Source organism: Bhargavaea beijingensis, from assembly GCF_900101985.1.
GTDB lineage: Bacteria > Bacillota > Bacilli > Bacillales_A > Planococcaceae > Bhargavaea > Bhargavaea beijingensis.
The window spans coordinates 1-57,671 of the sequence record NZ_FNAR01000014.1; the positions used below are offsets into that span (position 1 = coordinate 1).

The window sequence follows — 57,671 nt, forward strand, 5'->3', positions numbered from 1 at the left end:
GTCTGTTCATTCGATTATATAAACAGGTACGGTTTGCCTCAATAAGCCATATGGCGGATTGAAGCGGAGGGCCCGAGACACCTGCGGGAAAAGCGTTAGCCGAAGACCCCGCAGATGTTGCGCAACGCTTTGCGATGCGCACAGACGCCAGTCTACGTACTGGCGCCGGCTAAGGCAACGCCCGCGGACTAGCGGACGCCGTCACGAAGAACGGCGTCTGTGGCCAAAAGCGACAGCGTTGGCCAACAAGGGCCCGCATCGGAAATCCGGAGGATTTTATGGAAAAGAAAAAAACTGCAGACAAAGGAGTAATATACTCACTTTGTCTACAGTCTGAGACGATGTGATTAGCATCGTCTCTTTCCTTTATTTACGACTCCACTTAGAAAGCCAAACAAGGGGAATAATAACCACAAAAGGTAAACCAATACCTATAAAAGTAAAAGGTATAAGGTATGAACTCAGATCGAAGATCCCTAAAAAGCCGTTAATATCACTTTCTACTCCAAATAGATACGCATCCGAGACGATATTAGCCAAAAATATCATAACGAATCCAGCTATAGTTAAAGAAAGCCCAAAATTAAAAGCTCGATACAATATAATCCCCCCTCTTTGAAAGTAATTTTATCTACTATATAGATTAGAAACTCCTAGAATGCTAGAGCAATTTCTCGCTCAACTAGATTATTCTTGCTGACCAAGTAGGTTAAAAACACTCATCCGCCTCTATATTTCTACTATATCACAAACCTTTAACATTCTATATTTTTACCACAATCACCATATCCTTCTATAACGATCTCTTCCCGACGCGTTATTAGCTCGTTAGAACGGAGCAAGGTCTTGTGACGGCGCCCATAGTAGTGTGCTAAGTCTGTTGCTTCGATTGATGGACATGCCATTGTTGACTTGATGGAACAGTCCGCAAACGCCCTAAATCTATAAATTTGGGGAGGTTTTGGGGGAGTCCTTTCCTCAAATGTTCGCCAAACCCCTTCTACCAATAGGTTCCCGGGACCCCTCCGCAATATGGTATAATATGACGAGATTTTAAGGGGGGATCCTGTGGAGAGAAAAAATCCATTTAACTATATAGAAGAGAAAGTAGCGGAGTTCCAGAAATCTCAATGGGGCAGACGGCTCAGGATCGGATCAGGCGTCGCCTGGAACCTTCTCCTCCTCTTCGCAGTCACGGGCGTCCTGCTCGGGATTTTCGCCGGTTCGGCAGGGGCGGGTTATTTCGCCTCACTCGTGAATAAAGAACCGCTTCGCACAAAGGAAGAAATGAGGCAGACCGTCCTGACCTATGAGGAGACGTCCGAACTGTATTTTGCCGACGGGGTTTACCTCGGCAAAGTCAATGCCGACATCGAGCGCAGAGAGACCAAGCTTGATGACGTCTCCCCTCATCTCATCAATGCGGTGCTCGCGACAGAGGACGAGTACTTTGATGAACATGGCGGAATTGTCCCGAAAGCGATTCTCCGGGGACTGTTCCAGGACGTGACAAACGCCGACTCCCAGACCGGGGGCTCGACACTGACACAGCAGCTGATCAAAAACCAGATTCTCACGAATGAGGTTTCCTACGAACGGAAAGCCAAGGAGATCCTGCTGGCGATGCGTCTTGAAAAGTTCATGAAAAAGGAAGAGATCCTGGAAGCATACCTGAACATCATTCCGTACGGACGGAATGCATCCGGCCAGAACATCGCCGGTGTCGCAACCGCAGCGGAGGGATTGTTCGGTGTCACCCCAAAGGAACTCAACCTCCCGCAGGCGGCTTATATCGCGGGACTTCCTCAGGCACCGTTCCTATACACCCCGTTTTATTCGGGACAGCGGGGAATGAAGACGCCGGAAGAACTGGAACCGGGCATCGAGCGGATGAAAACCGTTTTATATCGGATGAAGGAAACCGGCTATATCTCAAAGGATGAGTATGAGCAGGCTGTTGTCTACAACATCACAAAAGACTTTAAAAAGCCTGAGAAGCGCGCGACGGAACGATATCCGTTCCTGACGCCTGAAATCCAGCTAAATGCCGTGGAGATTCTTGCAAGAATCCTCGCGGAAAAAGACGGAATCGACCCGGCAAGGCTTGACGAAGAATCCGAGCTTCTTTCCAAGTATAAGCAACTGGCCAGCCGGGACTTGGAAACAGGCGGATACCGGATCCACTCGACAATCCAAAAAGATCTGTATGACCGCTTCCAGGAAATAAAAAACAATTTCGAGTATTACGGGCCGACACTGACCGAGACAGAGGTCGACAGCGAGACGGGCGAACCGGTCGAGAAGTTGAATCCTGTCGAAGTCGGCTCCGTGGCGGTGGAAAACGGATCCGGCCGCATCCTTGCTTTCGTTGGCGGACGTGACCATCAGATTGAACAGACCAACCACGCCACCAATGCTTTCCGGCAGGTCGGATCATCCGTCAAGCCGCTTCTCGTGTACGGTCCCGCGATTGAATTCGGATTTATCGGGGCCGGCAGCCCGGTCGTGGATGTCTGGGCCAATATCGGCGGCTGGAAACCGAAAAACTTTGTCGCTTCCCGCCAGTACGGGATTGTCCCTGCACGCGAAGCGCTGGCCAAGTCGTATAACCTGGCTGCCGTCCGGACGCTCGGCAAGATTGCAGACAAAGACCCGACACAGTTTCTCGACAAGATGGGTTACGATCGCATCCAAGATTTCCAGCGGAACGTCCCTTCCGCCGCACTGGGAGTTTACTCGGCATCTGTCCAGCAGAATGTAGGCGGGTTCTCCACCCTCGCCAATGGCGGTAAGTATGTAGAGCCTTATATGATTGAGCGGATTGAGGACAGCGAAGGAAACCTTGTCTACGAACACAAAGCCGAGCCGGTCGAGGTGTTCAGTCCGCAGACCGCTTATATCGTGACAGATATGCTCAGGGATACCACCACATCCGGCACGGCTACCGTCATGAGGCAAGATCTGAACTTCCGTCCCGATATCGCTGCCAAGAGTGGTACGACCAACGATTTCAAAGACGTCTGGATGATGGGCTACAATCCGAACGTCACACTCGGTGTCTGGCTCGGCTATGACAATCAGCAAAAGTATAGCCTCAGCAGAATGACATCACGCGACCTGCAGCCGAGCACACGGGTAAACAAGCTGTTCGCGCGTCTCATGAACGGAATGAATGAGGTGTCACCGGACATCGTGGCGGCCGGAGAACGGTTCCAGCAACCGGAAGGGGTCGTCACCCGCTCGTTCTGCGGCATCTCAGGGCTTGCCCCATCAAAGGCCTGTCAGGCTGCCGGCCTGGTAAGAGCCGATTTGTTCAACGCGCACACATTCGTTCCGAACAAACCGGACGATAGCTTCGGCGGAACATCTGGAGGAGCATACGTCGTTGCTGGCGGCACGCGCTATCAGGCACTGCCTTCAACGCCTAAGGAATTTGTCCGTAGCGGCGCTGCAGGCATCAGCAAGAGCTTTGTGGACCGCATGCTCGCCCCTTACGGCGGCGATCCGGCCGGGCTCTTCCCGAGCGGTTCCAGGTTCGGAAGCAATATTGTTTCTTCCCGAAGCTACAGCGGGATCGCCGGCGCACCGGTCGCACCGGGCGCTGCTCACTCAGGAAACAACATCACCTGGAGCAATTCCCCATCCGCAGATGTGGTCGGCTACTATGTATATAAGGACGGCTCCAAAATCGCATCCGTGGCTTACGGCGGCTCCTACAGTGTCAGCGCATCCGCTCCGGGCGCCTATAGCGTCCGTGCCGTCGATATCACCGGAGAACTGTCCGGCCCGTCAAATGTCATCAAGATCGATGCTCCTGAACCTAAGGAAGAACCAAAAGACAAAAAGCCTCAGGAAAACAAACCTTCAGGTTCCGGAGACGATAAGAAACCTGCTGATAAAAAAGAAGAGAACAAGCCGGAAAAAGACAAAACGGATAAAAATCAGGACGGTAACAAAGATGACAGCAAGGATGATGGCAATAACGGAAATGACAAAAATAATGGCGAGGGCAATGGAAATAACGATAACGGCGAGGACAGCGGCGACGGCGCCTGACTCCCGCCCCCCCTCACCCGGCATCCAAATATGGATGCCGTTTTTTTATTGATCGCAATTGGCTGAACGCGAAAACTGCAGACAAAGGAGCTGTCGCTCGCTTTGCCTGCAGTCTGCGCATGATATCTATCAAGGTTTGCATAGAGTTTCATCCGGGCGAGTTAACGCCCAATCTGAAACACCAGGCTTGCCTGCCTGATTGGTTCCATCAGTCTTCCATTGTCGACAGGTCGCCTGTCGGGAGGTCAAGTTCCCAAGCTTTCAGGACCCGGCGCATGATCTTGCCGCTTCGGGTCTTCGGCAATTTGTCTTTGAATTCGATTTCCCGCGGAGCCGCATGGGCAGCAAGACCCTTCTTGACGAACTGCCGGATGTCTTCCTTGAGCTCATCCGTCGGTTCGTAGCCATCATAAAGGGCGACAAATGCTTTGATGATTTCGCCGCGAACCGGATCCGGCTTGCCGATAACACCGGCTTCCACAATTGCAGGATGCTCGATCAGTTTGCTTTCGACTTCAAACGGACCGACCCGTTCTCCCGATGTCATGATGACATCGTCTACACGCCCCTGGAACCAGAAATAGCCGTCTTCATCCATATAGGCCGAATCGCCGGATACATACCACTCGTCGTTCAAGAAGTATGAATCATATTTTTCCGGATTGTTCCATATTTTCCTCATCATCGCCGGCCATCCTTTTTTCAATGCGAGGTTCCCCATCGAGTTAGGTGGCAGGACGTTGCCCTGGTCGTCGACAATAGCCGCTTCAATGCCCGGGACCGGCTTGCCCATCGAGCCCGGCTTGATCGGCATCGAACCGAAGTTGACAATCATCTGGGCGCCTGTTTCCGTCATCCACCAGGTGTCGTGGATGCGCTTGTCGAATACCTCAAGTCCCCATTTCACGACTTCAGGGTTCAGCGGCTCCCCAACCGATAGGACATGGCGGAGGGATGAGAGATCGAATTCCTTGATCAGTTCGTTTCCGGCACCCATTAACATGCGGAATGCGGTAGGCGCGGAATACCAGACCGTGACACCATAGTCTTCGATCGCCTGATACCAGTCCTCCGTCTTGAACCGGCCTCCGACGATGAGCGATGTCGCACCGGCTAGCATCGGCCCGAACACACCATATGCAGTTCCTGTCACCCAACCCGGGTCGGCTGTACACCAATACACATCCGTTTCTTTCAGATCCAGCACCCATTTGGCGGTCTGGAGCTGCTGAACCATCGCGTACTGAACATGGAGAACGCCTTTCGGGCGGCCGGTCGATCCGGATGTATAATGGAGAACCGTCCCGTCTTCCTTGCCGAGCCATACCGGCTCGAAATGCGCGGATGCTTTCTTCAATTGCTTATTGAAATCCACAATCTTGTCCGTTTCTTCGATGTTTTCTCCGACCAGGAAGACTTTCTCGAGTTTTGGAAGCCGGTCTACCGGGACTCGCCCCAGAAGATCGGGAGTCGTGATGATCGCCTTTGCCTCCGAATCATCAAGACGGTCAAATACAGCCCCTTCCATGAACGCCTCAAACAGCGGACCGACAATTGTCCCAAGCTTGAGCCCGCCGAGAAGGGCAAAGTACAGCTCCGGAGAGCGCGGCATGAAGATGAACACCCGGTCCCCTTTAGCGAGCGTTGAATGCATTTTCAGAACGTTCGCGGCTTTATTCGTCATACGTTTCATCTGATCATACGTATATGCTTCTTTCCGATTCTGGTCTTTATAGTAAAGGGCCACTTTATTTTTCCGGAATGAATCTGCATGGCGATCCACGGCCTCATAGGCAATATTCACTTTTCCGGTCTGGTACCAGCTGAATTCCTTTTCCGCATCTTCCCACTTGAAATTTGCGGCGGTCTTTTCATAATCCGCCAGATTGAATCCCCCACCGCTGACAGGAATGATGTTTTTCTCCATCGTTGCCATATGATCACCCTTTCGCAATACGTTTACACTATCATTCTACACGAAATAGGTTATGATGTGGCAATATTTTAACTTTTTAGTCCGGAATAAGCCTTTAGTTCTTCCATCTGAGGTGCAGAAAACCTGGCGCCTCTTTGCGCCGACAGACCTTCCCGTTACGCTCTGATCTCTTTGGAGGCATGGAGGATCAGATTTTCAACGAAATTTCCGAAATGGGCAAAGCGCGGGTCTTTGGTCTGTCCGTTTCTGAAACGGTAGTAGATTTGCTGGCAGATGACCGCGAGTTTAAAATAGGCGAATGTCAGATAATAATCGATATTGCTGATGTCCCTGCCGCTCTTTTCCGCATAGGCCCGGATAAACTCCTCTCTCGTATAAAATCCTTCCATTACGGTGACCGGAGGCTTTCCGAGACCTTTCCTCAGAAGTTCGGGATCATCCGCTTGTATCCAGTAACTCATGGCTGCTGCCACATCTGCAAGCGGGTCGCCGACAGTCGCCATCTCCCAATCAAACAGGCCGGTCATCTCCGAAAAGTCCTCTGAGAACATCGCATTATTCAGCTTATAATCATAGTGGATCACGGCAGGCGTGCCGGATTCAGGTATGTTTGACGACAAGTAGTCGATGAGCAGACCAACTCCGGCCACATCGCCGGTCTTTGCCCGATTGTATCGACCGATCCAGCCTTCCACCTGGCGGTTGATAAAGCCGTCCGGCTGTGCCATACCGGCAAGCGCAGTTTTCCGGTAATCGATGTGATGAAGCTCTGCAAGCCGATCGACCATCAGCTGTGAGATTTTCTTTCCGAGCCCAGGCGTATAGTTGATGCCGTCCGGAAAATCGGTATCCAGCACAATGCCATTTCTGCGCTCCATGATAAAAAATGGACTGCCGATGACCGTTTCGTTCTCTGTGAAAATGTAAGGTTTTGGGGCAGGGATAAAAACCGTGTTGATCGCTTTGAGCACTTGATATTCTCTTTTCATGTCATGAGCTTTGGGCGCGACCGGTCCCAGTGGCGGACGCCTGAGAACAGCTTCCCAATCGCCAATCCGGAGCAGATACGTCAAATTGGAGTGACCGGCGCTGAATTGGCGGACATCGGGCTCTCCTTCAGGGGCTTCCGGCAGTCTTTCACGGATAAATGATGTCAGCTGGTCCACATCAAGTCCTTCTCCCTGTCTTACCGCAATCGTCTCACTCGTCATTCTTCGTTCCTCCTTTGCATCCTGTCCGGCCGATAGGCAGACAGCAAAGCGATCAATGATTTTCGGGCGTTCCATTTTCTTTTACGATGCCACCCAGGACAAGACTGGTGTAAATTGCCGCCAATTCAGAAGGTTCAACCTCTCCATCCGGCTGGAACCAGTTATAGCTGTAGTTCGCCATTCCGAGAACGGCGAACGCGACCATGTCCGAACGCAGATTGGGTTTAAACTCACCGGCCGCAATTCCGCTCCGGATGATTGACTCGATATTAAGGCGGTAACGGTCCCGCTCCTTTTTGATGATCCGAATATTCTCTTCTGCAAGATGGCGGATCTCCCTAAAAAAGACTCGGCCTCTCGGTCCGTTTTTCCTGATGTCACCGATCAGCATTTCAATCACGGCATGGAGTTTCTCTTTGTTTGAAGTGCTATCATTCACTATCGCTTCCTGGCGCTTCAGGAGATCTATGATATATTCCAGATGGATTTCCTTCAAGAGCTGTTCCTTGCTCTTGAAATAATAATAAAAAGTCCCCTTTGTCGCGCCGATTGAGTCGGCGATGTCCTGGATCGTAGTCGTACTGAAACCTTTTTGTTCAAAAAGGGAAATACTCGCTTCCGTTATTTTTTCTTTCATTTCTCATTCTCCGTCCATTTCTCTTTTGCGGGGATTTACAGCACTATAAGACCGGACTTCCGGATCCGGCGCCAAATGTTGGCTGGATCAGAGAGCGTGCATCCCGCCGTCCACAGTCAGGATATCGCCGGTAATATAATCCGATGCCGGAGCGGCAAGAAACAGGGCCGCCCCTTTCAAGTCCGAGTTGTTCCCGAGCCTTCCGAGAGGGGTGCTCTCCATGATGAAATCTTTGCCTCTTTCGATGAGAACTTTTGACATCTTGGTCGGGAAAAATCCGGGTGCGATCGCATTGACATTGATTCCATGGCGCCCCCATTTAACAGCCAGATCCTTTGTAAATGTCATGACCGCCCCTTTGCTCGTATTGTAGCCGATTGTCTGCATGAACGGATGTGTCCCTCCGAAACCCGCGATTGAGGAAATGTTGATGATTTTTCCGCCCTTTTGCGAAATCATCACTTTTCCTGTTTCTCGGCTCATCAGGAAAGTGCCGGTTACATTGACATTGAGCACTTTTTCCCAAGCTTCGATCGGCATTTCCTCGGCCGGTGCTGCCCAGCTTGCTCCGCTGTTGTTTACAAGAATATCAATTCGTCCGAAACGTTCCCTTGTACCGTCCACAACTTCTTTGACCTGCACCGGGTCCGTCACATCGCACTTATACGCAAGAGACTCGACTCCCAGTGTCTTTAGTTTAGTACTCATTTCCTCACAGGACTCCAGGCTCCTCGAGCACACGACTACATTTGCGCCTGCCTCCGCATATGACTCCGCTATCTGGGCGCCAAGCCCCCGCCCCCCGCCGGTCACGATTGCTGTTTTGCCGTCCAGTCTGAAAAGATCCAGTACGCTCATTTAGATAAACCCGCCTTCTCCATATATTTTTTCATTTCCATCCTGCCGACTTGCTGTGAATGGACTTCATCCGGACCGTCGGCAATCCTCAGGCTTCTCGCACCCGCATACATCGCCGCAAGCGGAACGTCTTCACTTACTCCTGCTCCGCCGAATGCCTGGATGGCCCGGTCAATCACTTTGGCTGCCACGTTCGGCGCTACGACTTTAATCATGGCGATTTCAGCCTTTGCCTCTTTGTTTCCGACCGTATCCATCAGATGTGCCGCTTTCAGTGTCAGGAGTCTTGCCTGCTCGATCTCTATGCGTGAGTCTGCAATCCATTGCAGGACGACTCCATGGTCGGAAAGCTTTCTTCCGAACGTCTCCCTCTCCGCTGCCCTCCGGCACATCAGCCCAAGCGCGCGTTCTGCGGCACCGATCAGCCGCATGCAATGATGGATTCTTCCGGGACCGAGTCTTCCCTGTGCGATAGCAAACCCTTTGCCCTCTCCCCAGATCATGTTTTCCGCTGGAACCCTGACATCCCGGAAGGTGATTTCCGCGTGCCCATGCGGCGCGTCATCGTAACCGAACACCGGCAGCATCCGCTCGACGGTTATGCCCTCAGCATCTGCCGGAACGAGAATCATCGACTGCTGCTCGTGTCGGGGGCCGTCCGGATTGCTTTTCCCCATGAAAATAAACACTTTGCATCTCGGATCACCAGCACCGGATGTCCACCATTTCCTGCCGTTCAGTATGTAGTGATGTCCTTCACGGCGAATGCTGGACCGGATATTCGTCGCATCGCTTGACGCCACATCAGGCTCAGTCATGGCAAATGCGGAACGAATCCGTCCTTCAAGAAGCGGGAGGAGCCATTTTTGCTTTTGTTCCTCCGACCCATACTTCGCAAGGACTTCCATGTTTCCGGTGTCCGGCGCGTTGCAGTTGAATACTTCAGGGGCAATCGCAGACCGGCCCATGATTTCACAAAGAGGTGCATACTCAAAATTCGTTAGTCCTGCCCCGTACCGTTCATCGGGTAAAAACAGGTTCCATAGCCCCTGTTCCTTCGCCTCTCTTTTCAGTTCTTCGATGATCGGAGGAACAGCCGACCACCTGTCCGTCCCGGCGTACAACTGCTCCCGGTAAACAGATTCACTCGGATAAATCCGTTCATTCATAAAAAGGGTCACTTGAGCCTGCAGTTCCTTCACTTTTTCAGAAAATATAAACTCCATTCAAAACACATCTCCCCATCATTATACTAACCGGTTGGTATGTTTAGAATATTACGACTTATCTTAATCGTCAATTCAATGATTCCGTTTTCCTCATGCAGGGAAAACAGAATGGAATCGGTACAAATTTCGGATTCGCCATTTCCCGTTCATAAAAATGGGAAGATTCACTCCCCTTGACTGCATGCATTCATGTATAATCTGGAATAGCCACTATAACGAGGCGGTGACAATTTGGAACATGTGAAAACCTACTATTCCGAGGAACTGGCCCATCCATCGGGTGACCTGGTCATCGAGGGGCCTGTCTCCCCTGAAACCTTGGAATCGCTTGAATTCCATGAGGACCTGGTTGCGTTCCGGCAACCGGAGCAGCAACACAGGGCAATCGTGGGCATCTCCCGATTGCCGGAGGGGCGGATTATCATCGCACGCCATGAAAACACGATTGTCGGGTATGTGACATTCCTTTATCCGGATCCGCTGGAGCGGTGGTCGGAAGGGAAAATGGACAACCTGATTGAACTCGGTGCCATTGAAGTGATTCCGGCCTTCAGAGGTGGTGGAGTCGGTAAGCAACTGCTTAAAGTTTCCATGATGGATGATCAGATGGAAGACTACATCGTCATTACAACCGAATACTACTGGCACTGGGATCTGAAAGGCACGAACCTGAATGTTTGGGAGTATCGGAAAGTGATGGAGAAAATGATGAATGCCGGAGGGCTCACTTATTACGCGACGGATGATCCCGAAATCAGCTCGCACCCGGCTAACTGCCTGATGGCCAGGATCGGAGGCCGTGTGGATCAGGAATCGGTCCAGAAATTCGATCAGCTCCGGTTCATGAACCGGTTCATGTACTGACTCATTGAAGGGGGTTATCGGGGATGATTCTTGAAGAAATCATGAATACGGAAGTCGTGACGCTAGGTCCCGGCCATACCATACGTGAAGCGCGTGAGCGGATGGAAGACAAAAAGATCCGCCACCTGCCGATCGTGGATGATCAGGGGGAAATCATAGGCATTGTCTCGGACCGCGATCTCAAAGAAGCCATTCCGTCATCGCTGATCGGAAAGCAGGATCTGTCTGTCTATGACACCCCGCTTTCGGAAATTATGACGCAAGATCCGCTGGTCGGGCACCCGCTAGATTTTGTCGAAGAAGCGGCCGTGATCTTTTATGAACATGGCATCGGCTGCCTGCCCGTCGTCACGGCAGGAAAGGTGGTCGGCATCATCACGGAAACTGATCTTCTTTACCGCTATATCGAACTGACCGGTGCCAGTAAGCCAGGTTCCCAGATTGAAGTCCGAGTACCGGATGTTGCGGGGGTCCTATTCGGTGTTTCCAAAGTTTTCTACGACCACAACGCGAATGTATTGAGCGTGCTGGTCTACCCGGACAAAGAACGGCTGGATCACAAAATTCTCGTCATCCGGGTCAAAACGATGAATCCGCTCGAAATCATCGAAGAACTGCGCAAGGAAGGATATGACGTGCTATGGCCGAATCTCCCCGGAATGCAGCAATGAAACGGGCAGCGTTCGTCTATTCCGAGGGGCAGCTCGATTATAAATTCTCGGAGACGCATCCGTTCAATCAAAAACGGCTCGTGCTGACGACAGACCTTTTGCGCGCTATTGATGCCCTCCCCGACTCGGCCATTGTCCAACCGCGGGTGGCGACCGATGAGGAACTGGCGCTGATTCACGATGAACGATACATCGAAATCGTGAAAAAGGCCGGAAGCGGAGAAATCGATCAGGCCGTTGCCGAGAATTACGGAATCGGCACGGAAGACACGCCCATTTTTCCTGATATGCACGAAGCAAGCGCGCAGCTGGTCGGCGGCACGCTGACTGCCGTGGATGAAGTGATGGAAGGACGTGCCTGTCGCGCGGTGAATCTTGGAGGCGGACTGCATCACGGGTTCCGCGGCAAAGCATCCGGATTTTGTGTGTACAATGACAGTTCAGTCGCCATCCGCTATATGCAGGAAAAATACGGAGCACGTGTCCTTTACATCGATACTGATGCCCACCATGGAGACGGCGTACAATGGAGCTTTTACGATGACCCGGATGTATGCACCATGTCCATCCATGAAACGGGGCGCTATCTGTTCCCCGGCACCGGCTCGATCACCGAACGCGGTAGCGGCCAAGGCTACGGCACTTCATTTAATTTTCCGGTGGACGCCTTTACCGAGGATGATTCATTCCTTGAGGTATACCGCACATCTGTGATGGAAATCGCGGAGTTTTTCAAACCCGACGTGATCCTTACACAAAACGGTGCGGATGCCCATTACTTTGATCCGCTCACCCATCTGCATTCGACCATGAGAACCTACCGGGAAATTCCGAAAGTGGCCATGGAACTTGCGGACAAGTATTGCGACGGCAGGTGGATTGCCGTCGGAGGCGGAGGGTATGACATTTGGCGCGTCGTGCCGAGGGCCTGGTCGCTGATCTGGCTCACCATGAGCGAGTCAGACATTCCGACGGGCCCGCTCCCGAAAAAGTGGCTGGAACAATACGGCCCGGAAGCGCCTGTACCGCTGATGCCCGAATGGGATGATCCGGATCCGCTGTATAAACCGATTCCGCGCAAAGCGGAAATCGAAGAGAAAAACCGGCTGATGATGGGGAAAGCCCTCCATATCATCCGGAGCGAAAAAAAATGAAAAGGAGTTGCCGGAATGCCGGCGACTCCTTTTGGTTCAGTCATTGAATTTTGCTGATTCCCGCACTTCCATGCGATGCGGAAGGATAAAGGTCGGATCGCCGACTTCCTCATTGTTCATATACTTCGTCAGCAAGCGCATCGAAACGGCGCCGATGTCATAAAGCGGCAAGACTACCGAAGTGAGCCGCGGACGAACCATCCTTGAAAGCTTCGTGTTCTCGAAAGCCACCACTTCCACATCATCGGGCACACTTTGGCCGGCATCCATCACTCCATGGATGACCCCGATCGCAAGCTCATCGCTTCCCGCAAATACCCCAGTCGGCCGCCGATCGGTCGCATGCCAGGCTTCAAGTGCGGCATCATACGAGTCTTCCACCTCAAAGACAAGCCCTTGGTCATACCCGACACCCGCATCCCGCAGGGCATCCTTGTACCCTTCCAGCAGGTGGTCACGGTTAATGGTCGTATCAAGCGGCCCGGTGACGAGCGCCACTTCCTTATGCCCGTTCTCAAGCAGATGTCCGACTGCCTCGCGTGCAGCGGATCGGTAATTGATATTGACGGACGGAATCACACCCTTCTCATCAACGGTTCCCGCCAAGACGACCGGTACCGTAGACCGGCTGATTTCTTCTCTGAGTCCAGGAGAGATCTGATCACTCATAAGGATAATCCCGTCCACCTGCTTGCCGAGCATCGTTTCGATCAGGCGGATTTCTTTGTCCTCATTCTCGTCGGAGTTCGACAGGATGATATTGTATTCATACATCGTGGCGATATCACTGATCCCGCGGGCGAGTTCAGCGTAAAATCCTTTCGATATATCCGGGATGATCACGCCGACCGTGGTCGTCTTTTTGCTGGCCAGGCCTCTCGCCACAGCATTCGGGCGGTAACCCAACTTCTCTATGGCTTCCTTTACCCGCTTCCGGGTGGCCGGCTTTACATTCGGGTTGCCGTTAACTACCCGGGATACGGTCGCCATTGAAACATTGGCTTCCCGTGCCACATCATAAATCGTCACTGTCATGAAAAGATCCCTCCGATGAAAACACATCTTATTTCTTTCATTTTACGACAGTTTCTCTTTAACTTAAACGAAAAAGCCGGAACTTTTCGTTCCGGCTCCCTTTTATGCCAGGATAGCATGGGTTTTCATGAATTTTTGAAGTTCGCTGTAGAATTCATCGAACTGCGCAAGGTTCATCTGCTGTGCAGAATCCGATAGTGCAACTGCCGGATCAGGGTGAACTTCTGCCATGACGCCATCCGCACCAACTGCAATTGCAGCCTTGGCCGTCGGAAGCAGTAAATCGCGCCGGCCAGTGGAGTGGGTTACGTCGACAAATACCGGAAGATGCGTTTCCTGCTTGAGAATCGGAACAGCCGAGATATCGAGCGTGTTGCGTGTGGCTTTCTCATAGGTGCGGATGCCGCGCTCACACAGCATGATCTGATCGTTGCCCTGGGAAATGATGTACTCTGCCGCATTGATGAATTCATCGATGGTTGCGGCGAGTCCCCGTTTGAGCAAGACAGGTTTGTTCACTTGGCCGGCTGCCTTCAGGAGTTCGAAGTTCTGCATGTTTCGGGCACCGATCTGGATGACATCCACGTAATCCAGTGCTTCCTCAAGATGACCCGGAGTCACGATTTCAGAAACGACCGCGAGCCCGTTTTCAACAGCAGCACGCTTCAGCATCTTCAGGCCTTCCAGCCCGAGTCCCTGGAAGTCGTAAGGCGACGTACGGGGCTTGTAAGCACCGCCTCGGATCAGTTTCTGCCCCTTGGCGGCAAGTGCAGCCGCTACGGTTGATACCTGCTCATAAGATTCGACGGCACACGGTCCGAAAATGAAGGTCGGCACGTCTTTGCCGATGCGCGCCCCATTCACTTCAACGATCGTGTCTTCCTGCTTTTTCTTGCGGGAAACGAGCAGCGCTTTGCGGTGATCGTCTTCCTGAAGTTCCAATGCGGTCTTAAAGATTTCCTTGAAAATATGGTCAACAGTCGACTGCGGCACAGGACCGTTGTTGTTGTCTTTCAAAAGGTTCAACATATGGCGCTCACGGAGAGGGTCATAACGGTTGACACCTTGCTTTTCCTTAACTTTACCGATTTCCTGGACGACTTCTGCACGCTCGTTGATCAGGCGCAGGATTTCCAGGTTTAATTCGTCCACCTTGCCCCGAAGGCTTTCCAGATCATTCAGGCCCATTCCCGTATCCCCTCTCTTATTGGATTAACTGTAGCGGCATCCCAATGCCTTTTACAGATAATGAACCCATTATAGTAGAGGATGCACGTTTTTGTCACGTCTTATTTGCTGAATAATAATACTTTTCGGATGTAAGCGATTACATCTTCAAGCATAGGAAAAGCCCGCCTTGGCGGACTTTTCTTTTAAGTGTTTTTGTTGTCTTTTTTGTCGTTCTCGATTTTCGAAATATGGTTCATGGCCATGACTTTGTTGTCACCGGCATTTTCTGAGTTGTCATAGCTGTATGGCGTATTGCCGCTGTGCTGGCCTTTTGTGCTCGGGTCATTTGGCGTATTGTTTGAAGTGATGTCAGGCTTCTTTTTATTGCCGGGTTTCTTGGTGCCATTTCCTGACTGATTGTTCTTGTCGGATTTCTTCACCATGTCTTTGGCTTCTTTTTCCTTTTCTTCTACAGCGGACTTTAGCGCTTCCGCGGTGGAGTTGACTTTGTCCTGGCCGCTTTCGATGGCCGATTCCACTTTTTCGGCAACCGTGTCGATCAATTCGATCGGTTCTTCCCCTTCAGAGGAAACTGTGCCGTCATCCATCGGAGCGTTCTGGCCTTTCTTCGACTTCACCTTGTCCACGACCTTGCTTGTCTGGTCTTGGACCTTTTTGGTGAGGTCACCGGTTTTCTCCTTGACTGATCCTGTAAGATTGGAGGTTTTGTCTTTTGCGACGTTTGTCAATTCGATACCTTTTTCCTTAATGGTCTCTGCCTGGTTGCTCACATCGCTGCGCAGTTCCTTCCCTGTCTTCGGAGCCAGGAGAAGCGCTGCGCCTGCGCCGATCAGCGCACCGATCAGCGCGCCAGCGATAAATCCGCCGCTGCCGTCTGCTTTTTCATCCCCGTCTTGGTAGAAGGAATCACTGTAATTGTTGCGGTAGCTGTAATCGTACTGGTTCGGGCTGTACATGTCATAGGTTGCCGGCTTGCTGCCCGGATAATCAGTGGCATAGTCGGCAGTGACACCGGATGCGGCCGCCTGTTCCTGCGCTTCATAATAATCGCGGTTCATGCCCGATTCATTGTAGTTCGGTTTCAGCTGTTTGTCTTTGCTCATGTTTGTTCCTCCTTTAGATTAATGAATACTTTTTTGCATAGTTGCCTGTCTGTCAGTAATCGATTTTTTCAGGTTCGGGCAAACGCTTCTGGGCCTGTGCAGAATATCGGTTCCAGCCGTCCTTGTCCTTGCCTGTGCCCGTACGCTCTTTCCATTTATCACGGATTTCCATGACGACATTGCTCCATTGAACGACCTGGGCAATCTTATCTTCGTTACGCTCCACTTCGGCCGCGACAGACGATGTGATCCTGCGTACGGAAGAGTTGAGGTTTCCGACAGATTCACCTACGCCCTGTACAGCCTGGACAACTGTGTTGAGCTTTTGGCTCTTATCCTGGATATCCTCCGCCAGCAGATTCGTCTTGTGGAGCAGCTCAGTTGATTCCTTAGTGAGCCCCTGAAGCTGGCCTTCGAGACCATCCACCGTAGATGCGACGTTATTCAGCGTCTTTTTCACGGAGTTGAGGGTCACGGCCAGGGCGATGCATAAAATCAGAAAAGCAACGGCCGCTACAATCGCCGCAATGTACAACAAATTTTCCATGACATTTCCTCCTATTCATGATGCCTGTTCCATACTAACGTTGTACCCCTGTCCTATTGGGAATAAACGCTCCTTCCACCTATTCAACATCGATCACCGCGACTCCTTCCTAATCAAAGAATTTGCACGCCGGATTTATATAGGCGGAACTGTCCGAAACATTCACTTCCCGAAGCGGTTCCTGCAAAAACCGCAGACATAAAAGCCATCACTCCGCTTGATCGGAGTGATGGCGCAGAGGAGCAACTCTGTTTAGGCTGTTTTTCCATCCTTCACGAGTTCTGTGAAGGCTTTTTCATATTTCTGCACGTCACCAGCTCCCATGAACAGGAGGACCGCATTTTCGTGCGCAAGAAGCTGATCGACTTCACCGTCATGGATCGTGCGGCTGCCTTCTATCTTCTCTGCAAGGTCTTCCGCTTTCAGGTCCCCGTTATGTTCGCGTGCCGAGCCGAAGATTTCTGCGACATAGACCGCGTCCGCCAAGCTGAGACTTTCCGCGAACTCATCCATGAATTTAGCCGTCCTCGAAAAAGTATGAGGCTGGAAGATCGCCACAAGCTCACGTCCGGGATATTTCTGCCGGGCCGATTGGATGGTCGCACGGATCTCGGTCGGATGGTGTGCATAATCATCAATGATGACTCTGTTTCCGATCACCGACTCGGTAAACCGCCGCTTGACTCCGCCGAACGTATCCAGCCGCTCCTGGATGATGTCGGCAGGAATATTCTCATACTGACAAAGTGAAATAACAGAAAGGGCATTCAGCACAGCATGGTCTCCCGGCTGAGGCACGTGGAATGTCTGGTAGGCTTCATTCCTGACCCTGACATCAAATGTCGTTCCGGTTTCGTCCCGCTGCAGATTATGGGCAACAAAGTCATTTTCAGGCGAAAATCCGTAATACACGACCGGAACGTTAGCCTGGATACGCTGAAGCTGTTCATCATCCCCGCAGGCAATGATGCATTTCTTCACTTTAAAGGCCATTTCCTGGAATGCGTCAAATACATCGTCGACATCGGCAAAGTAATCCGGATGATCGAAGTCAATATTCGTCATAATCGCGTAATCCGGTTCATACGCAAGAAAATGACGCTTGTATTCGCAGGCTTCAAGCGCGAAAAACTTCGCGTCGGGATCTCCCTTCCCTGTCCCATCCCCGATCAGATAGGACGTCGGGCCGTAGCCGGCCAAAACATGGGCGAGAAGGCCTGTAGTCGATGTCTTGCCATGTGATCCGGTTACCGCGACTGAAACAAAGGAATCGATATACGTTCCGAGAAACTCGTGGTAGCGGATGACCTCGAGCCCCAGCTCACGTGCTCTGGCCAGCTCGGGATGGCCGTCCGGAAACGCATTGCCCGCAATGATGGTCAACCCTTCACGGATATTTTCCGCATCAAAGGGAAGGATCGGGATATTCCGTTCCTTCAGGGGTTCTTCGGTAAAGAAATAATTGTCGACGTCAGAGCCTTGAACTTGATATCCGGTGTCGTGCAGGATCTGGGCAAGCGAACTCATGCCTGACCCTTTGATTCCGGTGAAATGATAAACTGTCATGCTAAACCTCCCGGGATTGAAATCCCTGTGTACGGCGCAAAAGGCCATATTCCGATTATACCATCAAACGAGTGCTCGTCAGATGCACCATTTGCTTTATTTTTTCCATCCGTTCATATCGTATGCGCAGGTCCGCCCGGCTGTTCGATAGCCGCAGCCGTTTCCTGGGTCAGATAGACGTCCCTCGGCTTACTGCCCTTCTGAGGGGAAACGAATCCCCTGTCTTCCAGCATATCGATCAGGCGGGCCGCCCGGTTGTAGCCGATGCTGAATTTCCGCTGTAACATTGATGTCGATGCGCTTCCCGCCTCAGCAATAAACCGGCAGGCATCTTCAAACAGCGGATCTTCGGATTCGTGTGATTCCGCCTTTTTAATCAGCTCTTCCTGCCTGAACAAATAATTCGGCTCTCCCGACCGGCGGACATATTCGGTGACCCGTTCAATTTCATCGTCAGTGACGAACGTTCCCTGAAGACGGGCGGGCGCGGACATGCCATTTCCGAGGTAGAGCATGTCCCCTCTTCCGAGTAGCCGCTCGGCCCCCGGAACATCGATGATCGTACGGGAGTCCACCTGCGAGGATACGGAGAAGGCAATCCTTGTCGGGACATTGGCCTTGATCAGCCCAGTGATGACATCCACGGAAGGCCTCTGTGTCGCAATCACCAGGTGAATTCCGCATGCACGTGCTTTCTGCGCAATCCTGCAGATGGATTCCTCCACTTCCGCCGGCGCGACCATCATCAGGTCGGCCAACTCGTCGATGACAATCAGAAGGTACGGCAGCTTTTTGCTGAATTCGCGGTGTTCCTCCGCCTTTTGATTATATCTGGCGATGTCCCGAACGCCGGCATGGGCAAACAGCTCATATCGCCTCTCCATCTCTTCCACTGCCCATTTCAGGGCGGCATTTGCCGCTTTGACATCCGTGATAACAGGGCTGACGAGATGCGGGATCCGATTGTAAGGTGCAAGCTCGACCATTTTCGGGTCAATGAGCAGAAGCCTCAGCTCATCCGGGGTCGCCTTATAAAGCAAGCTCGTAAGAATCGAATTGATGCAGACCGACTTTCCTGATCCTGTGGCACCAGCGATAAGGCCGTGCGGCATTTTCCTGAGGTCGATGGTCGAAGGCCTTCCCGCAAGATCCAGGCCAAGTACCGCTTCAAGTGGAGAATCCGATTCCTCGAACGCCTGGGAGCCGATGACTTCCGAGATTCTGACCGGGCGGGCTACCCGGTTGGGGATCTCGATGCCGATCGAACTTTTTCCGGGGATCGGCGCCTGGATCCGGATATCCTTGGCGGCAAGTGCCAGCTTCAGGTCATCCTGCAGGTTCCGGATCTTGCTTACTTTCGTGCCTTGGCCGACCTTCAGTTCGAACTGAGTGACCGCGGGCCCCTGGACCATGCCAATCACTTTGCTTTTGACCGCAAAATAGGACAGCGCTTCTTCCAATTTGGCCGCCTGGGATTCCATCCATTCATAATCCTGTGATTTGGCCTCCGGCTCGACGAGAAATTCCTTATCCGGAAACACATAGTGCGGCAATTGTTCATCCGGAACAGATTCATGGACCGCCGGGACATTTTCCGGCTCTTGCGGTGTTTCACCGGTCATTCCGGCGCCGTGTGTCCCACTGTCCGGAACCGGTGTTTCTGCCTTTTCCGGCTCCCTGCTGCGGTCGGGACCGGCAGGACGGCTTTCTTCTGCACAGTCGGCCGGTTGTTGTCCGGCCGATCTTATGGTTGGTGGCTTCAGTCCTTTTAGCCGCTCCAGCTGTTCGAGTCGCTGACGGTCGGATTTCAGCATGACAACGTTAAATGGAGTTCCGGTTTTTCGTTTGGGCTGATGGTTTTCCTGTACGGAAACGGCCGGCTCGGTTTTCTGGTCCAGCTGTCCGGTTTCTTCCGTCCGCTTCTCCTCCTGCAAAGAAGGAGGACATTGTTCTTTCATCTCTTTCTGCTCCGGCATCGATTTTGCAGGTGCGGCCGCCGGTCCTGAGTTTTCTGTTTCCGGATTTTGTACAGCTGATTGCTGTGCACGGGACTTTGGCAGATCCGATACTCGCGTGATGACAACCTCTTCCGAAAGTTCGTGTTCCGCTGCGTTTTTATCTTCTGAAGCGAGCGGGGCTTTTGTCGGTTGGGTAGTTTCCCCGCGGCCAAATGGCCTTTCCGTTTTTTTGCCGGGTTTCGGGAGAGGCAATGAGGAATCAGGGCGGTGTTCATCGATCAATTGATCTGCACTGCGACCCCCACCGTCCGACTCCCGCTCACGGATCAGGTCGGCGAGCCCGGTTTCGGGAGGCGCCACGCTTGTCGGCCTGGCGGGCGGCGCGACCGGTTTTTTGTAGCCGTAGACCGGCGACGGTACGTCGGACGGCATAAACCCGCGGGTCCTCTTCGGAGGCTTGGGGCGTTCATCCAGAACCGGTGCCACTTTCCGGCTTGAAGGCCGGACCGGTGTTTCCTGTGTTTCCGGGCGAACCGGCTCACGCTGGATCGGAGCTTCCGTGAAGCGGGGCTCCTCCCTCGTCCCCCGGTTTTCCGGCCTGCCAGCCCGGAGATGCTTCGGCAGCGGCAAGCGGCCGCCGGATGGTGCAAACGGCTCCCTTGTCGTGCCCGTACGGTTTTCCCTCGGCGGAAGAGGCGCGGGAATCGTGTCCTCTTCAACCGGCTCTCCATCGTCCGGAATAAGCGGGAAGCGGAACTTCGGACGTCCGACATCCGCTTTTTCTACAAAGTCAGTTCGTTCTATGTAATCGGTTTTCTCGAGTTCTTCCGACTGTTCTTCTTCGGTGAATTTGTTCAGAAGTCGTTTAAACCAGTTCAATAGATATCACTCTTTTCACTGTCAATCACTTTATTCTATCAGCATGGAGGATTTCAATCAAACAGTCACCTGCGCCTCGGGACACACAAGTCCGGCAGGAAATAAGCAGCAGCGGTTCCGCACGCCTTCATGGTGGAAGACGTGCGATACCGCTGCTGAACAGTTTAAACGCTTATCCGGCCAAAGAAAATAGTGCTTCAGAACCGGAATGGCTCACCAGGTGTATGCTCACCCTCAAGAACCAGGATGCCCTTTTCCTGCGGTGCATCCGGGAGAGCCAGTTCTTTTGCGGAACAGATCATGCCGGACGACGGCACTCCGCGGAGCTCTGCGTCTTTGATGACCATTCCCGATGGCATCACCGCACCCGGTTTGGCTACCACAACATGCTGGCCTTCATCGACGTTCGGAGCGCCGCAGACAATCTGTAGTGTTTCCGCGCCGACATCCACCTTGCAGATGCTGAGTTTGTCTGCATTCGGATGCTTTTCTTTGGAGATGACGTACGCGACGACAAACTTTGGAGAAAGATCAACCTCAAAGGAAAATTCCGCTCCATTTTTCGAAAAGGCTTCCTTCAGCCGTTCGAGGAACGCCTCGTCCGCCTCGATCTTTCCATTGCCTTCCACGTTCATATATTCCGAAGCACGGAACAGGTTAAAACCGGACACTTCATCTGACGCCGCGTCACGGATCAGTGTAATATCTCCGGTCGTGTCTGCCTTGATCTCATCTGGAGTGTCCGGCACAAGCTGGACCATCAGGACATCGCCGACGCCGCTGTTGTTATAGAATACATTCATTCTTTTTCTTCCTTTCCTTCCGGCCGGTTTTTCGCAAGGATGAAAATCGGCTCGAGTTCTCCGTTTTCGCAGATGAAGGACAATGATGTCACCGGTACCCGGCCGACTGTGAAGTAGTGCATTGTCAGCTGGGCAAGGACATCATAGCCGGTGTCGTTTCGGATGTCCCCGATAATGAGGACATCCTGATGGGGGACGGATACGGTCATGACCCCTTCGATTTTTTGCTCCATTTCTTTCAGGAATGGTTCATTCAGGATCCGGCTCGCATCATAACCATCGTTGTTATTCACGAAATAATAGATGTTCCCGGCAACCTCATCCCGCTTGACATCGGTCGGAAGCTGCTTGACCCGGAATCGTGCCGATTCCTTCATGGCCTGGTCTGTCATTCCAAGGCTGTCCAGCATCGATTCATCGATCAGCCGGTAGGTCTGTCCCAGATCGAGTGCATAGAAAATTCGCGTCTCGGCGGTGTGATCTGTCGTGATGAACCGGTTGCCTTCCTTGGACTCGACCGGGAAGGACGTCGAGCGTATAACCGGATAGATCCGGCCCTCCCCGCTAAACCCTTCTTCTGCCTCGCGCTCCATTGCCGAGAAGGTTTCGTTGATTGTGTAGACTGCTTCATCTAGAGCGGTGTCCGGATTGTTCTCAATCTTGGCGAGAAGCGGCGGCAGGCTCAGCTCAAGGCCTTTCCCCAATGTCTGGTGCTTCATTTTCAGCCGGTTGTTCTGTCGGTCGAAGTCCCAGGAAAACCGTTTTTCTCCCAGCCTTCGCTTTAGCTCGCGCACCAACTCCAATGCATTCATGGACCCGCCTCCCTTCCGGACAGGGCGTCCCCCTGTCCCGTTTTTATTCTTTCGCGACCGCTCCGTCTTCATAATTCACGGACCGGACAATTTCCATCATCGTTTTCAAGTTTGTTTTGATCTCTCCCTTATCCGAGAGAGTCGTGATTTTCCGGCCGCCGCTTCCGGCGACCAGTTCCACTCGCTCGCCTGATGCAGCGGCGGCTCCGGCAAAGCCGAAGGTGCCAAGATGTTCAAACGTGCCGGTCTCCAGTATTTCTCCCGCCGGATCTGCATAGAGAAGATCATAGAACAGCCTGCTGCCCTTTCCTTCGTTCGGATTAATAAAAAGCACATAGGTATCGCCGCCTTTTTCAAGCACGATATTCTGCTCATCCGAACCTTCCTGCACCTTAAAACCAAACGGCTTATAGAAGCTGGCCTTCCCTACTTGGGTGTTCGGATGCTTGGTTTGATCTTCAAACACCTTGGCGGCCCTCTCTATTCCTTCGGAAGTCTGTTCTTCGATTGTAGCCGAACAGCCGGCAAGCATCGCCGCCAGCGTGAATCCGGCGGTGAAGCGAAGCCACTTGCCCATTCTCGTCCCCCGCTTCCGTATGTTCATCCCCATCATTTTAAAGTTGTTCCCGGCTCCTTGCAACTTACTGCCCCTGCCGCCTTCCCCTTTGTCCTGAAGCAAACCTCCACTGCCCTGCCAGCAGCAGCACGATCTGACTGAACATGGCTGAACGGCTGACTGTACCGTCTGTGAAGACACCGACCGCGCCTCCGGTTTGCCGGATATCCTCCTTCGATGTGAGTGCCTCCATGACAGGGCCGAGTTCCTTGCCGCCCCGGACAAGCACTGCCACTTCATCCGGCAATGGAATCTGGGCACCCCCCGCCGTGAACACTGTTCTATCCGGAAGGGCAAGCGCCCCCCAGTTGCATATGTAGAGCCGTCCGTCCAATTCCTTCACACCGCCCTCGAGCCCGATGCTCAAATCATGGGGGCCGGTCTTCAGGGCTGCGATGGCCCTGTTCCTGGCACCGGTCAATGTTTCTTCGTCTCCGAATGGCTGTGCCGCGACACCAGACTCCGTACCGGCACCTGTAACATCCGCCTGGATGCCGAGCGACTCGAATGCATTCTTCACTGCTCCAATTTTCGCCAAGTTGGACGAACCGACAACTATTTTCAAAGTTTGTACCCTCCAGTTTTCATTTAGAATGCAGAAAAAAAAGGCCGGTTCGGCCCCTTTCCTTATTCATGAATGGCTCCGGATCGTCTCGACAGTTGTCCGGTCGAGTGAACGGACCAGCTTGACCAGCAGTTCACGCGCTGCCGCGTAATCGTCAGTGTGGATAATCGATGCCGCGGTATGGATATACCGTGAACAGATGCCGATGACCGCACTCGGAATGCCTTCATTTGATAGATGGACGCGGCCGGCATCAGTTCCGCCCTGGGAAATAAAGTACTGGTAAGGAATCTTATTCGTCTCCGCCGTATCCAGGATAAACTCGCGCATCCCCCTGTGGGTCACCATCGAACGGTCGAAAATCCGAAGAAGGGTTCCCTTTCCCAGCTGGCCGAATTCGTTTTTGTCTCCGGATGCGTCATTTGCAGGGCTGGCATCCAGCGCAAAAAAGAGATCCGGATCAATCATGGCAGCAGCCGCCTGGGCACCGCGGAGACCGACTTCTTCCATGACGGTCGCTCCGGAATAAAGTGTATTCGGCAACTCTTCTCCCTGCACTTCCTTGAGCAGCTCGATTGCCAGTCCGCAGCCGTACCGGTTATCCCACGCTTTCGCCAATATTTTCTTCTCGTTGGCCATCGGCGTGAACGGGCAGACCGGTACGATTTGTTGGCCTGGACGGATGCCGATCTTCCCCGCATCTTCCTTATCGTCGGCACCAATGTCAATCAGCATGTTCTTGATGTCCATCGGCTTATTCCTCACTTGATCGCTCAGAAGGTGAGGAGGAATGGATCCGACTACACCGATCACCGGTCCGTTATCCGTAATAATCTGGACCCGCTGGGCAAGCAGCACCTGGCTCCACCATCCGCCAAGCGGCTGGAAGCGGATCATGCCATTATCCGTGATGGCGGATACCATGAACCCGACTTCATCCATATGGCCGGCCACCATGACCTTGGGCGTCCCTTCTCCCCCGTTGCGGACACCGAATACTCCCCCGAGCCCGTCCTGCATCACTTTGTCCGAATATTTCTCAAGCTCCTGCCGCATATACTTCCTGACGGCGTGCTCATTGCCCGGTGCGCCCGGCAGCTCTGTCAGTGTCTTGAACATCGTCAGTGTTTCATTCTGCATATTTGTGGCCTCCCCTTCAGTCAGCTCTCTTTCTAATTGTAGACGAAGGAGGCCGGGGTTTCCACAGAAAATCCTTCGGGCTCCGAAGAGGATTCCGGAAGAAAACTTGCTCAATCACCGCCCCGGTTGTTATACTTGGTGAAAATGCGGTCTACAGGAGGGAAATGGATGAACGTTCGTGATTTTGCCATTGGCGCCGTGGCCGGTGCCGTTGCTGGTGCAGCCGTCGTGGAAGCAGTTAACCGCGCCGACCGCAATGTCTCGCCGGATAAGGTGCTTGAACATGTAAAAAGTGCATTTAAAAAAGAAGGCCCGATTGACGGGGCCTGGATTGTCATGAAAACAGAACCGTTCCGCCAGAAAGCCGTTGAAATGGACGTATACCGCGGCGGGCTCTCCCGTGAAATCGGCGGTGCCTATGAACAGTACGAATTCGCTGCCGATGCGAAGACCGGTACTGTTGTGGAGATTAATAAAATCTGAAAAAAGCTGCAGCCCGGCACCCGGTCTGCAGCTTTTTTCATGTTCATGGTTGTTTCTGCTCGGACGCTGTGCCCGCCGGTATTTCAAAAGGAGTGCGCTCCATGCTGTCTGTAATTTTCTTGCCGCTTTCGTCCCACTGGATCATTCGGTAAAAGGCATCATGATAGAAGATGAACCGGTATCCGTTTTCAAGCGCTTCTTTCATGAGACGCTCTTTTGAATAGATAGAATCCATCGGGTAATCATCAAATGCCAGGACCCAAAGCGGATTCTGATGCGCGTGGGTCGGCATCAGGTCGGCCATATGGATCAGCGTTTCCCCGTTTTTTGTGATCTTGATGATTGCGTGTCCGGCACTATGGCCGCCGGTATGAATCATCTCGATTCCGGGAACGGCCTCCACCCGATCTTGGAATGTCTTTACCTGGTCCTGGACAGGCTCCCAGTTTTCCCGGAAGTATGTATTCCGTGAACGGATATTCGGCTCACGCATCTCGTCCCATTCAATCTGCGAGACATGGATTTCCGCATTCGGAAAGACGGAAGTGTAACCGTCCCCTTCACGGCGTGTGAGGCCGGCCGCATGGTCATTGTGCAAATGCGTCATCAGGATGATATCGATGTCCTCAGGCGTCAGGCCGAGCTCACCCAAGCTATCTTCGATATTCGACTCCCTGGTGACGCCGAGGTTGCGGACCTGCTTTTCCGTCAGTTTGCCCGACCCGAGCCCTGACTCGATCAGAATGTTTTTGCCGTGCGTACGCACGAGGATCGGCTCCGTCGCCAAGGGGATTTTGTTGTCCCCATCCACTTCGTACTTTCTCGACCATAACACCTTCGGCACCGGCCCGAACATTGCGCCCCCATCAAGCCGGTTGAATCCCCCGTCCAGCCAAGTCAGTTCGATTCCGTGAAATTGATAATGATCCATGTTGATTTCCCCCTCTTCCTGCTTAATTCCCTTCGTTCCTGAATGCGGCTTCCAGCCGGTAGATCGGCTGGCCCTTGGAGGAGAACTTCTCCTCGTACTCCGTCATGATGTTCCATTCCGGTTTGTCCGCGTGCAAATCCAGTGATACATCCGCCAGCCGCATGCCATAGTCCGTCATGTTCATCAGAGAGTACTCGAACAGTCCGCGGTTGTCCGTCTTGAAATGTACTTCTCCTTCCGGAAGCAGAATCCTTTCATAACGGGTGAGAAAATTGTCGTGGGTCAGCCGACGCTTTGCGTGACGCGCTTTCGGCCACGGATCGGAGAAGTTCAGATAGACACGGCCGACTTCCCCTGGAGCGAAAATATCCTCCAGCCGCTCGGCATTCACATTCAACAGGCGCAGATTGGCAGGCTTGCCCGCCTCGTCCGCCCGCTGAACCGCCGTCACGATAATGTCGCGGAACATTTCAATGCCGATGTAGTTGATATCAGGATTGGCTTCCGCCATACCGGTGATAAACCGGCCCTTGCCGGTTCCGACCTCGATGTGGATCGGATGTGAATTAGAGAATTCTTCCGCCCAGCAGCCTTTCAGCTGCTCGGGCTCCTGGATAACCACGTCCGGATATTCATTTATAAACGATTCCGCCCATGGTTTATGGCGTGCTCTCATGTTAGATCCCTGACCTTCCTGTTCGTTGTTGTCCCGCGAGGCGCCACGCTCCCGGCCGGACCGAAAACACGACCGGACGGCCCGGTTGCGTGTCGCCGGCATCTTCGCCGTCTGTATGGAGTGGCACTTCGCGATCCGCCTTCAAGGAAAACTGGCGGCCTTTTCTGCTGTCCACTTCCCTGAAGACCGTATGGGCGCCAAAAAAAACACTTCCGAAGACCAGCAGCAGTTTTACCCGGGATAGGCGGCTGACGACCGTCAGTTCAATAAGACCATCAGCCGGATCCGATTCCGGGGAGATTTTCATGCCCCCTCCGAAATATGGCTGGTTGCTAACTGTGGCAAACCAGACATCGTGGTAGTCCATCTGTTTTCCATCAGCCGTCACTTCCAGGCTGAATGTCCGGAATGCGCACAGTGCCCGAACCGTATAAAGAGCGTATACAAGTTTTCCCAGCCCGGTACGGTTCAGGAGAGGCTTGAACGCCGACCTGCCGGTGCCCCTGGAGATTTCGGCATCAAAACCGATTCCTGAACTGTTGACGAAAATGAAACCATCCCCGAAGTTGACCATGCCCAGATCAAGGGACGGGGGTGCAGTCCTCCCGCCTAGATAAGCCACGATCTCTTCTGCAGTCCTGAATGAACGATAACCACGGCCAAAATCGTTTCCTGAGCCTGCACTTACCGAACCTACTATAACATGGTCCGCACCGGCGGCGCCTGCAAGGATTTCATGGACGGTGCCGTCACCGCCGAATGCAATGAGAAGGACTTTTTCTTTTTCCCCTCCAGCGGCAAAACCCCGGGCGATTGCCTTGGCATGCCCGGGGCCTTTCGTCATGAGTTCCCGGAAAGGGAATGTCAGCGTCTTTCTGAATGCCTTCCAACGACTGAGGGCTCTTCCACCCCTTGCTGCAGGATTGACAACGAAGACTGCCTTCATCCCATCAGCGCGTTGCGACCGGCTCGGGGAGCTTCGCTTCAAATGCCTCCATGAGCTTTTCCGTGACAGGTCCCGGACGTCCGTCGCCAATCCTGCGTCCATCGATTTCACTTACCGGAAGGATGCCGTTTGTCGTCGAGGAGAGGAAAAATTCATCCATCGAGTAGACATCTTCAAGCGACATCGGCTCCTCTTGGACCGGTTGCCCGAGCTCTTCACAGCACTGCATGATGACGCGGCGCGTGATGCCGTTCAGGATGAAGTTAGACACCGGATGGGTATGGATCACGCCGTCCTTCACACCGAACAGGTTCGAGGATGAACCCTCTGTGACCGTGCCGTCCCGGTGCAGGAGCGCCTCGTAGCATCCCGCTTCATAAGCTTCCTGTTTCGCCATGACGTTGGCAAGAAGGTTCAGGCTCTTGATATCACAGCGCAGCCAGCGAATGTCTGCCACCGACTTGAGTTTGGCAGGCTCTGCCGCAGGTGCGTCATCCGGATAGGATTTCGTATAGGCAGTGATGACGGGGGTGATCGCCTCACCCGGAAACTGGTGGACGCGCGGTGCGGCTCCGCGTGTGGCCTGGATGTACACATGGCCCTCCTTCACGCCGTTGTCGGTGACGAGCCGGCTCAGGTTATCGATCATCTCTTCCTGCCCATAGGGGAGCGTCATCCGGATTTTCTCTGCTGATTCATAAAGCCGACCGATATGTTCTTCCGCGGTAAACATGACACCGCCATATACACGGATCACTTCGTAAACGCCGTCTCCGAAGTAGTAGCCGCGGTCTTCAATCGAAATGGTCACTTCATCATCTTTCACAAAGCGGTCATTCATCAGATACATGGACATGTTTTTTAATCCTTCTTTCATACGAATTAGTTGGTTTTGTCCGTTGACTGTACACCTGCAAGGGATGCGATGGCATCCGCATAGATTGCGGCCGCCTTCACGAGATCTTCAACATCCACATACTCGTCCGTCTGGTGGGCGACATCCGGCCTTCCCGGGAAGAGCATGCCGAATGCGACCCCTTTCTCGAGCGTGCGGGCATAGGTGCCTCCGCCGATAGCGAGCAGTTCCGCCCGTTCTCCGGTTTGCCGTTCGTACACTTCACTGAGCGTACGGATCAGCGGGTCGCCGGCATCCACATGATGGGGGGGAGAATCGGATGCGATATCGAGCGTGAAACCGGACCCTTCAAGGGCTCCACGGCATTCGGCCAGCCTATCCTCTTTCGGATACGTGACGGAATAACGCATGCTGACGGAAATCTCGCCGCCCTTTGACCCATTATACGTCAGAATCCCCGCATTAAGTGTGGTCTCCCCGGAAATTTCGTCGGAAAAATCCAATCCGAGCGCATGTCCCCTCGACCCATCACCGAATGCCTGAATGACAAAGGACGTGAATCGGGCGGAAGCCCCCTCCATAAAAGGATCGAGGAACTGCGCAAGCAGTACTCCGGCATTGACCCCGTCTTCCGGCTCCATGGCATGGGCGGCTTTTCCGTGAAGGGTGATGAGGCAGGAGTCGCCGTGCATGGCAAGTTCACCTGAAGATCCGGTAGCCTCAAGAAACGCCCGGAACCCTTCCTCAAACCCATCCATGGATTCGGAAACCGAAATTTCAGCACTGGCTTTTTCAGGAACCATATTTGTCCTGTCTCCTGAATGGAAGGAACGGAGCGGCCCCTCATTGTCTCCGGGCAACTGTGAAAAGATCAGGTCCGCAATCCCTTTTTCCGCATGGATAATCGGGAAGTCGGCATCCGGTGCAAAGCCGATTTCCGGCATTTCTTCCGCTTCAAAATAGCGTTTCATGCAGCGGAACTCACTTTCTTCATCGGTCCCGACAATGAGCCGCACTTTTTTGTTGAGGGGGAGGCCTGATTCCTGAACCATCTTCAATGCATGGAAGGCCGCAACCGTCGGGCCTTTGTCATCGATCGCACCCCTGCCGTATACTTTGCCGTTCCGCTCGTGTCCTTCGAAAGGCGGTGTCTCCCAGCCGTCTCCGGCAGGCACCACATCCACGTGGCATAATATGCCGAGGAGCCCTTCTCCTTCGCCGATCTCAAGATGTCCTGCAACGCCGTCAACCTCTTTGATCGACATGCCGGTTTCCCTGCCACGCTCAAGAAGCCAATCCAAAGCCTGTTTGGGACCGGGGCCGAATGGAGCCTCTCCGGTTGAAGCCGATTCATCCAGCACACTTTTAATCGAAATAAGCGACTTCAAATCTGAAACGATCTCATTTTCCGCCTGATCTGCTTTCCGTTTCCAATCCATACGGCTCATGCCTCCCTTTTCTTATTGCCATTCTACACAACCGGCGGAAAATTGAAAGCAGGCCGCCATTTGTAATCATCCTGTAAAGTAAATGTAAAAAATGTTGGATGCATTGGAATACTCAAACTATTATTGTATAATGATAGCGAGCGAAAGCGCTCAAAATGAGTAAAGGATGTGTACGCCCTCAACCGAAAAGTGTCGAGCAGAGCTCGAAGCTTTAGGTCGTCCGCTGGTCTTGACATGGAGAATATGATGAAGGAGTGGTTACGATTTGAAACCGACTACCGACCGGATGCTGACCCGCATTAAGGATGTGTATTTGTACATCCGTGATCAGGGCACCGTTTCGACCGATGACCTGGTCGACGCATTCGGCATCACTCCGCGCACGGTGCAACGAGATTTAAGCGTGCTTGCTTTTAATGGCCTGGTGAGCAGTCCAAGCCGGGGCAAATGGACAACGACGAACAAAAGAGTGAAGCTGTCTTCATAGTGTGTACACATACGAAAAGGACGGTCCCCGAACAAGATCCGGGAACCGTCCTTTTCTGTTTGCAATACCTTTACCTGTTTTTCAGTTCAAGCAGTTCCTCTTCCGTGAGCTCCCGCCATACACCTGCCCCGAGTTCCGGATCGAGCTGTAGTGGCCCCATCGTCAATCGCTTCAGATAAGTGACGCGTTTGCCTCTCGCTTCAAACATCCGTTTGACCTGATGAAATTTCCCTTCAGTGATGGTCAGCTCGATTTCGGATTCGAGTGCGCTGTGCAGGATACGCAGTTCGGCCGGCTTGGTGACATAACCGTCATCCAGCGTAACCCCTTGACGGAAGGCTTCTCCGTCCTCCTCGGTCACTTCCCCTTCGATCACCGCATAATACGTCTTGCCGACATGCTTTTTCGGCGATAGAAGCTCATGGGACAGCTTCCCGTCATTGGTCAGGAGAAGGAGACCTTCTGTATCTTTATCCAGCCTGCCAACCGGGAACGGTTTGAAACGGCGTAATTCAAAAGGCAGGAGATCCACAACGGTGCGATCACGGGTGTCCTCCGTCGCCGAAATAACACCGGGCGGCTTGTTCATCATCACATAGATAAATTCCTTGTAATCCACTGTCTCTCCGAGCACAGTGACAGAACCGCTCTCAGGGTCCACATGAAGGGACGGGTCCTTCACCGGAACTCCGTCCACCGATACCGCGCCCTGCTTCAGAAGCGCTTTGACATCTTTTCGTGAACCGTATCCGGAGTTTGCGAGCATTTTGTCCAGTCTCATCGTCGTTCCCTCACATTCCAAACTTTTTCATCAGCCGGTTCAGACGGTCACCGAACAGTTTCTGTGCCAGTCCAGACCGCAAAGCAAGCACCGCATACACTGCAGCCCCGACCAACGCCGTGATCAGTGTATAAAGGAAGGCGTCCCCTTTTCCATCTACAGAACCGAAAAGGTACAGTCCTTTCAGCACTAGCCACGCTGCCACACCCATGACGGCGTTGAACATGACGATGAGGATGAGCCTGTGGATGACCATACGGGACCGGTAATGGAGGGTGTGGACGGCGACCGCGATGTTCAATCCTACCGCTGCACCGTAGCCGATGACCGTAGCCAAGATCGCTCCTTCAGCCTCGAACATCCGGATGAGCGGCATGTTCAGTGCCAGTTTCAGCAACAGGCCGATCATCAAGTTCAGGATAATCCATTTATGGCGGTCAATCGCCTGGAGGATCGATCCGGATACCGAGTAGAGCGCAAACAACAGGGCTGCCGGCGCATAGTTTCTCAATATATCCGCCCCGGTCTCGCTCTGTTCGAACAGCAGATGATAGAGTTCGTCCGAAAGGATCATCAGCCCCGTAATCATCGGCAATGTCAGGAAGGCGATGATCTGGAAAACCTGGTCAAGCGACCGGGTCATGCCGCGCCTGTCTCCTTTTGTATAATAGCTGGTCACGATCGGGATGATCGCCATGGAGAATGCTGTCCCTACCATGACGGGAATCATGACGATCTTGTGCGTCGAGAAGTTCAGCATTCCCAGTTGTCCGTCCGATACGGATCCAAGCCCGATCGACGCCATCGCCTGGTTGAACGTGAGCATGTCCACAAGTTGGAACAGCGGGTTCGCCAGCCCGACCAAGACAATCGGGAAGATATAAACGATCAGCTCACGATACATGTCCTTAAGCCGGATATCCGACCTGACCGTGCTTTCCGCGAGAAGGCTGTCCATTTTCGGCTTCTCCCGCCGCCAATAAAAGTAGAGAACGGCAAGACCGGCAACCGCTCCGATGAACGCCGCGAACACAGCGAACGAGATGGCAGTTTTTTCAGAGCCTTGAGTGAAGTTGATGACGATGTAGACCCCGGCGAGAACGAACAGGATCCGGACGATCTGTTCGACAAGCTGAGAAACGGCCGTCGGCGTGAACTGCTGGTAGCCTTGGAAAAATCCGCGGGTCAGGCTCATGAACGGCACCACTATGAGCGCAAAACTGACGAGCCGGATGACACCGGCAATGTCATCGACAGTAAACACCTGTTCGTCACTGGCACGGACAATCTGTGCAATCGGATCTGCCAGGAAGAACAGAAGAAGAAAGGCAACCACACCGGAGCCGATCATGATTTTCTGACTGGATCTGAGCAATTTGCGCCCTGCTTCATAATCGCCAAGTGAATTGTATTTCGAGACGTATCTGGAAACCGCGATCGGCATTCCCGATATCGCAAATGACAGCATGATGTTATAGGGGATATAGGCATACTGATAGAGGCCGAGGTTCTCCTCTCCGACCATCGCATACAGCGGGATGACATACAGCAGCCCCAATGCCTTGGATAGGAACAGGCCGATCGACAGGATCGCCGTCCCTTTGACTAGATTCGATGACATGTGACCCTTCCATTCTTATAAGCTAAACTCCAGTTTACTCCGCTCCGGCCAATATCTCAAATTCTTTTAAGGAAAACGGTGTATAATGGTGGCCGGGTAAAGAACGACTTCGGTCAGACACTTGACTCATCATCTTACCAAGCATCCGAAAGGAGCATCGTCCTATGTACGACGTGATTGTAATCGGCGGAGGTCCTTCCGGGCTGATGGCCGCCGCTGCCGCCGGAGCAGAAGGCGCCGGCGTACTGCTGATTGAAAAAGGAAATAAATTAGGCAAAAAGCTCGCCATCAGCGGCGGTGGCCGCTGCAATGTGACCAATAACCTTGAATATGAAGAAATCATCCGCCATATCCCCGGCAATGGCCGTTTTCTATACAGTCCCTTCTCGGTGTTCGACAATAAAGACATCATTCGGTTTTTCGAAGGGCTGGGTGTCCCGCTAAAGGAAGAAGACCACGGCAGGATGTTCCCGGTATCAGACCAGGCCATGGATGTCGTCCAAGCCCTGACCGGTGAACTCAGCCGCCTCGGCGTCAAAGTCCGATTCGGGGCACGCGTGGAGAAGCTCCTCATGGATGATGAACAAATTCTCGGCGTCCGGCTCGAAAACGGCGAAGAGGTCCGTTCCAAAGCGGTCATCATCGCTACCGGCGGCAAGGCCGTACCACAGACCGGATCGACGGGAGACGGGTACCCGTGGGCCGAGCGCGCCGGTCACACCGTGACAGAACTCTACCCGACGGAAGTTCCCCTTCTTTCGAACGAACCGTTCATCCGATCAAGGAATCTGCAGGGACTCGCTCTCCGAAACACGGCAGTGACTGTCCTGAACAAAAAAGGCAAAGCGCTTGTCACCCACCGCATGGACATGCTGTTCACCCACTTCGGACTGAGTGGTCCCGCCATCCTGCGGTGCAGCCAGTTTGTCGTGAAAGAAATGAAGAAAAACGGCGGTAAGCCGGTCACGATGCGAATCGATGCACTACCTGACGAGAATGCGGAAGAAACGTTCCAGGAACTGGTTCGCTCCAGCAAGGAAGAGCCTAAAAAAGCCGCGAAGAATTTGTGGAAGGGGCTCGTTCCTGAACGGTGGCTGCTCTTTCTCATGGAGCGCGCGGAGATCGACCCAGCCGCTCCCGCCGGACAAGTGGCTCACGAAAAACTTCGCAACCTCTCGAAGCTCCTTCATTCATTTGAAATGTCCGTAAACGGAACCCAGCCGATCGAAAAGGCATTCGTCACAGGCGGCGGCGTCTCAGTCAAGGAAATTGGACCGAAGACGATGGCGTCCAAGAAAAAAACAGGCCTCTACTTCTGCGGCGAAGTACTCGACATCCACGGCTACACCGGCGGCTACAACATCACCTCCGCCCTCGTCACCGGCCGAATTGCCGGCATGAGTGCAGGAAAGATGGCCACGGGAAGAGAAGAATGATTGCATTTACTGAAACCGCCTGCTCGATTCAGCAGGCGGTTTTATTCTGCAATCTGGGTCCACTAATGGTATATAATGGGATAGCGCGATGAATCTAAGGGAGGGTGACCATTGATTCCTTATCTTCTGCTGATCGGTTTAGTGATCTTGTTAGGGCTGATTCTCAAAGAAAAACATGCCATTGCTAGACCGCTTGCGAACGGGTTCATAGGAACAGTGGTTTTCCTGATTTACTTTTATGCGCTTGAACGGCTAGCCAACCATTTCATCAACCACTCTCTTTTCACGATCCTTGCAACAATCCTTGCAACTCTTGTCATCGTCATTCCTCTCACGGTGTGGAGTACGAGGAAAATAACCGATTTGTTTAAGGTACAGAATTAAACTGTCGCCACTTTCCCTGAGACACAAACACCCCCGGAGCTGCCCCAGCTCCGGGGGTGTTCGTCTGTTCGGTTTACTTCACAACAATATTCACTAGCCGTCCTGGAATAGCGATGACTTTCTTGATGTCTTTGCCTTCCGTAAGTTCTTTGACGCGCGGTTCTGCGAGTGCGGCTGCTTCGAGGTCTTCCTTCGTGACGTCCGCCGGAACGACGACCTTCGAGCGCACTTTGCCATTGATCTGGACGGCGATTTCCACTTCGTCGTCGACGAGCTTGGACTCGTCATATGCCGGCCACGCTTCATACTTGACTGTATCGCTATGACCGAGGATGCGCCACAATTCTTCGGTGATGAACGGGCAGATCGGCGACAGCATCTTCACGAAGCCTTCCGCATATTCCTTCGGAAGCTTGTCGGCTTTGTAAGCTTCGTTGATGAACACCATCATCTGTGAGATGGCGGTGTTGTTGTGCATGTTCTCGAGGTCTTCGGTCACTTTCTTGACCGTCTGGTTGTAGACTCTGTCGAGTGTGCCGTCGTTCTCTTCGGTGATCTTCGAGGCGAGCGTGCCGTCCGCTTCTGTGAACAGGCGCCATACCCGGTCCAGGAACTTGCGGGAACCGTCGAGTCCGTTTGTTGACCAAGCCTTGGATGCATCCAAAGGTCCCATGAACATTTCGTAGAGACGGAGCGCATCGGCACCGTGGCTTTCAACGATATCGTCCGGATTGACGACGTTCCCTTTCGACTTCGACATCTTCTCGTTGCCCTCACCGAGGATCATGCCCTGGTTAAAGAGTTTCTGGAACGGCTCTTTCGTCTTGACGACACCGATATCGTAGAGCACCTTGTGCCAGAAGCGGGCATAAAGCAGGTGAAGCACCGCGTGTTCCGCTCCGCCGACATAGATGTCGACCGGCAGCCAGCGCTCAGCGAGTTCCGGGTCGACGAGCTGTTCCGTATTGTTCGGATCGATGTAGCGGATATAGTACCAGCAGCTGCCGGCCCACTGCGGCATCGTGTTCGTCTCGCGGCGCCCTTTCATGCCGGTCTTCGGATCGACGACATTCACCCATTCCTCGATGTTCGCAAGCGGGGATTCGCCGGTGCCGCTCGGGCGGATATTGTCCGTCTTTGGCAGCATGAGCGGAAGTTCCTCTTCCGGCACGGTCGTCATCGAACCGTCTTCCCAGTGGATGACCGGAATCGGCTCGCCCCAGTAGCGCTGCCGGGAGAACAGCCAGTCGCGCAGTCGGTAGGTGATCTTCTTCTCGCCCTTGCCGTTTTCCTCGAGCCACTCGATCGCCTTTGCGATGCCCTCTTCCTTGCCAAGGCCATCCAGGAAGCCGGAGTTCACATGCTCCCCGTCGCCGATATAGGCTTCTTCTTTGACATTGCCCCCGGCAACGACTTCTTTGATCGGCAGATTGAATTCTTTTGCGAATTCATAGTCCCGCTCATCGTGTGCAGGAACCGCCATGATAGCTCCTGTTCCGTAAGAAGCCAGGACGTAGTCCGCAATCCAGATCGGCATCTTTTCGCCACTTGCCGGGTTCACTGCGTAAGCACCCGTGAACACGCCCGTCTTCTCCTTGGCGAGGTCCGTACGTTCGAGGTCGCTCTTCGTCTTGATCTTGTCAATGTAGGCATCCACTGCGGAACGCTGTGAATCCGACGTAATCTGGCCGACGAGCGGATGTTCAGGGGCAAGCACGGCATACGTTGCTCCGAAAATCGTGTCCGGGCGGGTCGTGAACGCTTCAAAGGAAAGTTCGGTCCCGTCGATCGGGAAGGTGACTTGCGCGCCTTCCGAACGGCCGATCCAGTTGCGCTGCATTTCCTTCAAGCTATCCGGCCAGTCCAAGTCATCCAAGTCATCGAGAAGACGGTCGGCATACTCAGTGATGCGAAGCACCCACTGCCGCATCGGACGGCGTTCGACCGGGTGGCCGCCCCGCTCGGAAACCCCGTCGATGACTTCTTCATTGGCCAACACCGTACCGAGTGCCGGACACCAGTTGACCGGAACCTCATCTACATAGGCAAGGCCTTTCTTGTACAGCTGGATGAAGATCCACTGTGTCCATTTGTAGTATTCCGGGTCGGTCGTGTTGATCTCCCGGTCCCAGTCATACGAGAAGCCGAGTTCTTGCATCTGACGCTTGAATGTCGCAATGTTCCGGGCTGTGAATTCAGCCGGATCGTTCCCTGTATCGAGTGCGTACTGTTCTGCCGGGAGACCGAACGCGTCCCAGCCCATCGGATGAAGGACGTTATAGCCCTGCATCCGCTTGTATCCGCTCAGGATGTCTGTTGCGATGTAGCCGAGCGGATGCCCGACGTGAAGTCCGACACCCGATGGGTACGGGAACATATCCAGCGCGTAGAATTTTGGTTTGTCCGGCTCATCGACCGTCTTGAAGGTCTTGTTTTCTTCCCAGTATTTCCGCCATTTGCGGTCGATCTCCCGATGATTGTAACTCATGATTTTTGTCTCCCTCCTGAAATAAAAAAACTCCCGTCCCCAAATAAATCAGGGACGAGAGTCGATTCTCCCGCGGTGCCACCCACATTGACGGCAAGCCGTCCAGCTCATCCTTAACGCGGAAAACGGCACCTTCCGGCAACCGCGTGCCGGTGATGCAGACTCGGGGGTGAGTTCAACAGGCCGATCCTGCCGGCTCACAGCGACCGCCGGCTCTCTGGAAGGATCGGGCCGCCTACTAGTCCCCTTCGACGCCCTTGAGTATTGCCATCATTGTACCCGAAACAGATGCTGTGCCGCAAGTGCCTGGAGACGTTTACTATCCGTATGCCGGGTGGTACGATAATGGGCAACAGGCTGCTTAGCCATCATCTTCAATTTTATTCATCTGGAGGCGCTTTGCTTGAACGGAAATCCCCCGACATACCGTACGAAAAAACTGGATCTGAAGCCTGCCACGGTCTTGCTGCTTATCGGCGTCGTGTTCATCGCCTTCAGTCTCCGGTCTCCGCTGACTTCGGTCGGCCCGGTCATCTCGAGAATCATGGAGGACCTGTCCATCTCAGGGACAGTCGCCGGGTTCCTGACCACAATCCCGCTCCTGGCGTTTGCTGCCGTCTCCCCCGTGGTCCCGAAGATTGCGGACCGGATCGGCATGGCCCGAAGCCTGTTCATCGCCCTTCTCTTGCTGGCCATCGGGATCGTCATCCGGTCCTCGGGCGGAATCGTTCTGCTGATTTCAGGGACACTGCTTCTCGGCGTGGCCATCGCATTCGGCAATGTCCTCCTCCCAGGCCTCGTGAAAATGAATTTTCCGATGCAGGTTGGGCTGATGACCGGCATCTACACCGTCTCGATGAACCTTTTCGCAGGGCTGGCTGCCGGTGTCAGTGCACCGCTCGCGTCCGCAACTTCCCTTGGTTGGAGGATCTCGCTCGGCGTGTGGGCCATACTTGCGGTGATCGCAGCGATTGTCTGGCTTCCGCAAGTGGCGAAACGGCCGGTACTTGAAGCGTCGGGACCATCCAGGGGTCCTGCCCCGCGCCCGCTGTGGAAGTCCCCGCTCGCATGGGGGGTCACCTTTTACATGGGGCTTCAATCTGTCATGTTCTTCACGACCGCCGCTTGGGTGCCGGAAGTACTGATGGCCCGTGGAATGGACGCGGAACGGGCGGGGTGGATGTTCTCCCTGGTCCAGTTCTCCCAGATTCCCTTTACATTCATGATCCCGATCCTTGCGGGGCGCATGAAAGACCAGCGGCTTCTCGTCATTCTGATCACCGTCATTTACCTGATCGGCTACGGGGGGCTGTTCTCCGGAAACATGACCGCCGCGGCGCTCTGGATGATTCTGATGGGCGTTGCCGGCGGTGCGTCGTTCGGTCTTGCCATGATGTTCTTTGCACTTCGGACAAACACGCCCTCGGAAGCCGCTTCACTTTCCGGTATGGGACAGTCGCTCGGCTACCTGCTTGCGGCTGCCGGCCCTGTTTTATTTGGAGCTTTCCATGATCTGTCGGGAAACTGGACATTGTCCCTCGGATTCTTTTTGGTGGTCATCATACTGCTGTTCCTGGCAGGGCTGAAAGCCGGAAAAGATGAGAAAACCGTTCCCCTGCAGTGAAATGAGGGGCGGTTCAGGAGCAGCCGGCACGGACGCCGGACTTTCCATGCAGTCGGATGCTTTGCAACGTGCAGGAAGGTTTTTTGCAGAAACGAGCGCAGATTTTCCGGATTGCGGCATGGGGTCACTGCATCGGCCGCAGAAACTTCTTGCCTCGGGCAGGGGCACTTACTCATTCCCGCCGGATAATCACCGGCACCCCGATAAGTGCTGCCTTCCCGGTCTTCCCCTCTGAATTCCCGGTTCTGGCCACCGGGTGGTTACCTGGCCGAACGGAGAGGTTACCTCTCACCGGCCGCCATCTAAAAAAGGCCCCCTGACCTGCCTCGCACTACGGAAGTGCGGGGCATTTTTTTTGGCTTCTGCCGCCCGGCCCGATAGCCCGGCTCTCCATGTTTTGGCGTCACTGGATTCCCGTCTCAGCTGTGCCGGTGATAGCAGGGATCATGGCCGCCCGCTATCCATGCAATCACGTGCAATTCCGTCATTTCTTCTTTCTCTGACAGGACTTGGCCGACTGCTTCCTGCATCTCTACCGGTAACTTGTTTTTCCTCTTTTCCCGGCCCTGTATCAGGCGTTCTGATTTACCTCGCTGACATCCAGTTCCGCTTCGGTGGAAGCGAGGACATCGTCGACCGTGAAGCCTTCAAATACTTCCTTCAGCTTCAGGCCGTCCGGTGTCACCTCGATTACGCACTTCTCGGTGATGACCATGTCGACGACTTCCTTGCCTGTCAGTGGCAGCGAGCATTCTTTCTTGATCTTCGGAGAGCCGTCCTTTGCGGCATGCTCCATGATGACAATGATTTTTTGGGCACCATGGACCAAGTCCATCGCGCCGCCCATTCCTTTGATCATCTTCCCTGGAATCATCCAGTTCGCCAGGTCCCCATTTTCAGAAACTTCCATTCCTCCCAGGATGGCGACGTCCACGTGGCCTCCACGGATCATCGCAAACGACTCCGCGCTGTCGAAGTAAGCCGCGCCATCAATCGCCGTCACGGTCTCTTTGCCGGCGTTGATGAGATCCGGGTCGACTTTGTCTTTTTCCGGGTATGGCCCGATTCCGAGCAGTCCGTTTTCGGACTGGAGGATAACCGTCTTATCGTCAGAGATATAGTTCGCCACGAGCGTCGGCATGCCGATTCCGAGATTGACGTAGTCCCCGTCATGAATCTCTTTTTCTGCGCGCCGTGCGATGCGTTCCCTCATCTTTGCTTTATCCATTCACGCTCTCCCCTTTCCGTCAGCGGGTTGTAAGCCGCTCGATGCGTTTTTCCTGCTCCGCCTGAATCAGCCGCTGCACATAAATGCTCGGCGTATGGATAGTTGCCGGGTCCAGTTCTCCCACATCCACAATTTCTTCCGCCTCGGCGATTGTCACTTTGCCGGCTGCAGCCATCATCGGGTTGAAGTTCTGCGCAGTCTTGTTGTAGACCAGGTTGCCGATCTTATCTGCCTTGGCCGCCCGTACAAGTGCGAAGTCGGCAGTCAGCGATTCTTCAAGAACATAGTCTTTGCCGTTGAAGCACCGGATTTCTTTCCCTTCCGCGATCGGCGTGCCGACCCCCGCTGGCGTGAAGAATGCAGGAATGCCTGCTCCGCCCGCACGGATTTTTTCTGCCAGCGTTCCCTGTGGCGTCAGTTCCACTTCGAGTTCACCGCTGAGCACCTGGCGCTCGAATTCTTTGTTTTCCCCCACATAGGAACCGATCATCTTCTTGATCTGCCGGTTGTTCAGCAGCAGGCCAAGACCCCAGTCATCGATTCCGCAGTTGTTTGAAATGATGGTCAGTTCCTTGACCCCGCTGTCGGCAAGCGCAAGGATCAGCTGTTCCGGAATTCCGACCAGGCCGAACCCGCCGACCATGAGCGTTGCTCCGTCCTTGATATCCGCGACAGCTTCGGCTGCCTGATCATAGATCTGTTTCATGTAATCCCCCTCCGTCCTCTTAAATGAAAGCGTTTCTAATTTCATTTAATCAGAACACTGCCAATGTTGCAATCGAATCAGGATGTTTAGGAGGAAAACGGTAGGGTGGTACAATTCAAAAGCCCGACAACAGTATGCTGTCGGGCTAAAACGTCATTATGGACGATGGGCAGCCGATTGCCGGACTGCCTCCCTTTTGAGGGGTACATCATATAACAAACTCGTCAGGATGGCGAAGCTGAGGATGGAAGTCAGGATGATCAGCATGACCTGTGTGCCGTACAGATCGACAAGCACACCGCCGACGACCGGTCCGACCATGCGGCCGCCCGTCGAGACACTGTTCACGATTCCCTGATAAAAACCTTCACGCCCCGGCGGTGCCAGTGAGTTGGCGATGGTCGGGATAACCGGCCAGACAAACATTTCGCCGAATGTCAGAATGACCATAGATGTCACGAACATGGCAAAGGACTCAGCGAAGCCGACCACGACAAATGAGGATGTGAAAATGACGATGCCGATGAGCATCTGAATTTTCAGCCGATCCTCGAACCGCTTGATGACCGGCCGGATCAGCGGTTGGCCGAGAACGATGAGCGCACCGTTGATCGTCCAAAGCAAGCTGTACTCACCAAGCGAGATGCCCAGGTCAATTGCATGCGTGGAGAGTGTCGTCGTCCATTGGGAGTAGACAAGCCATGTCAGGAAAAATCCGGACAGCATGATTGTCAGGGAATAGAGCGGCGCCTTTTCCCTGATTGTCCGCTTTTCCTTGATGACGGATGTGTGTGTCGCAGGGTCGATTTTGAAGCCCCTGTACGCAAATGCCGCAATCAGCAAAAAGAGCACATACATGACCGTGTTGGCCAGGAAAATGTAGTCGATATTGTAGGAAGCGACAAAGCCTGCCAGTGCCGGCCCGATGGCGACGCCCGCATTGTTTGCAAGATAGATGGAGTTAAATGCCTTCCGGCCGCCCTCGGGCCAAGCCGTCCCGACCATAGCATACATGCTTGGGAAGACGATGCCGCCCCCGAAGCCGAGCAGCGCAAGCAGCCAGACATAATGCGGCCAGCCGTGATAAAAGACGAGACCGACCAGTGCCACAAGCGAGATCAGGATACCGGAAAGGACAGACCGATATCCACCGATCCGGTCGAACAGAAAGCCCCCCAGCATATTGCCGACGATGCCCGCAGCAGAGTTGGCCATGAGGACAAGCCCGGCGACAGACAACGACTTCCCGAGATGGTCGTGCATATAGATCGTGTTGAGTGGCCAGATAAACGAGTTTCCGACCGTGTTGACGAACATTCCGATAACGAGCAGCCAGACGCTTCTTGGCATGTCCCCACCCCCTGTTTATTCAAATTCATCTAAATGATTGTATTCCCGTCGCGTCGCCATTTCAATACGAACGCTTTAAGTCCGAACATTTTCAACTCACTTTGCAATGGAGCGCCTGCGGGTACGGTGATACGATAGTGGAACCCTAGTCTTTAAGGAGTGGATTCAACATGCAATTGGGACGAGTACTTGCCCAGGCAAGGAAACTGATGGAACAGACTGTCCGGCCCGGTGAGACAGTCGTAGATGCCACTGCCGGAAACGGTCATGACACCCTCTTCCTGGCGGAGCTGGCCGGACCCGGGGGACATGTGCTTGCTTTCGATATCCAGCAGGAGGCGCTCGACTCGACACGTATTCGCCTCGGGGCCCTGGCAGGACGTGCGGATCTGATTTTGGACAGCCATGACCGGGTGGCGGACTACACGGAAGGTCCCGTCGGCGGTGCGATGTTCAATCTCGGGTTTCTTCCGAATGTGGGAGACCGCTCAGTGATCACCCAACCGGACACGACGGTCAGTGCCGTCCACAATGTTCTCGGCTTGCTGAAAAAAGGCGGCCTGATCACGGTTTGCGTATATGACGGCCATGAAGGCGGCGACCGGGAGCGCGACGCCCTTCTTGCCTATGCCTCCCGTCTGCCGGAAGCCGATGTCGACGTGGCACGCTATGAGCTGGTCAATCAGAAAGGCCATCCCCCTTTTCTCGTCGCATTCGAGAAGAAAAAGGAATTTAAAGAACCCATTCTGTTGGACTGATAGCCTGCATCCCTGCCGCATATCTTGGGAGGACAAGGGTATAGGATTGGAAGATGAACCGAGGAGGAAACAGAATGCCAGTCATTGAATCGGTCTATACACTCACTCCCGAATATGAAATTGGCCAGAGGGATGCAGCCGGCCTGACAAAACAGCTGTTCAGCGGCAAGTTCAGGGACATCGAACGGCTGCTCCGTGTATTCGATAACGGTGATATCGACACCCGCTATCTTGCCATGCCGCTCGAATGGTACGGAAAGGCCCACCCGTTCGGAGAACGCAACAATCTGTACATTGAACACGCCGTACGCCTAGGTTCCGGGGCGATCGAAGGCTGTCTGCAAAATCGCGGGATGCTAAGAGAGGAAATCGGTTACGAAGAGATTGATGCGATTTTCTACATATCGAGCAGCGGCATCTCGACGCCCAGCATCGAAGCGCGCATCATGAACCTCCTCCCTTTCCGGGATGACGTCAAGCGAATCCCTGTCTGGGGGCTCGGCTGTGCGGGGGGAGCCTCCGGGATGAGCCGGGCGTACGACTATTGCCTCGCCCATCCGGACCACCGAGTGCTCGTACTCTGCGTTGAGTTATGCAGCCTGACTTTCCAGGCGGAAGATTATACGAAAAGCAATCTGGTCGGGGCTTCCCTGTTCGCTGACGGATTGGCCTGTGCAGTCATTTCAGGGGACGATGTGTCCCATCGGGCAAAGGGAACGGTGCCGTCCATCAGATCTACGCTTTCAAAACTGATGCCCGACTCCGAAGACGTCATGGGCTGGGACGTGGATAATGCCGGCCTGCATGTGATCTTCTCAAAAAGTATTCCGTCCATCATCAAGGAATGGCTCGGGCCGTTTGTCCATGAGTTCCTCGAAAACCAGGGACTTTCACAAACCGACATCCGGCATTTCGTCGCTCATCCCGGAGGCAAAAAAGTGTTGCGGGCCTATGAAGAGGCACTCGGATTCGAATCCGGCATGACGGAGATTTCCAGGCAAGTGCTCCGGAAATATGGCAACATGTCATCCCCGACGGTGCTGTTCGTGCTGGAGCAGTTTATGAAACAGCATCCGCAAGCCGGCGATCTTGGGCTTATGGCGGCTCTCGGGCCGGGGTTTTCGGGTGAGTTGCTTCTCCTGGAATGGCAATAAGGAGGCATCGTGATGTTGTTTTGGATTCTTATCGGACTGGTCATCATCCAACGACTCGTCGAACTACGCGTAGCGAAGCGCAATGAACAGAAACTGAAAAGCCGCGGCGCGTTCGAGGCAGGGGCTTCCCATTATCCATACATGGTCGCCATGCATATAGGTTTCTTCATTTCCTTGATTGCGGAAGTGCTTCTGACAGACCGTCCCCTGTCACCGATCTGGCCGGTACTCCTCGCCGTTTTCCTCGCGATGCAAGTATTGCGGGTTTGGTGCCTGGCGTCGCTCGGCGAGTTCTGGAACACAAAAATCATCATCCTGCCGGGTGCCAGCGTCGTGAAGCGCGGGCCGTACAAATGGCTCCGGCATCCAAACTACGTAATTGTCACAACCGAACTGCTCGTCTTGCCGCTTATCTTCCAGGCATACTTCACCACGATCGTTTTCATGGCACTGAATGCCTGGATGCTATCGGTGCGGATTCCCGCGGAAGAACGCGCCCTCCGTGAAGTGACCGACTACACCGCACGGTTCGGGGCGGGCAACAGCCGGACATCCTAATAAAGAATCCGGACCGGAAAACCATTGCGTTTTCCGGTCCGGTTATTTAGATTTCAGGGGCTTTTCCGAGGAACGAGAGGATGGCTTCATTGGTCAGTGCCGCTCCAAGGCGGACTGTCCTGCCGCCCTCATCCACGTCCGGATTGATTTCCGAAATATCGAATGACCGGACAGCCGGATGGCTGCAGGCGGCGCGGATGACCGTCCTGACGGTTGCCGGGTCCAGGCCGAACGGTGAAGGCGCACTGACGCCGGGTGCAGACGCCATATCCAACACATCCATGCAAAGTGTCACAATCACCGTATCATACCGGCCGATAAAGGACTGGATTCTTTTGGACAACTGGGTGGGATCCGACTGCCTGACCGTTTCTTCCGGCAAGTAATCCACATCAAACTCTCCGGCTGTCTCGAACAGGAATCGCAAATTGCCGAAACGCTGTATGCCGATGATGAAGTAACCGGCATTCTGGTCTTCCTCCAGTATTTGGCGGAACATCGTGCCGGATGAGGCTTCTCCGTCATGCGGTCGCAAATCAAAATGTGCATCGATGTTGAGGATGCCGATGCTAGCTTCCGGCCCGAGATGGAGCCTCAGCCCGAGATAATGGCCATAAAGGGTTTCATGCCCGCCACCGAGAATCACTACGCTGGAACCTTGGCCATAGGCCTCCGACACTTTTTCCGCTAGTTCGTCCTGTGCCTCTTCCAGTTGACTGTCACGGCATGAGACATTGCCGTAATCGCATAACGATGCTTCTTCCCCATGCCAGGGCATCGGTGCCAGAGCCGACCGGATTGCATCCGGTGCCTTGGCCGCCCCAGGGCGGCCGTTATTTCTGCGCACGCCTTCATCACAGCAGAAACCGATCAGTGTGACCTCCGCATTTTCCGCGGATTCAGGTCCTGCAACAATCTGATGATACTTAAATCTGTTTTTGTCAGCAGCGGACTCAATTTGCCCTTTCCAAGGTTCGTCCAGTCCCATCTATCCGACCCTCCTATGAAGCCTCGCAGGCCATCCCATCACGGTCTCCATCGAGCCGTTCCAAATAGGCCGGATGCCCCCTTTTCACGCCTTGGGGATACACTGCCCGCAGTTCCCTGCAGTTTGCAAACGGCCATGCGTGCTCCGCTTTTTCCGAATCAAATCCCCGATCGGTCGCATAGTCTGCGATCGACCAAATTCCGATTCCCTTATCCTTTGCCCGTTTTTCTGCCTGTTCAAAACGGTCAAGGTGCCGGGTACTCGGAGGATAGACGTAACCGACCCGGGCGAGCCCCTCTTCAAGAAGCTTTTCCTGTACGTTTTCCCCGCTTACGTAGACGTAGGCAAGAAGACGGCCATACTTATCGGTGCGCTGTCCAATATCAAATTCGACAGCAACCTCGCCATTTGAGAGCAGCTCCCGGTTCCTTTCCTTTGCCTGGTCGCCGAATGGCTGCTTTCCGAGACGGGGATGATTGGTCTCGGGTGTATCGATGAGCAAATACCTGACATTCTGTTCTTTCCCCTGATAGCGGATCTTGATAGTATCACCATCGATGGTCCGGATGAGTTCCACAGGAATCAGCCCCTCCGCAGGGGCATCCACCTGAATCCTGCCCTCGGTTCCCTTCTTGGTGTCTTCTTCCGGAAACTCAGCAACAATAAAATAAATGATGGTGATCAGCAAAAGCAAGGCAGCGGCTCCCGCCGGACTTTTCCACATGCTTGACGTTACATTCTTGGCCATCCTGCAACTCTCCTTCCGGGCCCTGGCGGAAACCGTTTACGGATGATCATTGGCTATTCACGAACTTACATATATAAAAGGAATCATGTAGGAAATGATGCCCAGAAGCAATGTCGACCCTGCATACAGGACAGCAGCGGTGCGCCTCCCATCCTGCCACATCATCAGGATTTCAGCATTCCATGTGGAGAAAGTGGTCAGGGCACCCAACATGCCGTAAACAACAAAGCCGTGCATCGGACTGCCTGCAGCCAGGCCAGAGAAAACGCCTGCCAGAAACGCACCGGCCACATTGACCGCGAACGTGCCGGCGGGAAACCCGCCTTGACGGTTCAGCTTAGCACTGATCAGGTACCGGAGGACCGATCCGACCATTCCGCCGGCAGCAACGGATAACCATCCGATCAGAGTCATGGCTTTCCTCCCCTTGATCCGAAGCGCATACCGGCGATACCCGCAACCAGACCGCCCCCGATCGACAAAATGGCATAAAGAAACGCGGTCCCCCATCTCCCGCCGGCCAGCATGCCTCCCAGTTCCGCACTGAGCGCAGAAAATGTTGTGAACGCTCCGAGAAACCCGGTCTGTATGGCTGCTTTCCATGGCTTCCGGAAAGGAGCGGCCGAAATGAGCGCGCACAGGAGAAAAGCCCCCGACAGGTTCACGATAAGGGTTCCGATCGGAAAGCCGTTATGTCCTACCATCTGTGAAAGGGCCGTTCTTGAAACGGCCCCGGCCATGCCGCCTAGTCCGACGGCCATCCATTCCTTCATCCGGTTCAGCTCCTTTCAAGCAGCCCTCTGCTGATGCACATGGTGAGGTCCAGCTCTTTCTGCTGCTTCGCGAATCTGATAAGGATCCGCTCCCCGCGGACTTCCTCCACTTCTCCATTGCCGAACACCTTATGCCGGACCTTCAGTCCCGGTTTGAGCACTCCACTGTCAGAAATGGCGTCTGGATGTGAGATTGCTGAAGCCCGTTTCCGGATTGGCCTTCGAGTCGTCCCGGGATTTTCTCCGACCGGGCGGCCGATTGCAAGAAGCCCCCTGACCTCGCTGATGAAGCGCGACTCTGTCAGGTCTTTGCCGTTGTCGGCAGAGTAATTGATCAGCTCCAGCCGTTCTTTGGCCCGTGTCATTCCGACATAAAACAGCCGCCTCGCTTCTTCCATCATGACAGGGTCCTTCATGTCTTCCGTAGCCGGGATGGTGCCTTCATTGAGGTCAACCATGAAAACATGCCTGAACTCAAGTCCTTTGGCGCTGTGAAAAGTCGACAGCGTGACCGCACCTTCCTGAGGGTGGCGTTTGGCTTCCGAGACCGCTGTTTTCAGTTCCGCGAGCTTTTCCGCAAAAGCGGTCATCGTCCGCAGCGGCGCCGCTATGACCGTGAGCGTATCGAGCATGCCGGTCAGCGTATCGATGCGGTAACCGAACTTTTCAGAGCGGCTTTTCAGTGATGCCTCATACCCGAGTTTTTCCCGGATCGTCCGGATGACGTCCGCTGGGCGCCGATCCTTCAATTCATCGTAGATTGACCGGTAGGCGGCGAGTTTTCGCCGCTGGTCATCGGAAAGGCTGGCTGCCGAGCGCACAAAAGCGTCGAAGACATTTCCTTCCGGACCGCTCCTGACAAAGGCCTCCACCGCAGAGCGGCTGATGAACAGATCCATCTTGAGGGCGACCCGGGCAAACAGGTCTTTCCTCTCCGGCAAATAAGCTAGCCTCATGAAGTTCAGGAGATCTTCCACGACCCAATGGTCGAAAAACCGGTCATCAGCATCCTTCATATAAAAGGGGATGCCCCGTCGATGCAGTTCCGAAACAAAAGCAGTGGATGAAGAATGATTGCGGAAAAGGACCGCCGCCTCTCCGGGGTTCTCAAGCGCCAGCAGCTCGTAGATGACATAGCGCACCTGCTCGTCCCGGTCGTGGAATCTCTTTAGCTTAACGGGCCCGGCACTGCCGTTTACCGGTTTCATCCCCTTTTCGTAACGCTCTTTGTTCCGTTTGATAAAACCGGCGGCCGTCTGCACGATTTCTTCTGATGACCGGTAATTGGTTTCCATCATGAGAATCTCGGACTGCGGATAATGGTTCCGGAAATCCAGCAGGTATTGCGGGTCCGCTCCGCGCCACGTATAGATGGACTGGTCATCGTCGGCAACGGCACATAGATTGCCGTGGCGGCGTACCAGATGTTCGACAATCCGGTGCTGGGCAAGCGATGTATCCTGACTTTCATCAGTGATTACGTAGTCGAACCGTTCCTGCATCCTCATGCACAAGTCCGGATCCGTCCGGAGCGCTTCTTCTGCAATGGTCAGCATGTCGTCAAAATCCAACAGCAGAAGTCGTCGGCGGCTCCGCTTGAGGGCTTCATATTTCTGGAGAATCTCTCCCGCGCTTTCGACGGGCCCCTTCAGCCCCGTCCACTCCTCTTGGGGAATAAGCCGGTTTTTCACGAAACTGGCGAATGTCCCAATCGACTTCAGTTCATCTTCCGCCGGGTCTTCCCCGGTGACTTCACGGAAGCTCTGTTTCAGGAGGACCGGCTTCGGCGGAACCTGATCCGTCTTGCCTTCGATAAGGGCCCACTCGATTCCCATGTGGTCGAGATGGCGGCGGACGACATCCAGCGCCAGGCTGTGGATAGTAGAGAATGCCGGCGGCTGCAGTCCGGGGAAGAGCTTTGTAAAACGGTCGCGCATATCGTTTGCCGCCGCTTTGCTGAAAGTGATCGGCTTGATCCGCGCCGGGGAAATTCCTTTTTCCGCTATCATATAACCGATCCGCATGATCATCGTCGTTGTCTTTCCCGAGCCCGGGCACGCCAGCACGAGCAGTGGACCGTCCGTTTTCAGGACAACCTGCTTCTGTACGTCATTCAGTAACACACCCGTCTCCGTATGCTTGCGCTCGAAAAAGTCCATTGTATGTATCCATTCCTTCCATTGTTCGCATCCATCCATTCTAATCAAAAAAAGACAGGCCGCGCAATGCCGCGGCCTGTCTTTATTCACCTGTCTCCAGTTTGTCCCGTGCGTCGAATCCGCCCCCGTCCGTATATTCCGTAGCGGCCACCTGGTCCGTCTTCCGGGCTTTGTCTGAATAGGTGCTGCCGGTCCGGCCGGTCATCGAGCCGCCGGACTTCCTGGAGATGAATTCCTGTTGCTCTTGGCTTTTGTTCATCGCTGCCGCAGAGGACTTGGCCATCTGTTCGGGCGTCCTGCTATTGTTTTCAGTCAAGAGAGTCCCTCCTTTGGTTGTTCGGGTCTGCCCTTACTATACCCACCAAAGTCCGCTCTCAACCGGGACACTCACTCCGTTTTCACGATGAAAAAGTAGCTGATATCTCCCTCGGGCCACTCTGCAAATACCGTGTAGCCATATCGGCCGGGCTCATCCGGAATCCTGACCTTTTCCGGTGAGTTCCGGGAATCCGGATTGCCTTCGTCCAGGACGCTGATGCGTACCGATTGAGGCTTTTGAGAAAATACGAGTTCCGCGTCTGCCCCTGTCTGAGCGGACAGGACGCCGGAAAATGATTCATAATCAAACGGATTGCCCGAGGCATCCGCACATGCCGCCGCCCCGTTCCCTGACCAGCAGTAGCTGCCTCGTGCTGCCGTGTACTCTTCCTCGCCAAGCATGACGGTCAGTTCCGGCAGGTCCTGTTCCGGCGGGCCTGCCGATTCCGTACCGAATGCCGAAAAAAATAAAACTGCCAACAGTGCCGCCACCATCTTCCCCGTGTCTTATCCACTCCTTGACGGAACAGACGGAAGGAGTTCGGAAAAGTTACACAAGGTAGCCGAGCGAACGGAGCACACCCTTGATGAATGATTCGGTATATAAGAACACTTCTTCCTGCTCTTGCTCGCGGAAAATATCATGACGGGCGTTTTTCCAATACTTATACTGGAATTCGTCCCGTCCTTTCATCGTGAGCCATGCATGCATCGCATCAGGATCGGCCAGTTCATCGCGCCCTGCGGCATGCAGGAGAACCGGCGGCGAGCCCGGCTTCGGCACGGATTCGCTGATTTCCTTGATATATGTATTTAGTTCGCGGAACCATGCGGCAGTTGCGACCGGGTGATAGAGGTTTTCCGAATCGTCCATAACCGGATCCTGGTTCCCCGTCAACATGCCATCGGTGATCTGATGGTTAAACTTGATGCCGCCGGCGATTTTCCCGAGACCCGAAAGCGGCCCTTTCATCCTTGGCGGCAAATGCTTCAGGCGGAACCACGGCGATGTGAGGATCAGGCCGGCACAAGCCAGGTTGTCATTTCGCGCCATATCCGCAGCCAGAACCCCGCCGAGGCCGTGTCCCAGAACAAATACCGGCAAGTCTTCCGCCATGCCGGTGCGGATGAGCTCCTTTGCATACCTGCGATATTCATAAAATCCTTCATCATGAACCTCCGAGCCCCGTTTTCCGTGGCCTGGCAGGTCCCCGGCGATGACATGCATGCCGGCAGTCCTGAAACGTTCAATTAGCCACGCGTGCCGCCCGTGATGTTCATATGCGCTGTGCATAAGGACGACAGCAGCCGTCGCCTGCCCGTCCGCTTCCCATTTCCACATGTCGGCTCCCCCTTTCCGGATCTTGCCATTTCATTTCTTTTTCCCGTTTCCGGAACATAGGAAACAGGTTTTGTAGTACGATTATGATACTACATGTTGCGATGAAAGAGAGGTTTTTCCGATGATTTATCCGTTCAACGGCACCGAACCGAAAATTGACGAGTCCGTTTTTCTCGCAGATTACGTGACAGTGACCGGTGATGTTGAAATCGGACCCGGCTCCTCCGTCTGGTTTAATACTGTGATTCGCGGTGATGTGAATGCCACGCGCATCGGCAGTAAGGTGAATATCCAGGACTTGTGCATGCTCCACCAGAGCCCGGCCTATCCCCTCATCATCGAAGACGAGGTGACGGTCGGCCATCATGTCATTCTCCATAGCTGCACCATCCGGAAAAACGCGTTGATCGGCATGGGATCGATCATTCTTGACGGAGCTGAAATCGGCGAAGGTGCCTTTGTCGGCGCCGGCTCGCTTGTTCCGCAAGGCAAAAAGATCCCGCCTAACACACTGGCTTTCGGATCTCCCGCTAAGGTGGTCCGGGAGTTGAATGACGAGGACATCCGGGACATGGTGCGCATTGTCAGGGAATATGCCGAGAAAGGCCAGTATTACAAGAGCCTGCAGAAATGAATACTGTTTTGCTTTACGTCGAGTCAGTGACGATGAGTCCGGGTGCAGGCTGTCATTAACGATGCGGCAATCAAAAAAGGGAATCCGCATGTGTGATGCGGATTCCCCTTCATTTTTTGCGTCGATTACCGTTTATCGGGAAGCTTTATCCTTGAGCTGGCCTGCCTTGTCGGTGCGCTCCCATGGGAGTTCAATGTCGGTGCGCCCGAAATGGCCGTAGGCTGCAGTCTGCTGATAGATGGGACGGCGAAGGTCCAGCATCTTGATAATGCCTGCCGGGCGAAGGTCGAATAGTTCCCGCACCCACTCCACCAACTCGGCTTCATCTGCCTTGCCCGTGCCGAATGTGTCGATCGCAATCGAGACCGGCTGCGCGACACCGATGGCATAGGCAAGCTGGACCTCACACTTGGAGGCGAGCCCGGCGGCGACAATGTTCTTCGCGACATATCGGGCCGCATACGCTGCGGAACGGTCGACCTTCGTCGGATCTTTGCCCGAGAACGCACCGCCACCGTGACGCGCGTAACCGCCGTAGGTATCGACGATGATCTTGCGTCCGGTAAGGCCCGCATCCCCCTGAGGACCTCCGATCACAAAGCGTCCAGTCGGGTTGATGAAGAACTTGGTTTCTTCATCAATCAGTTCAGCCGGAACGACGGCATCGATGACCTGCTCCCGGATGTCCTTCTGAATCTGCTCAAGCGTGATTTCCGGATGATGTTGCGTGGAGATGACGATCGTATCCACTCGGACAGGCTGGTTGTTTTCATCGTATTCCACAGTAACTTGTGTCTTGCCGTCAGGACGAAGGTACGGCAGGATCTCTTCCTTGCGCACTTCGGTCAGCCGGCGGGACAGCCGGTGTGCAAGGCTGATCGGGAGAGGCATCAGTTCTGGGGTTTCATCACAGGCAAAGCCGAACATCAGCCCCTGGTCTCCCGCTCCAATCGCTTCCAACTGGTCATCGGTCATCGTCCCTTCCCGGGATTCAAGTGCTTCATTGACGCCCGCGGCGATGTCAGGTGACTGTTCGTCAATTGCCGTAAGGACAGCAGTGGTCTCGCTGTCGAAGCCATACTTTGCGCGGGTATAGCCGACTTCTTTGATCGTGTCACGGACGACTTTCGGAATATCTACATAAGTGGTGGTGGTGATTTCACCGGCTACGAGCACCAGGCCGGTCGTGACAGTCGTTTCACATGCCACGCGGGCATTCGGGTCGTCTTTGATGATGGCATCCAGGATGGCATCTGATATCTGGTCGCAAATTTTATCCGGGTGGCCTTCGGTGACCGACTCGGATGTGAACAGGCGACGGTTGGTCATTGGTTTTCCTCCTCCGCTCCGGCGGTTGCCGGAAAGTGTTACGGTACTCGTTCCCCTGTCAAGTCCGTCCCCGCGGGGTTGAACTCCAAGCCGTTTTGGGCTTAATGAGGTTATGGTCAATCCATTTAAAAAGGGCCTTCCACTCACATTAATGAGGAAAGGCCCGGATTCGCTGACACCTTTCACTCTTATCGTCCAAGGCAGACGCCTTGCTTCAGGTTGGCACCTTTTCGGCCTCCATCATGGAGAACGGCAGGTTGCCGGGTTTCATAGGGCCTGTCCCTCCACCAGCTCGGGATAAGAGTATCCGTACAATTTTCCATAGTAATGAATCGCGCACTTTATGTCAAATACTAAATGAGGAACTCCGTTGCATCTTGACGGTTTATGGTCAATTTCACGGAAACACGGGATTAGTATAGACTAATAAGTAAAATGTGTTATACTAATTCACATCATAATCAAACCGCTTCCGGGCGGGATTACAAGACAAGGGTGGTACAGATGATGATGTCTTCTAAACTGAGCGATAAACTGAATGACCTTCTGGCAGGAGGTTCGATCCGCACACAGCTTTCAGTCGGGGAACTGACAAAGATCGCTGTTGAACGCGGCGAAGCGGTTCTGACGGATAAAGGTGCCGTCCGCGCCACAACCGGAAAATACACGGGCCGCTCTCCCAAAGACCGCTTCATCGTGGAAGAGTCCCCTTCCAAAGAAGACATCGATTGGGGCAGCGTGAACGAGCCGGTCCAGCCTGACGTGTTCGAAAAGCTCTACGCCAAAGTGCTGGATCACCTCGGCACCAAAAATGAACTTTATGTGTTCAACGGTTTCGCAGGGGCGGACCCTGCTTCCCGCCTTCATATCCGAGCGGTGAACGAATTCGCCTGGCACAACCTGTTCTGCCAGCAACTGTTTATCCGTCCTACGGAAGAAGAACTGAAAAAGCATGAGCCGCAGTTCACAATTGTTTCCGCTCCGACTTTCAAGGCGGACCCTGAAGTTGACGGAACGAACTCCGAAGCGTTTGTCATGATCTCCATCGAGCGCGGCATCATCCTCATCGGCGGCACTGAGTATGCGGGCGAGATGAAGAAATCGATCTTCTCGATCATGAACTACCTGCTTCCAAAGCAAGACATCCTGTCGATGCACTGCTCGGCCAACGTCGGTGAAGAAGGCGACGTCGCCCTCTTCTTCGGCCTTTCCGGCACAGGCAAGACGACTCTGTCCGCTGATCCGCACCGTCGCCTGATCGGTGACGATGAACATGGCTGGTCAGAAGAAGGCGTGTTCAACATCGAAGGCGGTTGCTACGCAAAAACGATCAACCTCTCCGAGGAAAAGGAACCCCAGATTTACGGTGCCATCCGTGAAGGATCGGTTCTCGAGAACGTCGTGCTCGACGAAGAAGGCAAGCCGGACTACGATGACGGTTCCCTCACCGAGAACACTCGCGCGGCCTACCCGCTTGAGTATATTGAGGGCAGTGTGATTCCATCGGTTGCCGGCCATCCGAAGACGATCCTTTTCCTGACCGCAGATGCATTCGGCGTGCTGCCTCCAATCTCGAAATTGACGAAGGAGCAGGCCATGTACCACTTCCTGAGCGGTTTCACATCCAAGCTGGCAGGCACGGAACGCGGCATCACCACGCCACAAATGACGTTCTCGACTTGCTTCGGCTCCCCGTTCCTGCCGCTGCATGCGACAGTGTACGCTGAAATGCTCGGCAAAAAGATTGATGAGCACGAAGTGAACGTCTTCCTCGTCAACACAGGATGGACCGGCGGTGAATACGGTGTCGGCCAACGTATGAAACTCAGCTATACGCGCGCCATGGTCCGTGCTGCGATCGAAGGCAAACTCGATCACGTCGAAATGGAAAAGGGCTCGGTGTTCGGCCTGAACATGCCGCTTGAAATTGAAGGTGTCCCTTCAGAAGTACTCAACCCGCGCAATGCATGGGCAGACAAAGAAGCATATGATGCGAAAGCCAAGGAACTCACTGCAGCATTCCGCGAGAACTTCAAGAAATTCGGCACAGTCTCAAAAGAAATTGAAGAAAAAGGCGGCCCGATCCTCTGATCGGCCAGTTGAAAAGCACCTGCGCATCTGTTGCGCAGGTGCTTTTTCATTTACAGAGATGGGAATCAGTTCCCTTTCCCTTTCATCCAATTGCACAAATCCCTGGTGACGCGAGCGGATTCCGCAGGCGGGAAATAGTGATTGTACTCTGCAAAGTACCAGGTCTCCACCGGCTTGCCCGCATCCCTCAATGCCTCCTCCAGCATGATGGACTGCTCGATTGATACATTTTCATCCTGCCGTCCGTGTATCAGCAAAAAGGGGGCGCCGATCTCATTCACATGAAAAAGCGCCGTCCGATCCCGGTATTCTTCGGGAGCGTTGTTCGGCGATCCTCCAATGACGCGTTTCATCATCCGACGAAGTTCTTTCCGCTCCTTGTAGGTAAAGACCATGTCCGAAACACCCGCCCAGTCCACGACGGACGTAATATCCTCCCTCATGATCGCTGTCCATAGGGCCATGATGCCACCTCTTGAAAACGCAAACAGATGAACTCTCGCGGTATCCGTCTTCGGATGCTGTTTCAGCACGTCGACCGCATTGACCGCATCATACCGGTCTCCGCCACCGAACTCGTCAAACCCTTCACCCCCACGGTTACCGCGGTAGTAAGGAGCGAAGACGATAAATCCCTGCTGGGCAAACTGTGCGATCCGGGAGGGCCGCACCATCCCGACATGCTGGATGCCGCCCCGCAAGTAAATGATGCCATCATAGACGCCTTCCGCTTTAGGTTCGGCAAGCAACCCCTTCACCCGGTAGCCTGTCGACCAGTAAGTGATTTCCGTCAGCCGCACCTTCGGGTTGGGAGACGGGTAAGGCCTAGTGTATTCAATCATTCCGTCGTCTTTCATCAGCCAGCACCTTCTTTCGGATCCTGTCCATTCCTTCGTCCGACATATGCATGCTCAGATTGGCAGCGGACTTTTCCCAATCGGATTCTGCAAGGTAAGACGCCCCTTCCGTTTCACGGCGTTTGAAATTCTCATCGGCCGCCAAGATGTCTGCGGCAAACACCCTTTTACAAAAAGGAGGATCGGCATGGACCACATAATCTGCAACAAAAATCAGATTGCCGGCGTGGACACCGGTCTCCTCGTACACTTCCCTGACAGCGGCCTGCTCAATCGTCTCGCCCGGCTCTGCCTTTCCGCCCGGCCACTCGAAGCCCCTTTCCGGATGGACGGTCATCAGCCACCTGCAGCCATCAAACGCTGCGACGATGACATGGGTCGGCACCATCCCTGCCTGATCCTTTTCCCAGAACAGATCGACGCGCTGGCCTGCGCGGTCTTTGTATGTAAACAACGGCACCCCTCCTCTATCACAAGTGTAGCGGACGGGGTGCCGGCCCTTCAACGGAAATAAGGGAGGCTTTCAACGAACTTCTTGGATTCTTCATCCCCGAATTCATGGACCAGTGCATATAGCTTCATCGTGCGCAAATCAATCTGGTGATTTTCCTTATCAAGATGATAAGGGATCGCAGGCAGATGGGCCCGGATAAAGTTTGTCAGTTCCACTTCGCTGATTTGGCTGAACAGTTTGCCGAAAGCATCCTCAACTCGGCTGTCCGCCTCTATGGCAAATTCCCAGGGCGCCACATTTGGACCCGGATACACTTGTCTGTGAAGAATTGAAACATATAATTTGTTTTTCTTCATGGCCATCCTCCTGGCTAAGCTTTTCCCATTAGGATGTTCTTCGAACGTTGATTCATGCGCAGCTGCACTGGGGTATTTCGAATCCCAATCCGGTGATGGTGACTTTTTCCGTCATGAAGCTTCCCGAACAGAGGATGCTGCGATAGATCGTACATTTAAAAAATCAATCAGTTCCAAAGAAATCCATCCCGGAACTGATTGATCTGCTTTCGATTAGTTGTTTTCTTCGCCGAGGAAGGCGTTGAGCATCCATTGGTGCTTTTCGATGCTCTGGTAGATCGAGTTCAGAAGGTCTTCCGTCATGTCATCCTCTTCTTTAGCGGCAAGGTCCATGCCTTTTTTGAGGGAGTCCATGATCTTGTCGAAGTCCTCTGTGACTTGCTTGACCATGGCATTGGCGGATTCGTTTCCGCTGGCTTCTTTTACGACGGAGTTTTCCAGGTGGTCCTTCAGGGTTGCGAGCGGCTGCCCGCCGAGCGTCAGCATCCGTTCCGCGATCTCATCCATATGTAGAGTCGCCTCGTTATAAAGCTCTTCAAACTTTGCGTGGAGGGTGAAGAACTGTGGGCCTTTTACATACCAATGATAGTTGTGAAGCTTCGTGTAAAACACCGACCAGGTCGACACTTGGACATTTAGTTCATCAAGCAGTTCTTTGGACATGCATCAACACTCCATTTCGTCATCAGTCATTCTTCTGTTCATGTTCCCCAACCCGCGCTACAATAAACATGCCTACGATTGGAGTGCAGAAAATGAAACACTTATTTATATGGCTCATTAAATTTTACCGGAAAGCCATTTCACCGTTTACTCCGCCAAGCTGCCGGTTTCATCCCACCTGTTCCGCATATGGACTTGAAGCGTTCGAAAAGC

56 protein-coding genes, 1 riboswitch and 1 other annotated feature (1 of these 58 running past the window's edge) are annotated in these 57,671 nt (G+C 53.7%); of the genes, 15 read left to right on the plus strand and 41 right to left on the minus strand.

What is annotated here, in order from left to right; genetic code table 11:
- Nucleotides 1-366 precede the first annotated feature (366 nt).
- Complete coding sequence (locus BLT01_RS10580; protein ID WP_092097661.1) at nucleotides 367-600, minus strand: hypothetical protein; 234 nt, start codon at nucleotides 598-600, stop codon at nucleotides 367-369.
- A gap of 468 nt (nucleotides 601-1,068) precedes the next feature.
- Here BLT01_RS10580 and BLT01_RS10585 point away from each other — a divergent pair, with 468 nt between their 5' ends.
- Nucleotides 1,069-4,056, plus strand: coding sequence for a transglycosylase domain-containing protein (locus BLT01_RS10585; protein ID WP_092097662.1), 2,988 nt, complete (start codon nucleotides 1,069-1,071; stop codon nucleotides 4,054-4,056).
- Between the two features lie 208 nt (nucleotides 4,057-4,264).
- Here BLT01_RS10585 and acsA read toward each other — a convergent pair whose 3' ends face one another.
- From acsA to BLT01_RS10610, 5 genes are all read right to left on the minus strand, one after another.
- Nucleotides 4,265-5,983: an acetate--CoA ligase gene (gene acsA, locus BLT01_RS10590; RefSeq protein ID WP_092097713.1), complete on the minus strand. Its 1,719-nt coding sequence runs from the start codon at nucleotides 5,981-5,983 to the stop codon at nucleotides 4,265-4,267.
- 164 nt (nucleotides 5,984-6,147) lie between these two features.
- Entirely contained in the window at nucleotides 6,148-7,203 is a 1,056-nt protein-coding gene (locus BLT01_RS10595; RefSeq protein WP_092097663.1) for a phosphotransferase family protein, read from the minus strand.
- A 52-nt stretch (nucleotides 7,204-7,255) separates the two neighbouring features.
- Nucleotides 7,256-7,840 (minus strand): TetR/AcrR family transcriptional regulator, encoded by a 585-nt coding sequence (locus BLT01_RS10600; protein ID WP_092097664.1) that lies wholly within the window; start codon nucleotides 7,838-7,840, stop codon nucleotides 7,256-7,258.
- A gap of 87 nt (nucleotides 7,841-7,927) precedes the next feature.
- Entirely contained in the window at nucleotides 7,928-8,698 is a 771-nt protein-coding gene (locus tag BLT01_RS10605; RefSeq protein ID WP_092097665.1) for an SDR family oxidoreductase, read from the minus strand.
- Nucleotides 8,695-9,924 (minus strand): acyl-CoA dehydrogenase family protein, encoded by a 1,230-nt coding sequence (locus tag BLT01_RS10610; RefSeq protein WP_092097666.1) that lies wholly within the window; start codon nucleotides 9,922-9,924, stop codon nucleotides 8,695-8,697. Before BLT01_RS10610 ends, BLT01_RS10605 begins: the two co-directional genes overlap by 4 nt.
- A gap of 234 nt (nucleotides 9,925-10,158) precedes the next feature.
- On the opposite strand from BLT01_RS10610, the gene BLT01_RS10615 reads away from it, so the two are divergent.
- Genes BLT01_RS10615 through BLT01_RS10625 form a run of 3 tightly spaced genes read left to right on the plus strand, consistent with a single transcriptional unit; the run spans nucleotide 10,159 to nucleotide 12,616 of the window.
- Nucleotides 10,159-10,791, plus strand: a complete 633-nt coding sequence (locus BLT01_RS10615; protein ID WP_092097667.1) for a GNAT family N-acetyltransferase — start codon at nucleotides 10,159-10,161, stop codon at nucleotides 10,789-10,791.
- A gap of 23 nt (nucleotides 10,792-10,814) precedes the next feature.
- Nucleotides 10,815-11,462 (plus strand): acetoin utilization AcuB family protein, encoded by a 648-nt coding sequence (locus BLT01_RS10620; RefSeq protein ID WP_092097668.1) that lies wholly within the window; start codon nucleotides 10,815-10,817, stop codon nucleotides 11,460-11,462.
- Nucleotides 11,459-12,616 (plus strand): acetoin utilization protein AcuC, encoded by a 1,158-nt coding sequence (locus tag BLT01_RS10625; protein ID WP_092097714.1) that lies wholly within the window; start codon nucleotides 11,459-11,461, stop codon nucleotides 12,614-12,616. Before BLT01_RS10620 ends, BLT01_RS10625 begins: the two co-directional genes overlap by 4 nt.
- A gap of 36 nt (nucleotides 12,617-12,652) precedes the next feature.
- Here the strand turns inward: BLT01_RS10625 and ccpA are convergent, their stop codons facing one another.
- From ccpA to BLT01_RS10680, 11 genes are all read right to left on the minus strand, one after another.
- On the minus strand, nucleotides 12,653-13,651 hold the full coding sequence (ccpA, locus tag BLT01_RS10630) for a catabolite control protein A (RefSeq protein ID WP_092097669.1): 999 nt from the start codon (nucleotides 13,649-13,651) through the stop codon (nucleotides 12,653-12,655).
- A gap of 102 nt (nucleotides 13,652-13,753) precedes the next feature.
- Entirely contained in the window at nucleotides 13,754-14,839 is a 1,086-nt protein-coding gene (locus BLT01_RS10635) for a bifunctional 3-deoxy-7-phosphoheptulonate synthase/chorismate mutase (RefSeq protein WP_092097670.1), read from the minus strand.
- A gap of 185 nt (nucleotides 14,840-15,024) precedes the next feature.
- Nucleotides 15,025-15,945, minus strand: a complete 921-nt coding sequence (locus BLT01_RS10640) for a YtxH domain-containing protein (protein ID WP_245696918.1) — start codon at nucleotides 15,943-15,945, stop codon at nucleotides 15,025-15,027.
- Between the two features lie 52 nt (nucleotides 15,946-15,997).
- Nucleotides 15,998-16,492, minus strand: coding sequence for a DUF948 domain-containing protein (locus BLT01_RS10645; RefSeq protein WP_092097671.1), 495 nt, complete (start codon nucleotides 16,490-16,492; stop codon nucleotides 15,998-16,000).
- A 252-nt stretch (nucleotides 16,493-16,744) separates the two neighbouring features.
- The gene (gene murC / locus BLT01_RS10650) at nucleotides 16,745-18,058 is read right to left on the minus strand and encodes a UDP-N-acetylmuramate--L-alanine ligase (protein ID WP_092097672.1); all 1,314 of its coding nucleotides are present in this window, start codon (nucleotides 18,056-18,058) and stop codon (nucleotides 16,745-16,747) included.
- A gap of 113 nt (nucleotides 18,059-18,171) precedes the next feature.
- Nucleotides 18,172-20,895, minus strand: a complete 2,724-nt coding sequence (locus BLT01_RS10655; RefSeq protein WP_245696919.1) for a DNA translocase FtsK — start codon at nucleotides 20,893-20,895, stop codon at nucleotides 18,172-18,174.
- A 197-nt stretch (nucleotides 20,896-21,092) separates the two neighbouring features.
- On the minus strand, nucleotides 21,093-21,698 hold the full coding sequence (gene ytpR / locus BLT01_RS10660; protein WP_092097673.1) for a YtpR family tRNA-binding protein: 606 nt from the start codon (nucleotides 21,696-21,698) through the stop codon (nucleotides 21,093-21,095).
- A complete protein-coding gene (locus BLT01_RS10665; RefSeq protein ID WP_092097674.1) occupies nucleotides 21,695-22,510 on the minus strand; it encodes a DUF1444 family protein in 816 nt (271 codons plus the stop codon). The genes ytpR and BLT01_RS10665 overlap by 4 nt, the downstream gene beginning before the upstream one ends.
- Before the next feature lie 43 nt (nucleotides 22,511-22,553).
- Nucleotides 22,554-23,087, minus strand: a complete 534-nt coding sequence (locus BLT01_RS10670; RefSeq protein WP_092097675.1) for a hypothetical protein — start codon at nucleotides 23,085-23,087, stop codon at nucleotides 22,554-22,556.
- A gap of 64 nt (nucleotides 23,088-23,151) precedes the next feature.
- Nucleotides 23,152-23,691: a DUF84 family protein gene (locus BLT01_RS10675; protein WP_092097676.1), complete on the minus strand. Its 540-nt coding sequence runs from the start codon at nucleotides 23,689-23,691 to the stop codon at nucleotides 23,152-23,154.
- A 66-nt stretch (nucleotides 23,692-23,757) separates the two neighbouring features.
- On the minus strand, nucleotides 23,758-24,831 hold the full coding sequence (locus tag BLT01_RS10680; RefSeq protein ID WP_092097677.1) for a M42 family metallopeptidase: 1,074 nt from the start codon (nucleotides 24,829-24,831) through the stop codon (nucleotides 23,758-23,760).
- Nucleotides 24,832-24,999: 168 nt separating this feature from the next.
- Between BLT01_RS10680 and BLT01_RS10685 the strand changes: the two genes are divergently transcribed.
- The gene (locus tag BLT01_RS10685; protein ID WP_092097678.1) at nucleotides 25,000-25,314 is read left to right on the plus strand and encodes a PepSY domain-containing protein; all 315 of its coding nucleotides are present in this window, start codon (nucleotides 25,000-25,002) and stop codon (nucleotides 25,312-25,314) included.
- A 43-nt stretch (nucleotides 25,315-25,357) separates the two neighbouring features.
- On the opposite strand, the gene BLT01_RS10690 is transcribed toward BLT01_RS10685, so the two are convergent.
- From BLT01_RS10690 to pepV, 5 genes are read right to left on the minus strand one after another with little or no spacing between them, the layout of a single operon-like run.
- Complete coding sequence (locus BLT01_RS10690; RefSeq protein ID WP_092097679.1) at nucleotides 25,358-26,245, minus strand: YtnP family quorum-quenching lactonase; 888 nt, start codon at nucleotides 26,243-26,245, stop codon at nucleotides 25,358-25,360.
- A 22-nt stretch (nucleotides 26,246-26,267) separates the two neighbouring features.
- Nucleotides 26,268-26,921, minus strand: coding sequence for a tRNA (guanosine(46)-N7)-methyltransferase TrmB (trmB, locus tag BLT01_RS10695; protein WP_092097680.1), 654 nt, complete (start codon nucleotides 26,919-26,921; stop codon nucleotides 26,268-26,270).
- 1 nt (nucleotide 26,922) lies between these two features.
- Nucleotides 26,923-27,867 (minus strand): diacylglycerol/lipid kinase family protein, encoded by a 945-nt coding sequence (locus BLT01_RS10700; protein ID WP_092097681.1) that lies wholly within the window; start codon nucleotides 27,865-27,867, stop codon nucleotides 26,923-26,925.
- Nucleotides 27,868-27,871: 4 nt separating this feature from the next.
- Complete coding sequence (gene dat, locus BLT01_RS10705) at nucleotides 27,872-28,723, minus strand: D-amino-acid transaminase (protein WP_092097682.1); 852 nt, start codon at nucleotides 28,721-28,723, stop codon at nucleotides 27,872-27,874.
- A gap of 26 nt (nucleotides 28,724-28,749) precedes the next feature.
- A complete protein-coding gene (gene pepV / locus BLT01_RS10710) occupies nucleotides 28,750-30,162 on the minus strand; it encodes a dipeptidase PepV (protein ID WP_092097683.1) in 1,413 nt (470 codons plus the stop codon).
- A 274-nt stretch (nucleotides 30,163-30,436) separates the two neighbouring features.
- On the opposite strand from pepV, the gene BLT01_RS10715 reads away from it, so the two are divergent.
- A complete protein-coding gene (locus tag BLT01_RS10715; protein ID WP_092097684.1) occupies nucleotides 30,437-30,658 on the plus strand; it encodes a DeoR family transcriptional regulator in 222 nt (73 codons plus the stop codon).
- 70 nt (nucleotides 30,659-30,728) lie between these two features.
- On the opposite strand, the gene BLT01_RS10720 is transcribed toward BLT01_RS10715, so the two are convergent.
- Nucleotides 30,729-31,439, minus strand: a complete 711-nt coding sequence (locus BLT01_RS10720) for a pseudouridine synthase (RefSeq protein ID WP_092097685.1) — start codon at nucleotides 31,437-31,439, stop codon at nucleotides 30,729-30,731.
- A gap of 10 nt (nucleotides 31,440-31,449) precedes the next feature.
- The gene (locus BLT01_RS10725; protein ID WP_092097686.1) at nucleotides 31,450-33,060 is read right to left on the minus strand and encodes a putative polysaccharide biosynthesis protein; all 1,611 of its coding nucleotides are present in this window, start codon (nucleotides 33,058-33,060) and stop codon (nucleotides 31,450-31,452) included.
- 164 nt (nucleotides 33,061-33,224) lie between these two features.
- Between BLT01_RS10725 and BLT01_RS10730 the strand changes: the two genes are divergently transcribed.
- Both BLT01_RS10730 and BLT01_RS10735 read left to right on the plus strand, forming a co-directional pair.
- Nucleotides 33,225-34,496 (plus strand): BaiN/RdsA family NAD(P)/FAD-dependent oxidoreductase, encoded by a 1,272-nt coding sequence (locus BLT01_RS10730; protein WP_092097687.1) that lies wholly within the window; start codon nucleotides 33,225-33,227, stop codon nucleotides 34,494-34,496.
- 111 nt (nucleotides 34,497-34,607) lie between these two features.
- Entirely contained in the window at nucleotides 34,608-34,880 is a 273-nt protein-coding gene (locus tag BLT01_RS10735; protein ID WP_092097688.1) for a hypothetical protein, read from the plus strand.
- A gap of 73 nt (nucleotides 34,881-34,953) precedes the next feature.
- Here BLT01_RS10735 and leuS read toward each other — a convergent pair whose 3' ends face one another.
- The gene (gene leuS / locus BLT01_RS10740) at nucleotides 34,954-37,368 is read right to left on the minus strand and encodes a leucine--tRNA ligase (RefSeq protein ID WP_092097689.1); all 2,415 of its coding nucleotides are present in this window, start codon (nucleotides 37,366-37,368) and stop codon (nucleotides 34,954-34,956) included.
- 47 nt (nucleotides 37,369-37,415) lie between these two features.
- Nucleotides 37,416-37,629, minus strand: a binding site (T-box leader).
- 142 nt (nucleotides 37,630-37,771) lie between these two features.
- Here leuS and BLT01_RS10745 point away from each other — a divergent pair.
- A complete protein-coding gene (locus BLT01_RS10745; protein WP_092097690.1) occupies nucleotides 37,772-38,992 on the plus strand; it encodes a CynX/NimT family MFS transporter in 1,221 nt (406 codons plus the stop codon).
- 571 nt (nucleotides 38,993-39,563) lie between these two features.
- On the opposite strand, the gene BLT01_RS10750 is transcribed toward BLT01_RS10745, so the two are convergent.
- From BLT01_RS10750 to BLT01_RS10760, 3 genes are all read right to left on the minus strand, one after another.
- The gene (locus BLT01_RS10750) at nucleotides 39,564-40,220 is read right to left on the minus strand and encodes a CoA transferase subunit B (RefSeq protein WP_092097691.1); all 657 of its coding nucleotides are present in this window, start codon (nucleotides 40,218-40,220) and stop codon (nucleotides 39,564-39,566) included.
- Nucleotides 40,221-40,239: 19 nt separating this feature from the next.
- A complete protein-coding gene (locus BLT01_RS10755) occupies nucleotides 40,240-40,926 on the minus strand; it encodes a CoA transferase subunit A (protein ID WP_092097692.1) in 687 nt (228 codons plus the stop codon).
- 156 nt (nucleotides 40,927-41,082) lie between these two features.
- Nucleotides 41,083-42,276, minus strand: coding sequence for an MDR family MFS transporter (locus BLT01_RS10760; RefSeq protein ID WP_092097693.1), 1,194 nt, complete (start codon nucleotides 42,274-42,276; stop codon nucleotides 41,083-41,085).
- 170 nt (nucleotides 42,277-42,446) lie between these two features.
- On the opposite strand from BLT01_RS10760, the gene BLT01_RS10765 reads away from it, so the two are divergent.
- From BLT01_RS10765 to BLT01_RS10775, 3 genes are all read left to right on the plus strand, one after another.
- Nucleotides 42,447-43,034, plus strand: coding sequence for a class I SAM-dependent methyltransferase (locus tag BLT01_RS10765; RefSeq protein WP_092097694.1), 588 nt, complete (start codon nucleotides 42,447-42,449; stop codon nucleotides 43,032-43,034).
- A gap of 74 nt (nucleotides 43,035-43,108) precedes the next feature.
- A complete protein-coding gene (locus tag BLT01_RS10770) occupies nucleotides 43,109-44,188 on the plus strand; it encodes a type III polyketide synthase (RefSeq protein WP_092097695.1) in 1,080 nt (359 codons plus the stop codon).
- 12 nt (nucleotides 44,189-44,200) lie between these two features.
- Nucleotides 44,201-44,746 (plus strand): isoprenylcysteine carboxyl methyltransferase family protein, encoded by a 546-nt coding sequence (locus BLT01_RS10775; protein ID WP_092097696.1) that lies wholly within the window; start codon nucleotides 44,201-44,203, stop codon nucleotides 44,744-44,746.
- Between the two features lie 46 nt (nucleotides 44,747-44,792).
- On the opposite strand, the gene hutG is transcribed toward BLT01_RS10775, so the two are convergent.
- The 8 genes from hutG to BLT01_RS10815 form a co-directional block, all read right to left on the minus strand.
- Entirely contained in the window at nucleotides 44,793-45,734 is a 942-nt protein-coding gene (gene hutG / locus BLT01_RS10780; protein ID WP_092097697.1) for a formimidoylglutamase, read from the minus strand.
- 13 nt (nucleotides 45,735-45,747) lie between these two features.
- Entirely contained in the window at nucleotides 45,748-46,482 is a 735-nt protein-coding gene (locus tag BLT01_RS10785) for a thermonuclease family protein (protein ID WP_092097698.1), read from the minus strand.
- Between the two features lie 57 nt (nucleotides 46,483-46,539).
- A complete protein-coding gene (locus BLT01_RS10790; RefSeq protein ID WP_176765123.1) occupies nucleotides 46,540-46,896 on the minus strand; it encodes a fluoride efflux transporter FluC in 357 nt (118 codons plus the stop codon).
- Nucleotides 46,893-47,255 (minus strand): fluoride efflux transporter FluC, encoded by a 363-nt coding sequence (locus BLT01_RS10795; RefSeq protein WP_092097700.1) that lies wholly within the window; start codon nucleotides 47,253-47,255, stop codon nucleotides 46,893-46,895. Before BLT01_RS10795 ends, BLT01_RS10790 begins: the two co-directional genes overlap by 4 nt.
- A gap of 5 nt (nucleotides 47,256-47,260) precedes the next feature.
- A complete protein-coding gene (locus BLT01_RS10800; RefSeq protein ID WP_092097701.1) occupies nucleotides 47,261-49,414 on the minus strand; it encodes an ATP-dependent helicase in 2,154 nt (717 codons plus the stop codon).
- 82 nt (nucleotides 49,415-49,496) lie between these two features.
- A complete protein-coding gene (locus BLT01_RS10805; protein WP_092097702.1) occupies nucleotides 49,497-49,730 on the minus strand; it encodes a hypothetical protein in 234 nt (77 codons plus the stop codon).
- A gap of 71 nt (nucleotides 49,731-49,801) precedes the next feature.
- Nucleotides 49,802-50,212: a hypothetical protein gene (locus tag BLT01_RS10810; RefSeq protein WP_125904192.1), complete on the minus strand. Its 411-nt coding sequence runs from the start codon at nucleotides 50,210-50,212 to the stop codon at nucleotides 49,802-49,804.
- 70 nt (nucleotides 50,213-50,282) lie between these two features.
- On the minus strand, nucleotides 50,283-51,074 hold the full coding sequence (locus BLT01_RS10815; RefSeq protein WP_092097704.1) for an alpha/beta hydrolase: 792 nt from the start codon (nucleotides 51,072-51,074) through the stop codon (nucleotides 50,283-50,285).
- Nucleotides 51,075-51,195: 121 nt separating this feature from the next.
- On the opposite strand from BLT01_RS10815, the gene BLT01_RS10820 reads away from it, so the two are divergent.
- Complete coding sequence (locus BLT01_RS10820; protein WP_092097705.1) at nucleotides 51,196-51,708, plus strand: gamma carbonic anhydrase; 513 nt, start codon at nucleotides 51,196-51,198, stop codon at nucleotides 51,706-51,708.
- Nucleotides 51,709-51,840: 132 nt separating this feature from the next.
- Here BLT01_RS10820 and metK read toward each other — a convergent pair whose 3' ends face one another.
- On the minus strand, nucleotides 51,841-53,037 hold the full coding sequence (metK, locus tag BLT01_RS10825; protein WP_092097706.1) for a methionine adenosyltransferase: 1,197 nt from the start codon (nucleotides 53,035-53,037) through the stop codon (nucleotides 51,841-51,843).
- 185 nt (nucleotides 53,038-53,222) lie between these two features.
- A riboswitch (SAM riboswitch) is annotated at nucleotides 53,223-53,341 on the minus strand.
- A gap of 203 nt (nucleotides 53,342-53,544) precedes the next feature.
- Here metK and pckA point away from each other — a divergent pair.
- A complete protein-coding gene (gene pckA / locus BLT01_RS10830; protein ID WP_092097717.1) occupies nucleotides 53,545-55,128 on the plus strand; it encodes a phosphoenolpyruvate carboxykinase (ATP) in 1,584 nt (527 codons plus the stop codon).
- Between the two features lie 65 nt (nucleotides 55,129-55,193).
- Here the strand turns inward: pckA and BLT01_RS10835 are convergent, their stop codons facing one another.
- The 4 genes from BLT01_RS10835 to BLT01_RS10850 all read right to left on the minus strand — a co-directional run bounded on the left by BLT01_RS10835 (nucleotide 55,194) and on the right by BLT01_RS10850 (nucleotide 57,458).
- Nucleotides 55,194-55,985 (minus strand): alpha/beta hydrolase family protein, encoded by a 792-nt coding sequence (locus tag BLT01_RS10835; protein WP_092097707.1) that lies wholly within the window; start codon nucleotides 55,983-55,985, stop codon nucleotides 55,194-55,196.
- Complete coding sequence (locus BLT01_RS10840; protein WP_092097708.1) at nucleotides 55,963-56,439, minus strand: NUDIX domain-containing protein; 477 nt, start codon at nucleotides 56,437-56,439, stop codon at nucleotides 55,963-55,965. Before BLT01_RS10840 ends, BLT01_RS10835 begins: the two co-directional genes overlap by 23 nt.
- A gap of 47 nt (nucleotides 56,440-56,486) precedes the next feature.
- A complete protein-coding gene (locus BLT01_RS10845) occupies nucleotides 56,487-56,795 on the minus strand; it encodes a transposase (RefSeq protein ID WP_092097709.1) in 309 nt (102 codons plus the stop codon).
- 213 nt (nucleotides 56,796-57,008) lie between these two features.
- The gene (locus tag BLT01_RS10850; RefSeq protein ID WP_092097710.1) at nucleotides 57,009-57,458 is read right to left on the minus strand and encodes a Dps family protein; all 450 of its coding nucleotides are present in this window, start codon (nucleotides 57,456-57,458) and stop codon (nucleotides 57,009-57,011) included.
- 92 nt (nucleotides 57,459-57,550) lie between these two features.
- On the opposite strand from BLT01_RS10850, the gene yidD reads away from it, so the two are divergent.
- Nucleotides 57,551-57,671, plus strand: partial view of a membrane protein insertion efficiency factor YidD gene (gene yidD, locus BLT01_RS10855; protein WP_092097711.1) — the 5' portion only. 122 nt of this gene lie beyond the right edge of the window; 121 of the gene's 243 nt are visible here — the first part of the coding sequence; its start codon is at nucleotides 57,551-57,553; its stop codon lies beyond the right edge, outside the window.

Coding starts and splice junctions, on each gene's coding strand:
- acsA (WP_092097713.1), bottom strand. CDS start 5,983: ATGGAGAAAAACATCATTCCTGTCAGCGGTGGGGGATTCAATCTGGCG.
- BLT01_RS10595 (WP_092097663.1), bottom strand. CDS start 7,203: ATGACGAGTGAGACGATTGCGGTAAGACAGGGAGAAGGACTTGATGTG.
- BLT01_RS10600 (WP_092097664.1), bottom strand. CDS start 7,840: ATGAAAGAAAAAATAACGGAAGCGAGTATTTCCCTTTTTGAACAAAAA.
- BLT01_RS10605 (WP_092097665.1), bottom strand. CDS start 8,698: ATGAGCGTACTGGATCTTTTCAGACTGGACGGCAAAACAGCAATCGTG.
- BLT01_RS10610 (WP_092097666.1), bottom strand. CDS start 9,924: ATGGAGTTTATATTTTCTGAAAAAGTGAAGGAACTGCAGGCTCAAGTG.
- BLT01_RS10620 (WP_092097668.1), top strand. CDS start 10,815: ATGATTCTTGAAGAAATCATGAATACGGAAGTCGTGACGCTAGGTCCC.
- BLT01_RS10625 (WP_092097714.1), top strand. CDS start 11,459: ATGAAACGGGCAGCGTTCGTCTATTCCGAGGGGCAGCTCGATTATAAA.
- ccpA (WP_092097669.1), bottom strand. CDS start 13,651: ATGACAGTGACGATTTATGATGTGGCACGGGAAGCCAATGTTTCAATG.
- BLT01_RS10635 (WP_092097670.1), bottom strand. CDS start 14,839: ATGGGCCTGAATGATCTGGAAAGCCTTCGGGGCAAGGTGGACGAATTA.
- BLT01_RS10640 (WP_245696918.1), bottom strand. CDS start 15,945: ATGAGCAAAGACAAACAGCTGAAACCGAACTACAATGAATCGGGCATG.
- BLT01_RS10645 (WP_092097671.1), bottom strand. CDS start 16,492: ATGGAAAATTTGTTGTACATTGCGGCGATTGTAGCGGCCGTTGCTTTT.
- murC (WP_092097672.1), bottom strand. CDS start 18,058: ATGACAGTTTATCATTTCACCGGAATCAAAGGGTCAGGCATGAGTTCG.
- ytpR (WP_092097673.1), bottom strand. CDS start 21,698: ATGAATGTATTCTATAACAACAGCGGCGTCGGCGATGTCCTGATGGTC.
- BLT01_RS10665 (WP_092097674.1), bottom strand. CDS start 22,510: ATGAATGCATTGGAGTTGGTGCGCGAGCTAAAGCGAAGGCTGGGAGAA.
- BLT01_RS10670 (WP_092097675.1), bottom strand. CDS start 23,087: ATGGGCAAGTGGCTTCGCTTCACCGCCGGATTCACGCTGGCGGCGATG.
- BLT01_RS10680 (WP_092097677.1), bottom strand. CDS start 24,831: ATGCAGAATGAAACACTGACGATGTTCAAGACACTGACAGAGCTGCCG.
- BLT01_RS10685 (WP_092097678.1), top strand. CDS start 25,000: ATGAACGTTCGTGATTTTGCCATTGGCGCCGTGGCCGGTGCCGTTGCT.
- BLT01_RS10690 (WP_092097679.1), bottom strand. CDS start 26,245: ATGGATCATTATCAATTTCACGGAATCGAACTGACTTGGCTGGACGGG.
- trmB (WP_092097680.1), bottom strand. CDS start 26,921: ATGAGAGCACGCCATAAACCATGGGCGGAATCGTTTATAAATGAATAT.
- BLT01_RS10700 (WP_092097681.1), bottom strand. CDS start 27,867: ATGAAGGCAGTCTTCGTTGTCAATCCTGCAGCAAGGGGTGGAAGAGCC.
- dat (WP_092097682.1), bottom strand. CDS start 28,723: ATGTCCATGTATCTGATGAATGACCGCTTTGTGAAAGATGATGAAGTG.
- pepV (WP_092097683.1), bottom strand. CDS start 30,162: ATGGATTGGAAACGGAAAGCAGATCAGGCGGAAAATGAGATCGTTTCA.
- BLT01_RS10720 (WP_092097685.1), bottom strand. CDS start 31,439: ATGAGACTGGACAAAATGCTCGCAAACTCCGGATACGGTTCACGAAAA.
- BLT01_RS10725 (WP_092097686.1), bottom strand. CDS start 33,060: ATGTCATCGAATCTAGTCAAAGGGACGGCGATCCTGTCGATCGGCCTG.
- BLT01_RS10730 (WP_092097687.1), top strand. CDS start 33,225: ATGTACGACGTGATTGTAATCGGCGGAGGTCCTTCCGGGCTGATGGCC.
- leuS (WP_092097689.1), bottom strand. CDS start 37,368: ATGAGTTACAATCATCGGGAGATCGACCGCAAATGGCGGAAATACTGG.
- BLT01_RS10750 (WP_092097691.1), bottom strand. CDS start 40,220: ATGGATAAAGCAAAGATGAGGGAACGCATCGCACGGCGCGCAGAAAAA.
- BLT01_RS10755 (WP_092097692.1), bottom strand. CDS start 40,926: ATGAAACAGATCTATGATCAGGCAGCCGAAGCTGTCGCGGATATCAAG.
- BLT01_RS10760 (WP_092097693.1), bottom strand. CDS start 42,276: ATGCCAAGAAGCGTCTGGCTGCTCGTTATCGGAATGTTCGTCAACACG.
- BLT01_RS10765 (WP_092097694.1), top strand. CDS start 42,447: ATGCAATTGGGACGAGTACTTGCCCAGGCAAGGAAACTGATGGAACAG.
- BLT01_RS10770 (WP_092097695.1), top strand. CDS start 43,109: ATGCCAGTCATTGAATCGGTCTATACACTCACTCCCGAATATGAAATT.
- BLT01_RS10775 (WP_092097696.1), top strand. CDS start 44,201: ATGTTGTTTTGGATTCTTATCGGACTGGTCATCATCCAACGACTCGTC.
- hutG (WP_092097697.1), bottom strand. CDS start 45,734: ATGGGACTGGACGAACCTTGGAAAGGGCAAATTGAGTCCGCTGCTGAC.
- BLT01_RS10785 (WP_092097698.1), bottom strand. CDS start 46,482: ATGGCCAAGAATGTAACGTCAAGCATGTGGAAAAGTCCGGCGGGAGCC.
- BLT01_RS10790 (WP_176765123.1), bottom strand. CDS start 46,896: ATGACTCTGATCGGATGGTTATCCGTTGCTGCCGGCGGAATGGTCGGA.
- BLT01_RS10795 (WP_092097700.1), bottom strand. CDS start 47,255: ATGAAGGAATGGATGGCCGTCGGACTAGGCGGCATGGCCGGGGCCGTT.
- BLT01_RS10800 (WP_092097701.1), bottom strand. CDS start 49,414: ATGGACTTTTTCGAGCGCAAGCATACGGAGACGGGTGTGTTACTGAAT.
- BLT01_RS10815 (WP_092097704.1), bottom strand. CDS start 51,074: ATGTGGAAATGGGAAGCGGACGGGCAGGCGACGGCTGCTGTCGTCCTT.
- BLT01_RS10820 (WP_092097705.1), top strand. CDS start 51,196: ATGATTTATCCGTTCAACGGCACCGAACCGAAAATTGACGAGTCCGTT.
- metK (WP_092097706.1), bottom strand. CDS start 53,037: ATGACCAACCGTCGCCTGTTCACATCCGAGTCGGTCACCGAAGGCCAC.
- pckA (WP_092097717.1), top strand. CDS start 53,545: ATGATGTCTTCTAAACTGAGCGATAAACTGAATGACCTTCTGGCAGGA.
- BLT01_RS10835 (WP_092097707.1), bottom strand. CDS start 55,985: ATGAAAGACGACGGAATGATTGAATACACTAGGCCTTACCCGTCTCCC.
- BLT01_RS10845 (WP_092097709.1), bottom strand. CDS start 56,795: ATGAAGAAAAACAAATTATATGTTTCAATTCTTCACAGACAAGTGTAT.
- BLT01_RS10850 (WP_092097710.1), bottom strand. CDS start 57,458: ATGTCCAAAGAACTGCTTGATGAACTAAATGTCCAAGTGTCGACCTGG.